49 protein-coding genes (1 of these 49 cut by a window edge) are annotated in these 57244 nt (G+C 75.2%); 18 read left to right on the plus strand and 31 right to left on the minus strand.

What is annotated here, in order from left to right; genetic code table 11:
• Positions 1-405 (minus strand): non-homologous end-joining DNA ligase LigD (ligD, locus tag JIG38_RS14550; RefSeq protein ID WP_443592174.1); only part of this gene is annotated, 405 nt, incomplete at its 3' end.
• 40 nt (positions 406-445) lie between these two features.
• Positions 446-1393, minus strand: a complete 948-nt coding sequence (locus JIG38_RS14555) for an ATP-dependent DNA ligase (RefSeq protein ID WP_233405070.1) — start codon at positions 1391-1393, stop codon at positions 446-448.
• 131 nt (positions 1394-1524) lie between these two features.
• Here JIG38_RS14555 and ku point away from each other — a divergent pair, with 131 nt between their 5' ends.
• The 6 genes from ku to JIG38_RS14585 all read left to right on the plus strand — a co-directional run bounded on the left by ku (position 1525) and on the right by JIG38_RS14585 (position 8792).
• Complete coding sequence (ku, locus tag JIG38_RS14560) at positions 1525-2532, plus strand: non-homologous end joining protein Ku (RefSeq protein ID WP_199424551.1); 1008 nt, start codon at positions 1525-1527, stop codon at positions 2530-2532.
• A 1-nt stretch (position 2533) separates the two neighbouring features.
• Entirely contained in the window at positions 2534-3583 is a 1050-nt protein-coding gene (locus tag JIG38_RS14565) for a PHP domain-containing protein (protein WP_199424552.1), read from the plus strand.
• A 253-nt stretch (positions 3584-3836) separates the two neighbouring features.
• The gene (locus tag JIG38_RS14570; protein WP_199424553.1) at positions 3837-5258 is read left to right on the plus strand and encodes an outer membrane protein assembly factor BamB family protein; all 1422 of its coding nucleotides are present in this window, start codon (positions 3837-3839) and stop codon (positions 5256-5258) included.
• Between the two features lie 35 nt (positions 5259-5293).
• A complete protein-coding gene (locus JIG38_RS14575; RefSeq protein ID WP_199424554.1) occupies positions 5294-6874 on the plus strand; it encodes an outer membrane protein assembly factor BamB family protein in 1581 nt (526 codons plus the stop codon).
• Positions 6871-8325: an outer membrane protein assembly factor BamB family protein gene (locus JIG38_RS14580; protein WP_199424555.1), complete on the plus strand. Its 1455-nt coding sequence runs from the start codon at positions 6871-6873 to the stop codon at positions 8323-8325. The genes JIG38_RS14575 and JIG38_RS14580 overlap by 4 nt, the downstream gene beginning before the upstream one ends.
• An 86-nt stretch (positions 8326-8411) precedes the next feature.
• On the plus strand, positions 8412-8792 hold the full coding sequence (locus JIG38_RS14585) for a hypothetical protein (protein ID WP_199424556.1): 381 nt from the start codon (positions 8412-8414) through the stop codon (positions 8790-8792).
• On the opposite strand, the gene JIG38_RS14590 is transcribed toward JIG38_RS14585, so the two are convergent.
• The 4 genes from JIG38_RS14590 to JIG38_RS14605 all read right to left on the minus strand — a co-directional run bounded on the left by JIG38_RS14590 (position 8731) and on the right by JIG38_RS14605 (position 13347).
• Positions 8731-9333 (minus strand): DoxX family protein, encoded by a 603-nt coding sequence (locus JIG38_RS14590; RefSeq protein WP_372419900.1) that lies wholly within the window; start codon positions 9331-9333, stop codon positions 8731-8733. The genes JIG38_RS14585 and JIG38_RS14590 overlap by 62 nt on opposite strands.
• A gap of 133 nt (positions 9334-9466) precedes the next feature.
• Positions 9467-10348 (minus strand): GGDEF domain-containing protein, encoded by an 882-nt coding sequence (locus JIG38_RS14595; protein ID WP_199424557.1) that lies wholly within the window; start codon positions 10346-10348, stop codon positions 9467-9469.
• A gap of 49 nt (positions 10349-10397) precedes the next feature.
• Positions 10398-12323, minus strand: coding sequence for a Na+/H+ antiporter NhaA (gene nhaA, locus JIG38_RS14600; protein WP_199424558.1), 1926 nt, complete (start codon positions 12321-12323; stop codon positions 10398-10400).
• Between the two features lie 145 nt (positions 12324-12468).
• On the minus strand, positions 12469-13347 hold the full coding sequence (locus tag JIG38_RS14605) for a helix-turn-helix domain-containing protein (RefSeq protein WP_199424559.1): 879 nt from the start codon (positions 13345-13347) through the stop codon (positions 12469-12471).
• A gap of 181 nt (positions 13348-13528) precedes the next feature.
• Between JIG38_RS14605 and JIG38_RS14610 the strand changes: the two genes are divergently transcribed.
• The 3 genes from JIG38_RS14610 to JIG38_RS14620 all read left to right on the plus strand — a co-directional run bounded on the left by JIG38_RS14610 (position 13529) and on the right by JIG38_RS14620 (position 17145).
• Positions 13529-14545 carry an alcohol dehydrogenase catalytic domain-containing protein gene (locus JIG38_RS14610; protein WP_199424560.1) on the plus strand — a complete coding sequence of 339 codons (1017 nt, stop codon included), beginning with the start codon at positions 13529-13531 and terminating at the stop codon, positions 14543-14545.
• A 123-nt stretch (positions 14546-14668) separates the two neighbouring features.
• Positions 14669-16111, plus strand: coding sequence for an adenylate/guanylate cyclase domain-containing protein (locus JIG38_RS21105; RefSeq protein WP_199424561.1), 1443 nt, complete (start codon positions 14669-14671; stop codon positions 16109-16111).
• Between the two features lie 533 nt (positions 16112-16644).
• The gene (locus tag JIG38_RS14620; RefSeq protein ID WP_199424562.1) at positions 16645-17145 is read left to right on the plus strand and encodes a hypothetical protein; all 501 of its coding nucleotides are present in this window, start codon (positions 16645-16647) and stop codon (positions 17143-17145) included.
• Here JIG38_RS14620 and JIG38_RS14625 read toward each other — a convergent pair.
• Both JIG38_RS14625 and glnA read right to left on the minus strand, forming a co-directional pair.
• Complete coding sequence (locus JIG38_RS14625; protein ID WP_199424563.1) at positions 17142-17606, minus strand: hypothetical protein; 465 nt, start codon at positions 17604-17606, stop codon at positions 17142-17144. The genes JIG38_RS14620 and JIG38_RS14625 overlap by 4 nt on opposite strands.
• Before the next feature lie 214 nt (positions 17607-17820).
• The gene (glnA, locus tag JIG38_RS14630; protein WP_199424564.1) at positions 17821-19245 is read right to left on the minus strand and encodes a type I glutamate--ammonia ligase; all 1425 of its coding nucleotides are present in this window, start codon (positions 19243-19245) and stop codon (positions 17821-17823) included.
• 202 nt (positions 19246-19447) lie between these two features.
• On the opposite strand from glnA, the gene JIG38_RS14635 reads away from it, so the two are divergent.
• Positions 19448-19957, plus strand: a complete 510-nt coding sequence (locus tag JIG38_RS14635; protein WP_199424565.1) for an RDD family protein — start codon at positions 19448-19450, stop codon at positions 19955-19957.
• 7 nt (positions 19958-19964) lie between these two features.
• On the opposite strand, the gene JIG38_RS14640 is transcribed toward JIG38_RS14635, so the two are convergent.
• The 5 genes from JIG38_RS14640 to JIG38_RS14660 form a co-directional block, all read right to left on the minus strand.
• The gene (locus tag JIG38_RS14640; protein ID WP_199424566.1) at positions 19965-20606 is read right to left on the minus strand and encodes a class I SAM-dependent methyltransferase; all 642 of its coding nucleotides are present in this window, start codon (positions 20604-20606) and stop codon (positions 19965-19967) included.
• 17 nt (positions 20607-20623) lie between these two features.
• Complete coding sequence (locus JIG38_RS14645) at positions 20624-21364, minus strand: DUF4191 domain-containing protein (RefSeq protein ID WP_199424567.1); 741 nt, start codon at positions 21362-21364, stop codon at positions 20624-20626.
• Positions 21365-21438: 74 nt separating this feature from the next.
• On the minus strand, positions 21439-22440 hold the full coding sequence (gene lipA, locus JIG38_RS14650; RefSeq protein ID WP_199424568.1) for a lipoyl synthase: 1002 nt from the start codon (positions 22438-22440) through the stop codon (positions 21439-21441).
• 9 nt (positions 22441-22449) lie between these two features.
• Positions 22450-23181 (minus strand): lipoyl(octanoyl) transferase LipB, encoded by a 732-nt coding sequence (gene lipB, locus JIG38_RS14655; RefSeq protein WP_199424569.1) that lies wholly within the window; start codon positions 23179-23181, stop codon positions 22450-22452.
• A 10-nt stretch (positions 23182-23191) separates the two neighbouring features.
• A complete protein-coding gene (locus JIG38_RS14660; protein WP_307844949.1) occupies positions 23192-23758 on the minus strand; it encodes a MarR family winged helix-turn-helix transcriptional regulator in 567 nt (188 codons plus the stop codon).
• A gap of 68 nt (positions 23759-23826) precedes the next feature.
• Between JIG38_RS14660 and JIG38_RS14665 the strand changes: the two genes are divergently transcribed.
• Positions 23827-26049 (plus strand): MMPL family transporter, encoded by a 2223-nt coding sequence (locus JIG38_RS14665; RefSeq protein ID WP_233405060.1) that lies wholly within the window; start codon positions 23827-23829, stop codon positions 26047-26049.
• A complete protein-coding gene (locus JIG38_RS14670; protein ID WP_199424572.1) occupies positions 26025-27053 on the plus strand; it encodes a Gfo/Idh/MocA family protein in 1029 nt (342 codons plus the stop codon). The genes JIG38_RS14665 and JIG38_RS14670 overlap by 25 nt, the downstream gene beginning before the upstream one ends.
• 1118 nt (positions 27054-28171) lie before the next feature.
• Here JIG38_RS14670 and ligD (JIG38_RS14675) read toward each other — a convergent pair.
• The 5 genes from ligD (JIG38_RS14675) to JIG38_RS14695 all read right to left on the minus strand — a co-directional run bounded on the left by ligD (JIG38_RS14675) (position 28172) and on the right by JIG38_RS14695 (position 33487).
• The gene (gene ligD / locus JIG38_RS14675; RefSeq protein ID WP_307844950.1) at positions 28172-29788 is read right to left on the minus strand and encodes a non-homologous end-joining DNA ligase; all 1617 of its coding nucleotides are present in this window, start codon (positions 29786-29788) and stop codon (positions 28172-28174) included.
• Positions 29789-29821: 33 nt separating this feature from the next.
• Positions 29822-31075: a hypothetical protein gene (locus JIG38_RS14680; RefSeq protein WP_199424573.1), complete on the minus strand. Its 1254-nt coding sequence runs from the start codon at positions 31073-31075 to the stop codon at positions 29822-29824.
• A gap of 111 nt (positions 31076-31186) precedes the next feature.
• Positions 31187-31408 (minus strand): hypothetical protein, encoded by a 222-nt coding sequence (locus tag JIG38_RS14685; RefSeq protein ID WP_199424574.1) that lies wholly within the window; start codon positions 31406-31408, stop codon positions 31187-31189.
• A 156-nt stretch (positions 31409-31564) separates the two neighbouring features.
• Positions 31565-32125 (minus strand): YqgE/AlgH family protein, encoded by a 561-nt coding sequence (locus JIG38_RS14690; RefSeq protein WP_199424575.1) that lies wholly within the window; start codon positions 32123-32125, stop codon positions 31565-31567.
• Between the two features lie 69 nt (positions 32126-32194).
• Positions 32195-33487, minus strand: coding sequence for a flavin-containing monooxygenase (locus JIG38_RS14695; RefSeq protein WP_233405061.1), 1293 nt, complete (start codon positions 33485-33487; stop codon positions 32195-32197).
• A gap of 39 nt (positions 33488-33526) precedes the next feature.
• On the opposite strand from JIG38_RS14695, the gene JIG38_RS14700 reads away from it, so the two are divergent.
• The gene (locus tag JIG38_RS14700) at positions 33527-35179 is read left to right on the plus strand and encodes an LCP family glycopolymer transferase (RefSeq protein WP_199424576.1); all 1653 of its coding nucleotides are present in this window, start codon (positions 33527-33529) and stop codon (positions 35177-35179) included.
• Between the two features lie 27 nt (positions 35180-35206).
• On the opposite strand, the gene JIG38_RS14705 is transcribed toward JIG38_RS14700, so the two are convergent.
• The 3 genes from JIG38_RS14705 to JIG38_RS14715 form a co-directional block, all read right to left on the minus strand.
• On the minus strand, positions 35207-36277 hold the full coding sequence (locus JIG38_RS14705) for a DUF808 domain-containing protein (protein ID WP_199424577.1): 1071 nt from the start codon (positions 36275-36277) through the stop codon (positions 35207-35209).
• 142 nt (positions 36278-36419) lie between these two features.
• On the minus strand, positions 36420-37595 hold the full coding sequence (locus tag JIG38_RS14710; RefSeq protein WP_307844951.1) for a PQQ-dependent sugar dehydrogenase: 1176 nt from the start codon (positions 37593-37595) through the stop codon (positions 36420-36422).
• Positions 37592-38383: an SDR family NAD(P)-dependent oxidoreductase gene (locus JIG38_RS14715; protein WP_199424578.1), complete on the minus strand. Its 792-nt coding sequence runs from the start codon at positions 38381-38383 to the stop codon at positions 37592-37594. The genes JIG38_RS14710 and JIG38_RS14715 overlap by 4 nt, the downstream gene beginning before the upstream one ends.
• Before the next feature lie 109 nt (positions 38384-38492).
• Between JIG38_RS14715 and JIG38_RS20335 the strand changes: the two genes are divergently transcribed.
• Positions 38493-39179, plus strand: a complete 687-nt coding sequence (locus JIG38_RS20335) for a TetR/AcrR family transcriptional regulator (protein WP_233405062.1) — start codon at positions 38493-38495, stop codon at positions 39177-39179.
• An 86-nt stretch (positions 39180-39265) separates the two neighbouring features.
• Positions 39266-40318, plus strand: a complete 1053-nt coding sequence (locus JIG38_RS14720; protein ID WP_307844952.1) for an FAD-dependent oxidoreductase — start codon at positions 39266-39268, stop codon at positions 40316-40318.
• Between the two features lie 19 nt (positions 40319-40337).
• On the opposite strand, the gene JIG38_RS14725 is transcribed toward JIG38_RS14720, so the two are convergent.
• A complete protein-coding gene (locus JIG38_RS14725) occupies positions 40338-40805 on the minus strand; it encodes a MarR family winged helix-turn-helix transcriptional regulator (protein WP_199424579.1) in 468 nt (155 codons plus the stop codon).
• Positions 40806-40860: 55 nt separating this feature from the next.
• On the opposite strand from JIG38_RS14725, the gene JIG38_RS14730 reads away from it, so the two are divergent.
• Both JIG38_RS14730 and JIG38_RS14735 read left to right on the plus strand, forming a co-directional pair.
• Positions 40861-41808 (plus strand): alpha/beta fold hydrolase, encoded by a 948-nt coding sequence (locus JIG38_RS14730; RefSeq protein WP_233405063.1) that lies wholly within the window; start codon positions 40861-40863, stop codon positions 41806-41808.
• Between the two features lie 100 nt (positions 41809-41908).
• On the plus strand, positions 41909-42562 hold the full coding sequence (locus tag JIG38_RS14735; protein WP_199424580.1) for a class I SAM-dependent methyltransferase: 654 nt from the start codon (positions 41909-41911) through the stop codon (positions 42560-42562).
• On the opposite strand, the gene bla is transcribed toward JIG38_RS14735, so the two are convergent.
• The 7 genes from bla to JIG38_RS14770 form a co-directional block, all read right to left on the minus strand.
• Positions 42513-43595 (minus strand): class A beta-lactamase, encoded by a 1083-nt coding sequence (gene bla, locus JIG38_RS14740; protein WP_307844953.1) that lies wholly within the window; start codon positions 43593-43595, stop codon positions 42513-42515. The genes JIG38_RS14735 and bla overlap by 50 nt on opposite strands.
• Before the next feature lie 93 nt (positions 43596-43688).
• Positions 43689-44369: a DUF6803 family protein gene (locus tag JIG38_RS14745; RefSeq protein ID WP_199424581.1), complete on the minus strand. Its 681-nt coding sequence runs from the start codon at positions 44367-44369 to the stop codon at positions 43689-43691.
• Between the two features lie 223 nt (positions 44370-44592).
• Positions 44593-45306, minus strand: a complete 714-nt coding sequence (locus JIG38_RS14750; protein ID WP_199424582.1) for a sirohydrochlorin chelatase — start codon at positions 45304-45306, stop codon at positions 44593-44595.
• Positions 45303-46586, minus strand: a complete 1284-nt coding sequence (cobA, locus tag JIG38_RS14755; protein WP_199424583.1) for a uroporphyrinogen-III C-methyltransferase — start codon at positions 46584-46586, stop codon at positions 45303-45305. The genes JIG38_RS14750 and cobA overlap by 4 nt, the downstream gene beginning before the upstream one ends.
• The gene (gene nirD, locus JIG38_RS14760; protein WP_199424584.1) at positions 46583-46912 is read right to left on the minus strand and encodes a nitrite reductase small subunit NirD; all 330 of its coding nucleotides are present in this window, start codon (positions 46910-46912) and stop codon (positions 46583-46585) included. The genes cobA and nirD overlap by 4 nt, the downstream gene beginning before the upstream one ends.
• The gene (gene nirB / locus JIG38_RS14765) at positions 46909-49482 is read right to left on the minus strand and encodes a nitrite reductase large subunit NirB (RefSeq protein WP_199424585.1); all 2574 of its coding nucleotides are present in this window, start codon (positions 49480-49482) and stop codon (positions 46909-46911) included. The genes nirD and nirB overlap by 4 nt, the downstream gene beginning before the upstream one ends.
• Positions 49483-49625: 143 nt before the next feature.
• Positions 49626-50936, minus strand: coding sequence for an MFS transporter (locus JIG38_RS14770; protein ID WP_199424586.1), 1311 nt, complete (start codon positions 50934-50936; stop codon positions 49626-49628).
• Positions 50937-51472: 536 nt separating this feature from the next.
• Between JIG38_RS14770 and JIG38_RS14775 the strand changes: the two genes are divergently transcribed.
• The gene (locus JIG38_RS14775) at positions 51473-52573 is read left to right on the plus strand and encodes an ADP-ribosylglycohydrolase family protein (protein ID WP_199424679.1); all 1101 of its coding nucleotides are present in this window, start codon (positions 51473-51475) and stop codon (positions 52571-52573) included.
• 72 nt (positions 52574-52645) lie between these two features.
• Here the strand turns inward: JIG38_RS14775 and JIG38_RS14780 are convergent, their stop codons facing one another.
• A complete protein-coding gene (locus JIG38_RS14780; RefSeq protein ID WP_199424587.1) occupies positions 52646-54955 on the minus strand; it encodes a hypothetical protein in 2310 nt (769 codons plus the stop codon).
• Between the two features lie 636 nt (positions 54956-55591).
• Positions 55592-57244: the 3' portion of a DUF262 domain-containing protein gene (locus JIG38_RS14785; protein WP_199424588.1), read on the minus strand. 546 nt of this gene lie beyond the right edge of the window; the window shows 1653 of its 2199 coding nt (coding positions 547-2199); its start codon lies off the right edge, out of view — the gene reads right to left on this strand; its stop codon occupies positions 55592-55594.

Here is a 57244-nt window from a genome sequence, read left to right on the forward strand (position 1 = left end):
GGCGCCGCGCGGGCCGACGGTCCACTGCGGTGTGTGGAGCTCGATCGCGCCCTGGTTCGCCGACCACACGAGCCCCGCGAGGTCGTCGAGGAACGGCAGGTCGAGGATCGTGCCCTCGTCCTCGGTCCCGGGGCTCGCCGGCAGCTCGAGGTGCCGCACCCACGGCGGCGCGCCCTTGGGGGTGTTCTTCTCGAAGAACTTCTGCCCGTCGACGGTCGTGGTGAACCGGATCCTCGTCACGGGCCGGTCGCGCAGCTGGCGCAGGATCGCGGGCGCCACGGCCGTGTAGTAGCCGATGAGCTCGGCCTTGGTGAACCCCGTCGAGGGGTAGAGCACGCGGTCCAAGTGCGTGAGCTTGACCTTGGTGCCCTCGACCTCGACCCACTGCGCGTCGTCGCCCGCCATCAGGCCGCCTCCCCGGTGGTGCCGTACGTCGTCCTCGCCGTCACGGAGCCTCCCACGGATCGACGTCGGCGTCCGCCCGCAGCGCGAGGACGACCGGCTGGCGCAGCCGCCCCCCGGACATCCGCTGCAGGTACCGCACGTCCACCCCGACCCGGGGCTCGCACCAGGTGACGCCCCGCGCGTCCTCGCGCGGGACCTCGTCGTCGAGCGGCGCGTCGCCCCGGTCCAGGCCCTCGAGCGCGCGCAGGAGGTCCGCGCCGCGCCGGCCCGCGAGGCCGCTGCCCGCCTTGCCGAGGTACCGCCAACGGCCCTCGGCGTCGGGCGCGCCGAGCAGCACGGCGCCCAGCCGGTGGGAGGCGGCCGCCGCGCCCCGCGCCCCGAAGCCCTCGGTCCGCCACCCGACGACGGCGGCCGTGCGCGTCGCCCGGTGCGGCACCTTGACCCAGTCGGGCGAGCGCCGGCCGGGCTGGTACGGGGACGAGCGCCGCTTGGCGACCACGCCCTCGAGCCCGTGCTGGCGCGTGACCTCGTACAGCGCGTCGCCGTCGTCGTAGACGGGGGAGAGCTGGAGCCGGTCCGCGACGCCGAGGTCCTCGAGGAGGGCGCGCCGCTCCGCGAACGCCCGGCGGGAGACGTCCTCGCCGTCCACGACGAGCACGTCGAACGCCATGTAGGTCGCGGGGACCCGGGCGGCGAGGCGCGCGGCGCGGACCGGGTCCCGGACGTTCATGCGCTCCGCGAGGGCCTCGAAGGAGGGGACGCCGCCGGCCATGACGACCACCTCGCCGTCGAGCAGGAGGCCCGGCAGCGCGGCCAGGCCGGCGAGCTCGGGGTACGTCACGGTGACGTCCCGGCCGGACCGCGCGACGAGGCGCAGGGCGCCGTCGCGCGTGTCCGCGAGGACCCGGACGCCGTCCCACTTGACCTCGTAGACCCACTCCGGGCCCCGCGGGAGGACACCGGATCCGGGCGCCGGGGTGGCGAGCATGGGCTGCACGGGTCCATCCTGCCCACACAGGTGCCGACCGGCACCCGACGGCGCGTGCCCGCGGGCGGCCGCGTCGCCGGGCTCCGGCAGCCCGACCCCGTGGGCGCGGCACCGGACGAGAGGGTGTGGGCATGCGTGCGATCTGGAAGGGCGCGGTCGCCTTCGGGCTGGTCAACGTCCCGGTGAAGCTCTACGCCGCGACGGGCGAGCACAGCGTCCCGCTGCACCAGGTGCACCAGGAGGACGGCGGCCGGATCCGCTACAAGAAGGTCTGCAGCATCGACGGCGAGGAGGTCCCCTACGCGGACATCGCCAAGGGCTACGAGACCGACGACGGCCGCATGGTCGTGCTCACCGACGCCGACCTCGACGACCTGCCGCTGGCGACCGAGCGCGAGATCGCGGTCGAGGAGTTCGTGCCGGTCGAGCAGGTCGACCCGATCATGCTCGGCAAGACGTACTACCTCGAGCCCGAGAAGACCGCCGCGAAGCCGTACGCGCTGCTGCGCGAGGCGCTCAAGACGACCGACCGGATGGCCGTGGTCAAGGTCGCGCTGCGCCAGCGCGAGTCGATGGCCGTGCTGCGCGTGCGCGACGACGTCATCTGCCTCCAGACCCTCCTGTGGCCCGACGAGGTGCGCGCCGCCGACTTCCCGATCCTCGAGGCCGACGTCCAGGTGCGCCCGCAGGAGCTGCAGATGGCGGCGTCGCTCGTCGAGTCCCTCGCGGCGGACTTCGACCCCTCGGCCTTCGAGGACCGCTACCAGTCCGCGCTCGAGGCGCTCATCGAGGCGAAGGTCTCGACCGGGAAGACGGTGGCGCCGGCCGCCGCCGACGAGGAGGAGGCCGCCGAGGGCGGCGAGGTCGTCGACCTGCTCTCGGCCCTCCAGCGCAGCGTCGAGAAGGCGCGCGGTGCGCGCGCCGGGTCGGGTGACGAGAAGGCGCCGGCGAAGACCGCCCCGAAGGCGTCCGCGAAGGCCTCGGCGTCCGACGACGACAAGCCCGCGCCGAAGCGCGCGAGCCGCGCGAAGGCCGCGGCCGCGGACGACAAGCCCGCCAAGGCGCCCGCGCGCAAGCGCGCCGCCGCGTCCGACGACGCCGAGCCCGCGAAGAAGACCACGCGGCGCCGCGCGTCCTGAGGTGGCGACGCCGGGCCCCGCGGGGCGGGACGACGTCGTCGGGGTGCTGCACCGCATCGCCTTCCTCCTCGAGCGCCAGCAGGCGCCCGAGTACCGCTCGCGCGCCTACCGGCGTGCCGGCGACGCCGTCGGCGCCCTGGACGACGTCGCCTTCGGGCGGCACGCCGCCGGCGGGTCCTGGCAGGAGCTGCCGAACGTCGGCGAGAAGACCGCGGGGGTCGTCGCGGCCGTGCTGCGGGGCGAGGTGCCCCGCGTGCTCACCGACCTCGAGGCGGAGCTGGGCGACCGGTTGCGCGCCGCGACGCCCGCGGGCCAGGCGCTGCGCGACGCGGTCCGCGGGGACCTGCACGCGCACACCGACGAGAGCGACGGCGGCGCCCCGGTCCAGGCGATGGCGCTCGCGGGCGTCGAGATCGGGCACGAGTACCTCGCGATCACGGACCACTCGCCGCGCCTCACGGTCGCGAACGGGCTCTCTCCCGCGCGGCTGCGCGCGCAGGTGCGGCGGGTCGCGCGCATGAACGAGGTGCTCGGCCCGTTCCGGCTCCTCACGGGCATCGAGTGCGACGTCCTCGACGACGGCGCGCTCGACCAGGAGCCGGACCTCCTCGACGAGCTCGACGTCGTCGTCGCGTCGGTGCACTCGAAGCTGCGCATGGAGCGCGCCGCCATGACCCGCCGCATGGTCGCCGCCGTGGGCAACCACCGCACGGACGTCCTGGGTCACTGCACGGGGCGGCGCGTCCGGGGGCGCGAGCGCCCGCAGAGCGAGTTCGACCCGGTCGCGGTGTTCGAGGCGTGCGCGGCCCACCGGGTCGCTGTCGAGGTCAACAGCCGACCCGACCGGCAGGACCCGCCCGACGACCTCATCGCGATCGCTGCCGACGCCGGCTGCCTGTTCAGCGTCGACTCGGACGCGCACGCACCCGGGCAGCTCGACTGGCTCGTGGACGGGTGCGACCGGCTTGCCGCGCACGGCGTCGACGCCGACCGTGTCGTGACGACGTGGCCGGTCGAGCGGCTGCTGGAGTGGACGCACCGGCGCGCGTGACCTGACGCGACGAGCCCGCGCGGCACCGGCCGCGGTCCCGGCCGTGACACCGTGCGCGGGGGCGCGACGACCGCTCCCGCTGCCCCCGTGCGGCCCGAGGGCCGGAGGTACGCTCCGGTCATGTCGGCGCGACCCGGTGACGCGATGGTCGACGTCGTGCTCGTCGACGACGACGAGCACGACGCGCCCGCGCTGCCCGGGGCGCTCGGGGGTGTGGGGGGGGCCCGGGGTGTGGGGGTTGTCCGGGGGGGCGTTGGCCGCCGCCCCCCCCCCCCCCGCGCCCGCGCTGCCCGGGGCGCTCGCGCGGGTCCCGCGCCAGCGCAGCCGGCTCGCGCCCGCGGGCGTCCCCACCGACCTGCCGTCGGGCGCGCCGCCCGCGGCCGAGCGCTCGCCCGCGGAGCTCGGGCGGCTCCGGCGCGTGCGCCGCCGGGCGCTGGGCGTCGTGGCCGTCGTGGCCGTCGCCGGGGGCGCGCTGGGGGCGGGCGCCGCGGCGCGGGACGCCGCCGAGGCGCGACGCCTCAGCGCGCTGCCCGGCTTCGTCGCCCCCTTCGGCGACCCGCTGACCGAGGCGTGGCGGGTCGAGGCCGCGGGCGACGTCCGGGTCGCCGGGGGTCACCTGCTGCACGTCGAGGGCGGCGACCTCGTCGCGACGGACCTGGTCACCGGCGTGCGCGCCTGGTCGACGCCCGTCGACGGCCTCGCCCCGGCCGACGTCACGGGGTGCGTCGGCTCCGACGGGGCGTCCCCGGTCGTCGCGTGCGTGGTCGGGGGCGAGCGCGTCGTCGTGCTCGACGCCGCCACCGGTGCCGCGGTCGACGTCGCCGCCGGCGCCTCCGAGGACGTGCGGGCCGTGCGGGTGCTCGCGCTCGACGGCGACCTCGTGCGGCTCGTCGCCGAGCCCGCGTCGCTCGAGCGCATCGACCCGCGCACGGGGGACGTCCGGTGGTCCGTGGCGCTCCCGCCGGGCGTCGCGGGCGCGCAGCCCGCGGTCGAGCACGGCCTCGTGACGTTCAGCGGGGACGTCGCGGCCGCGGTCGACGGCGCGGACGGCGCCCTGCTCGGCGTGTTCCCCGGCAGCGAGGTCCGCCGGCCCGACGGCGCCGCGGCCGCGGTGCTGCGGGCGACGCCGGACGGCTACGGCGTCTGGGTCGCCGAGCGGCGCCGCTTCGGCGACATGACGGGCCGGTGGTTCTCGCGCGACGGCAGCGAGCTCGGGGCGCTGCGGGGCTGGCTCGCCGAGCCGCGCGCGAGCGACCACTCCGAGCCGTCCGTCCTGCTCACGGTGACGGACTCGCCCGTGCTGCGCGCGGTCGGGCCCGACGGCGCGCTGCTCTGGGCGGCCCGCCCGGAGCTGGGTCTGCCGGTGGTGCGGGTGGACGGGACGGCCGTGCTCGCCTCCGCCGACGTGCTGCGGCGCGTGGACCTCGTGGACGGACGGACGCTCTGGTCGGTCCCGCTCGCGGACGGGGACGCCGTCACGACGCTGAGCGACGGCCGGCACCTCCTGCTGCTGTCGGCGAGCGTCGGGGGCGGGCGACGGCTCGCGGCGGTCGCCCTCGAGGACGGCCGCACCGCGTGGCGCGAGAGCGTGCCGGCGTCGTGGGAGCTGGTCGACGCGGGCGCGGGCGACGTGGTCCTCGTGCGCGACGGCCCGGACGTGCTGGCCCTGCGATGAGGCGCGCGCGGTCCGGTCGCGGCACGGGACACGCGATGGTCGACGTCGAGCTCGAGGTCGAGGAGGACGACGCGCCGTCGGCGCTCGCGCTCGTCGCCGCGCAGAGCCCGCACCACGGCGTGGCCCACGACGACCCCGGCGGGGTCGGCCCGGGGGAGCCCGTGCCGGTGCCGGCCGCAGCCGGCCCGCGGCCGGCCCGGAGCCGCACGCGCCGCCGCGTCGCCGTCGCCGCGGCGCTCGCCGTGGTCGCGACGGCGGCCGGCGTCGCGACCGTCGTCGAGGACCGGCGCGAGCGCGAGCGTGCGGCCGAGCTCGCCGGGCTCGAGGGTGTCGTCGAGCCGTTCGCCGAGCCGCTCGGCGTGACCTGGCGCGCCTCGACCGCGCTCGGCTCGACGACGGCCGACGACCTCGTCCTGCGCTGGCAGGAGACGCCGTCGGGCCTCGAGCTCCAGGCGATCGACTCCGCCACGGGCGTCGCCCGCTGGAGCGCGCCGCGCGGCCCGGGCGACGGCGTCGACTGGTGCGACGGCGCGGCGGAGGCCGACGGCACGCCGGTCGTCGTCTGCTGGCGCGTCTCGCCCGTGCCCGGCACGGACGCCGACGGCGACGAGGAGACCTTCGAGGGCGTCCTCGTCCTGCTGGACGCGCAGGACGGCGGCGTCATCGCGGAGCACCCCATGGCGTTGCCGAGCTCGGGCTACGGGGTGCTCGACGGCGACGTCGTGCTCGGCTACCGCGACGGCGGGGCTGCGCGCGTGGTGCGGCTCGACGCCGCCGCGGGGACGCCGGTCTGGGAGCGCGAGGTGCCCCTGACGGCCCGCCAGCTCGACGGGTCGTACAGCGCCTGGCTGACGGTCGACGCCGGGCTCGTGCTGGTCCAGGGTGCGACGACCTTCGTGCTGACCCCGGACGGCGAGCTCCTCGGCACGTGGGACACGACGGACTCCGACGCGGCCGGGTTCTCCGACGCCCGCCAGGGGGTCCAGGTGGACGCCACGGCCGAGGGCTTCGGGGTCTGGGCGCAGTCGCTGGACCGCACCGGGGCCTCGGACGGGACCTGGTACGACCGCGACGGCGAGGAGGTCGCGCAGGTCGAGGGCTTCCTGGCCGAGCCGGCGGTCTCCGACGGCAGCGCGCCGCACGTGCTGCTCACGGCGCCGGGGACGCGGTTCGACCTCGACGCGACCGACCTCACCACGGGCGAGCGGCTGTGGACGGTGCCGCTCGAGGGCGGCGCCGTGCTCGTGCGCCGCGACGGCGCCGCTGTCGCCGCGGACGGCCGCCGCGTGTTCGCCGTCGACCTGGTCACGGGGGAGGAGCGCTGGTCCGTGGCCGTGCCGGGGGTCCGGCCGGACCTGGGCTCGGTGACGGACGGGGAGCGCGTGCTCGTGCTGGCCCGGGACGGCGGCTGGGTGCTCCAGGCGGTGGGTCTCGACGGGCTGCCGCTGTGGCGCACGCCGGTCCCGGCCTCGGTCGCGATGCCCGACGTCGTGCCGCCGGGGATGCCGGCGCTCTGGGCGATCGGCTCGCGGGCGGTCACGACGAACGGCCAGGTGCTCGTCGGCCTCGCTCCGGGCGCGGCCCCGCCCGTGGACCCGCTGCGGTCCGACCCGTGACGTCGCCGCCGCGGCACGGCGCGTCCGTCGAGGTCGAGCTCGACGAGGTCGCCGACCCGGGCGCGGCGGGCGCGGGCCGGCCGGGCCGACCCCGGCGCACGGCGCGCGCGGCGGGCGCCCGCCTCGGACCGCGTGCGTGGGGGCCGTCGGCCCGCGCGGGCACGCTCGGCTCCGCCGTGCTGGCGGTCGGCGTCGTCGTCGCGCTCGTCGCGTGGCTCGTGCCCCCGCGGGCCACGCCGGGCCCGCTGGTCGGCACGGCGCCCGCGCTCGCCTCGCCGCTGACCGAGGTGTGGCGCGTCGAGGCACGGTCGGGCTGGTGGGCGGCCCACGGGCAGCTCCTCGTGCCGGGCCGGACGGCCGCGGGTCCCGAGGTGGTCGCGCGCGACCTCACGACCGGCGACGTCGTCTGGCGGCTGTCGGCGGACGACAGGGTGCCGACGCTCGCCTGTCCCGTCGGCGTGACCGCCGCGTCGGGTCCGGCCGTGGTGTGCCAGGCGTTCGGTCCGCTCGGCCCCACCGACCCGCCCGGGCACGGCGTCGCCCAGCACCCGGGCGCGCTGCTCGTCGTGGCGGCGGCCGACGGCGCGGTGCTCGACCGTGTGCCGCTCGAACCGGACCACCTGGGGTTCGGCGCCGTCGACGGCGACCTCGTGCTCGCGCGGCGGACGGCGGGCGGCGTCGAGGTCGAGCGACGGACGCCGGACGGACCCCGGGAGTGGCGCACGAGCGTCGCGCTCCCGGGCGGTGACGTGCCGGGCCCGGCCGCGCGCGTCGAGATGGGCGACCGGGCGGTGCTCGTCAGCGGCACCGCGACCGTCCTCCTCGACGGCGCCGACGGCTCGCGCCTGGGCACGTGGGGCGCGGTGCCGCAGGCCACCGCGGCGGCGCCACGCCTGACGTCGCGCGGCACGGCGACGGGCGTGCGCGTCGAGCGGGCGGCCGGTGCGCGCGGGCCCGTGACCTCGTGGTTCGGGCCGGACGGCACCCTGCTCGGCCGGTTCGCCGGCGCGTCGGCCGAGCCCGCGGTCACCGACTCCTCCCCGCCCGACGTGGCGCTCGCCGACGCCGACGGCGCGTTGCGCGGGGTGGACCTGACGGGCGGTGACGTCGTGTGGTCGCTCCCGGGGGACGGCGCGGTGCCCGTGCTGCGCTCCGGCGGTGCGGTGCTCGTCGTCCGGCCGACGGCGCTGGCCGCGGTGGCGCTCGCGACGGGGACCGAGCGCTGGTCGGTCCCGCTCACCGGGACCGACGTCGTGCACGCGGTGTCGGACGGCGACGTCGTCCTCGCGACCGGCATGCCGCCCGGCCGCGGTCCTAGCCTGTCGGCGCTGTCGCTCGAGGACGGGAGCCTGCGATGGCGCACGGCGCTGCCGCCCGGCACGAGCCGCGTCGAGGTCGCCGACGGACGCGTGGTCGCCGTGGGCGGCGCGACGGTGGTGGGCCTGGGCTGACCCGCGCGCGGACCGCCCGGGCGGAGGTCCGGCCCGGCCCGGACCGGCGCGCCGCCGCGTGCGCCCGTGCCGTTAGGGTCGCGCCCGTGACCACCGTGGCCGCCGTCGTGCTCGTCGTCCTCCTCGCGCTCCTGGCCGCGTTCCAGGTCGGGCTCGCGTCCGGGCGGCCGTGGGGCCGGCTCGCGTGGGGCGGCGGGCACGAGGTGCTCCCGCAGCGCCTGCGCGTCGCGAGCCTCGTCTCGGTGCTGCTCTACGCGGTCATCGCGGGCGTCGTCGCCGACCGCGCCGGGCTCGTCGACCTCGTGCCCGACGGCGTCTCGCGCGTCGGCACCTGGGTCGTGGTGGCCTACCTCGCGATCGGCGTGCCGATCAACCTCGTCTCCCGCAGCCGGGCCGAGCGCGCCGTCATGACGCCGACGGTGGCCGTCCTGCTCGCGTGCGCGCTCGTCGTCGCGCTGTCGCGCTGAGCCCCGCCTCGACCACCGCGGCCTCGACCACCGCGGCCTCGGCCCGCCGCAGGGCGCGGCCCACCTCGTCCGGCCCGACGCCGGCTCCCGCGGCCATCGCGGTGCCGACCTCGCGCGCGGCGGCCGTCCGGCCGGCACGCCAGGTGCGCCAGGCGCCGGTCGACCACAGTGCCCACGCGACGAGGAGGGGCTGGCCGAGCAGCCGCACGGCGCGCGCGGCGTCGGAGTCCAGCCCGAAGGCGTCGGTGCGCGTCACGAGCTGCGAGACGTTGCCCGGGAAGATCGCGACGAAGAACGCGGCGACGAGCCAGCCCACCGCGGCACGGCGGCGTCGTGGTGCCACGACGAGGGCGGTGCCGAGGGCGATCTCGACGACGCCCGACACGAGCACGACGGCGTCCGGGTCCGCCGGGAACCACGGCGGCACCTGGGCCTGGAACTCCTCGCGGGCGACGGTGAGGTGGGTCGTCCCGGCGAACGCGAGGACGGCTCCGAGCAGCAGCCTGCCCGCGGTCCGCGCCCGGCTCACGCGCGCGGCCACGGGGCCACGGGGGTGTCCAGGACGGGCATCGCGACTCCCCGGTAGACGAACTCGTCCACCGACCGTAGCCCGCGGTCGTCTCCGCCGCCCGCGGCCGCGCCCAGGTCGTCGCGGCGCGCCGGCGTCCTCGCCCTCAGACGCTCTTGCTCGCATAGAGGTCGGCGTCGGCCTCCCGGAGCGCCTGGTCGACGTCGACGGCCCGCGTGACGTGGGTGAGGCCGATCGTCGCCCCGACGCTCGCCGTCACCCCGTCGCGCACCGGGAACGGCTCGGCCGCGGCAGCCCGCAGCCGCTCGCTGACGTCGGCGGACTGCGCCGCCCCCAGCCCGGGGCACACGACGACGAACTCGTCGCCGCCCACGCGCGCGAGGTAGTCCTCCACCCGCAGCACCGCGCGCATGCGCTCGCCGACGTGCTGCAGCAGCGCGTCGCCGGCGTCGTGCCCGTACGTGTCGTTGACGGACTTGAAGCGGTCGAGGTCGACGAGCATCACGGTCACGGGGGAGTCGGGTGCGGCCTCGGCCAGCGCACCGGCGAGGAACCGCCGCAGCTCGCGCCGGTTGGGCAGGCCCGTGAGCTCGTCCGTGCCTGCCTCGCGCGCGAGCGACCGGTGCCGGGTGGTCAGCTCGGTGATGTCGCGGTACTGCGCGACGATGCGCTCACCGTCCACCGCGTGGAGGTGCACCTCGAAGGTGCGGCCGCGCAGCGTGGGGTCGTGGTCCGGGTCCTCGTAGCCGAACTGCGCCCGCAGCGACCCGCCGCGTGCGAGGAGCTCGACCTCGGTCTCGAAGAGCGGGACGTTCCCCGCGCCGAAGACCTCGAGCATGCTCGTGCCGGTGAGCGGCCGGCCCGCGTTGCGGTCCGCTGTGGCGTTCGACCACTCGTGCACGAAGTCGACGACGTCGCCGGCCGCGTCCCGCACGGCGCGCACGACGACCCACCCGTCCGACGGGTGCGCGTCGAGGACCGCGGCGAAGTCGACCGGCGCCGTGCGGTCCGGCGGTGAGGAGGTCACGGACCATCATCATGGTTCACGACCGCCGTCCTGTCGTGACGGAGGTCCCTCACCCGCCGCTCGGCTGGGCAGACGGTGCGGACTGTGCCGTCGCTGCCGTGGCGGCGCGAGCGGCCTCGCCGGCCGCCTCGAGCGCGAGCAGGAGAGAGCGCGCGTCGTGGGGCCCGGTGTGGCGGCGGCCGTTGATGAACAGCGTCGGCACCGCCGTGATGTCCATGGCCTCGGCGTCGAGCATGTCGTCGCGCACGCGCGCCGCGACCGCCGACGACGTGAGGTCGCGCTCGAACCGCGCCATGTCGAGCCCGAGCTCCTCCGCCCGGCGCAGGATGTCGGCGGGCTGCTGGTGCTCCTGGTCGACGAACAGCGCCCGTTCGAACTCGAAGAACCGCCCCTGGAGCGCGGCGGCCTCGGAGGCCTCCGCCGCGGCGACGGCGTTCGGGTGGTACCGGACGAGGGGTGCGTGCCGCCACACGTAGCGGAGGCGGCCGCCGAGCTCGCCGACCACCTCCTGGATCGTCCCCGCCGTCTTGAGGCAGAAGCCGCACTGGAAGTCGCCGTACTCGACGAGCGTGAGCGGCGCGTCGGGCGGCCCGTAGACGTGGTCGCGCGCGGGGTCGACGGGACGCTGGAGGACCTGGCCCACCTCCGCGCCGCGCGACGTCCGCTCCGTGGCCCGGAAGATCGCCGTCGCCAGCGCGAACGCGAGGACCGACGCGACGAGCACGCCCACGCGCGCCTCGTTCTGCACCGCAGGGTCGTCGATCGCGAGGTCGATGATGAACAGCGAGAGCGTGAAGCCGACGCCGCACAGCGCTGCGCCGCCGGCCAGGCGCGACGTGGTCAGGCCGGGTCCGAGCTCGCCGAGGCCGAGCCGGCGCACGAGGGTCGTGGAGCCGAGCACGCCCACGAGCTTGCCCACCACGAGCGCGACGACGACGCCCCAGGCGACGGGCGAGGTCGCGGCGGCCGCGAGCACGTCGCCCGAGACCTGCACGCCCGCGTTCGCGAGGGCGAAGACCGGCAGGATGACGAACGACACGTAGGGCGCGTAGGCCGACTGCAGCCGCTCGTTGATCGAGATGGACTCGCGCAGGCTGTTGGCGGCGGCCCGCGCGTACTCCGTCGTCGGCGACTGGCGGAACGTGCGCGCGAGGGCGAGCGCGTGCTCGACGTCCTGGCGGGTCGGGCGGTACACGGGGACGAGGAGCGCGACGACGACGCCGGCGAGCGTCGGGTGGACGCCCGACGCGAGGAACGCGAGCCACACGACGATCGCGAGCGTCGCGTAGATCGGGCCGCGCCCGGTCGGCACGTACCGGGTGAACCAGATGCCCACCATGCCCACGGCGGCGACCAGCAGCGGCAGCGGCGTGAACTGCTCGGTGTAGACGAGCGCGATGATGCTCAGCGCGCCGATGTCGTCGACGACGGCGAGCGCGAGCAGGAACGTCCGCAGCCGCCCCGCGGCGCGCGGGCCGACGAGGGCGAGGCCGCCCACGAGGAACGCGGTGTCGGTCGAGATGACCACGCCCCACGCGCTCTCCCAGCCCGAGCCACGCGCCACCAGCAGGTACAGCACCGTCGGGACGACGAGCCCGCACAGGGCCGCTGCGACGGGGACCATCGCGCGCGACCAGCTCGTGAGCTCGCCGATCGTGAACTCGCGCCGCACCTCGAGGCCGACGGTGAAGAAGAAGATCGCCATGAGCGCGTCGTTCACGAGCGCGTGCAGGGTGAACTCGAGGCTGAGGTCGGCGACGCCGACGCTCAGGTGGGTGTCCCAGAACGCCTCGTAGCCCTCGTGCCACGCGTTGGCCCACACGATCGCGACCAGCGTGCTGGCGACGAGCAGCAGGGCCCCGGTGCGGGTCGCGCCCATCGAGCGCACCCAGGAGGCGATCGAGGGCTCGTGCGCGCGCTCTGCCTGCGGGCGCTCGGGGTCGGGGGAACGGTCGATGACGACGGGCACGGACACGGCGGCTCCCCGGGGTCGCGCGGGTGGGAGGCGATGCGGTGCCGGGGCAGCACCGGCCCGACACGCGCACTCTGGCGAGCGCCGGAGCGGGCGTCAAGGCGATCGTCCGAGAGCGAACGGCCGGCGCGGCGGGCGACGCCCGTGGTCACCGGTCGTCGAGCGCGTCCCGCGGTCCCCGGCGGCGCACGCCGAGGGTCCAGCTCGCGAGGAGGTCCATCGCCTCGCGCGAGGAGGTGCCGGCCTCGGTCGTGTAGAGGAACAGGGTCTGGTCCCGGTCGCCCGGCAGCGTGAGCGTCTCGAACTGCACCGTGAGCTCGCCCACGACCGGGTGGCGCAGCCGCTTCGTGCCGGAGGTGCGCTGGTGCACGCCGTGCGCCTCCCACCACGTGCGGAACTCGGGGCTCCGCGCGCACAGCTCGGCGACGAGGTCGAGCGCACGCCGGTCGTCGGGGTACGTGCCGAGGTCGAGCCGCAGGCTCTCGACGCACGCCCGCGCGTGCTCCTCCCAGTCGACGAACAGCTCGCGCGCCGCGGGGTCGAGGAACATCCATCGCGCGTACCCACGCTCTGCCGGGCGCAGGGCGTCGAAGTCGGCGAAGAGGGCGCGCGCGAGGCGGTTGCTCGCGAGCACGTCGGTCCGCCGGCCGAGCAGCAGGGCGGGGTGGCCGTCGAGCGAGTCGAGGAGCTGGTGCAGGCCGGGCCGCGCCCGCTGCACCGTCGGGGTGACGCGACGGGGCGCTGCGGGCGCGCCGGCGAGGTGGACGAGGTGCGCGTGGCCGGCGTCGTCGAGGTCGAGCGCGCGCGCGATCGCGTCGAGCACCGCGGCGGACGGCCGGATCCGCCGACCCTGCTCGAGCCGCGTGTAGTAGTCGGGCGAGACGCCGGCCAGCAGCGCGACCTCCTCCCGCCGCAGGCCCGGGACGCGTCGCAGGCGTCCGTCGAGCGGCAGGCCGGACCGCGCGAGGTCGACCTTGCTGCGCGCACGCCGCAGGAAGTCGGCGAGCTCGTGGTTGAGCCGGTCCATGGCGCCATCGTGCCAAGTCGTCATGGCCGACGGGACGCCCAGCCTGGGACCGGCGGTCCTAGGCAGCGCCGTCCCAGGTTGCACAGGGCCGGTCGTGGCGGACCGCGGAGCGGTCGTCGCTCCTTGACTGGAGGTGCCCGCCGACGACCGGCCGGGCCACCCGACCAGCGAGGAGACAGCCATGTCGAGCATCCGCTCAGTCCAGGTCGCCGAGCCCGGCGGCGCGTTCCGGGTCGTCACGGGCGAGCAGCCCGCGCCCGGCCCCGGTCACGTCCGGGTCGCCGTCGAGGCTGTGGGCGTCTGCCACACCGACCACTACTTCCGCCAGGGAGGCTTCCCGGTCACCTGGCCGGCCGTCCTCGGCCACGAGATCGCCGGCCGCGTCGAGGAGCTCGGCCCGGGCGTCGAGGGGTGGCGCGTCGGGGAGCGCGTCGCCGTCGGCTGGTTCGGGGGCAGCTGCGGCCGCTGCGACCCGTGCAGGGGAGGGGACTTCATCCACTGCGTGCGCGTCGCCGTGCCGGGCTGGCAGTACCCGGGCGGTTACGCCGACGCCACCGTCGTCCCGGTCGACGCGCTGGCACGCGTCCCCGAGGCGCTGAGCGCCGTCGACGCCGCGCCGCTCGGGTGTGCCGGCGTGGCGACCTTCAACGCCCTGCGCCGCAGCCCCGCGCGCGCCGGTGACCTCGTCGCGGTCCTCGGCCTGGGCGGCCTCGGTCACCTCGGCGTCCAGTTCGCGCGGGCCATGGGGTTCGAGACGGTCGCGATCGCGCGCGGCCGGGAGCGTGCGGGCCTCGCGCGCGAGCTCGGCGCCCACCACTACGTCGACGCCTCCGACGGCGACGTCGCCGCGGCGCTGCAGGCGCTCGGCGGGGCACGCGTCGTGCTCGGCACGACGGCGAGCTCCGCGGCCATGGCGGCGACGGTCGACGGCCTGTGCCCGGGCGGCGAGCTGCTCGTCGTCGGCGCGGCGCCGGAGCCGATGGAGGTCAGCCCGTTCCAGCTCATCTCGACGACGCGCAGCGTGCACGGCCACCCGTCCGGCACGGCGAAGGACGTCGAGGACACGATGCGGTTCGCGGCGCTCTCGGGCGTGCGGCCGAGGACCGAGACCTACCCGCTGGAGCGCGTCGGCGAGGCGTTCGACCGGATGCTGTCCGGCGACGCGCGCTTCCGCGTGGTGCTCACCACCGGCCGCTGACGCCGGGCGCGGGCGGCCCGCGTCGGGTCGGTGACCGCAGCCGTCCGGGGCGACGGCCCCGAACGGGTGCTCGCCCGCGGTGGCTGGTACGGCGTGGTGGCGCGGACACGCTCGGGACCGGACGTGGCACCCTGGTCCGGTGACGACCAGGTCGGACGCCGCGGGCGCGGCACCCACGTGCTGACCCCCGGCGAGACGCGCTTCGCGCGCTCGGGCGAGGTGGACGTCGCCTACCAGGTCGTCGGCGAGGGCGACCGCGACCTCCTCGTGGGCATCGGCTGGGCGTCGCACCTCGAGCTGCTCTGGGAGCTGCCCGAGACGGTGCACTTCCTCGAGCGCCTGGGCCGGATGGGGCGCCTCATCCTGTTCGACGCGCGCGGCACGGGCCTGAGCGACCGGCCCCCGGGCTCGCCGAGCGTCGAGGAGCTCGTCCCGGACGCCGTGGCCGTGCTCGACGCCGCGGGCAGCGAGCGCGCCGTCGTCGTCGGCTGGCTCGACAAGGCGGCACTCGCGCTCGCGCTCGCGGCGCACCACCCGGAGCGCGTCACCGCGCTCGTCCTGGGCGAGGCCTGCGCCAGCATGCGTCCGCGGCCCGGGCACCCGTCCGGCCTGGGCGCGGACGACGGCGAGCGCGTGGCGGCGGCGGTCGAGTCCGGCGCCTGGGGCACCGCCGCCCTGCTGCCGTGGATCGCCCCGGGCGTTGCGCACGACCCCCGCGTCGCCGCGTGGTGGCGCCGGTGGGAGCGGATGTCGGCGACCCCGAACACCGCTGCGAGCCTGTGGCGCACCATGCTCGACCTCGACCTGCGCCACCTCGTGCCCGCCGTTCGGGCGCCCGCGCTCCTCCTGCACCGGGCCGGGACGAGCCTCGTGCCGCTGGAGTCCGTCCAGTGGCTGGCCGACGCGCTCGCCGAGGCGCGGGTCGTCGAGCTGCCCGGGTCCGACATCCCGGCCTTCTTCGGTGACACCGACACGCTCATGGACGAGGTGGAGGACTTCCTCGCCGGCACGCGTACCGGCTCGGACGCCGACCGCCGGGTCCTGACGATGCTGGTCACCGACGTCGTCGGCTCGACCGAGCAGGCCGCGCGGCTGGGGGACCGGCGCTGGGACGAGCTCGTCGCGTGGCACCACCAGGAGGTGCGCGCGCTCCTCGCCCGCCACGGCGGCCGTGAGATCGACACCGCGGGCGACGGCTTCCTCGCGGTCTTCGACCTGCCCAGCCGGGCGCTGACGTGCGCCCTGGCGGTCCGCGACCACCTCGCCGCGCACGGCCTCACCATCCGCGCAGGGCTGCACGCCGGGGAGGTCGTGCAGGGACCCACATCGGTGCGGGGGCTCGCCGTGCACGTCGCGGCACGGGTCGCCGCGACCGCCACCGCGGGTCAGGTGCGGACGACGTCGACCGTGCGCGACCTCGTGCTGGGCGCACCGCTCGTGCTCGAGCCGTGCGGCTCGACCCCGCTCAAGGGCGTCCCGGGCACGTGGGAGCTGTGGGTCGCGGGTCCGCACTCGGACGGGCCGGTCGACGCCGGACGTGCGACGCCCCGGCCACCGCAGGGGTGACCGGGGCGCCGTCGGCACCGCTCAGACGTCGAAGTACAGCTCGAACTCTCCCCGCACCGTTGACTGGCGATGGCGAGGGTGGGAAACCGCCCGTGACGTAAGCATCTCTGACTTGCCGTTGGCAGCGTGGGTGCGCGCTGAGCGTGCTGCGGACTGCCTGCGGACTGAACGAGAGGCTTCGACGATGCACCACAACCGATCGCCGCAGTGAGCAGATCCCCGCGTTGGGGACTGCTGTGGGTGCGGGGCGACCCGTACGGTCGCGCGCGGCTACGCCGGCTCCAACCTGACGACTCGACTGCCTTGCGGTGTCGGCGGCCAGACCGACCACGCGCCCGTCCGTGACGACGCGCAGGACTGGCGCGAGGACCAGAACCGGAGGGATGAGACGGGCTCCGCGACGCTCAGTCGCACACCGCGGCAGGAGCGCGAGGGCGCGTCACCGTGGCAGGCCTTGGTGCTCGCGGACCTCGTCCGCGGACCGGCGTCCGTTCCTGCCACGTGTGTCGGCGGCGCCTCCTACAGTGTCGATCATGACCCGTGACCTGCGCGCGACCGCGCGAACGATCAACACGTCCCTTCGTCAGACCTCCTGGTCGCACATCGTCACGAGCACCGACGACGCTTGGTACGGGCCGTTCCTGACACGGCTCGCCCTCCTCACGGCTGGCGAGGAGCTCGTCATCGCAACCGGGCGCTTCGACCAGGAGGATGGCGGCTCCTACGCGGGGACCGTGCAAATCCTCACGACCACACGAGCCATCGTGGGCACCGTCGCCGGCGTCGGCTCAGAGGACCCCACGGAGACGGCGGCATACGCCTTCGCACGCTCGACCATCGTGGATGTCAGCGTCGACGCCACCGTGAGCCCCTTCGTTGATCCGGGGTTCCACGACTGGCCAGGGGCCGTCCGCGTAACCGCTCGCTACGCGGGCGGCCATACCCTCGCCTTCCCGTGCGACCCGGACAATCGGATCGAGCGGGCGAACGCGTTCGAGCTGCTTCCCGACCTTCTCGGCGACCTCGCGGGCTAGGCGCCGCCCGCGTCGGACTTGGCTGGAGTCGCCGGGCGTTCCCACGGGTAGTGATCGTCCACGGTCATGAAGCGCGACCCGCCCCCGACGAAGACTAGAAGCGCTGTGAAGGTGGCAAAGGTCACTGCCAGCAACCGCACGACCCAATGCTCGAACTGCCACAGGAACGCAAACACCCCAACCCCGATGAGAGCTACGACCACCATCGTGGCCGCATTCCCCGCGTCGATTCGCCTGCGTAACCGCATGTCCTCGAGGTGGGCGAGGCGATGTGCCATGTGATCGACTGCGTCGTCGAGCGCATCCCTACCCTCACCATCGGGCAACTTTTCCCGTATATCGAGCGCTCGGCGCAACCGCCCTGCGAGCCCACGCTGATCGGTCGGCCAGAAGACCCCTAGCAACGCGGCGAGAGCAGGTAGCGCGCCGATGAGCACGACGATCGGCGACGACTTGTCCACGACGAGAGCGTAGCGACGAACGCTCGGGGGAGGCCCGGGTGACCTCGTGCTGGGCGCGCCGCTGGTGCTCGAGCCGTGCGGATCGACGTCGCTCAAGCATGTCCCGGGGACCTAGGAGCTCTGGGTCGCGGGCCCGCCGTCGGACGGTCCGGTCGACGCCGGACGCACGACGCCCCGGCCACCGCAGGGGTGACCGGGGCGCCGTCGGCGTCGCTCAGACGTCGAAGTAGAGCTCGAACTCGTGCGGGTGCGGGCGCAGGCGGATCGGCTCGATCTCGTGCGTCCGCTTGTAGTCCAGCCACGTCTCGATGAGGTCCGGCGTGAAGACGTTGCCCTCGGTGAGGTAGTCGTGGTCGGCCTCGAGCGCCGCGAGGGCCTCGTCGAGCGACGCGGGGAGCTGCTCGATCGACGCGTGCTCCTCGGGCGGCAGCTCGTAGAGGTCCTTGTCGACCGGCTCCGGCGGCTCGATCTTGTTCTTGATGCCGTCGAGGCCGGCCATGAGCATGGCCGCGAACGCGAGGTACGGGTTCGACGACGGGTCCGGCACGCGGAACTCGATGCGCTTGGCCTTGGGGTTGGAGCCCGTCACCGGGATCCGGACGCAGGCCGAGCGGTTGCGCGCCGAGTAGACGAGGTTGACCGGCGCCTCGAAGCCCGGGACCAGGCGGTGGAAGCTGTTGACCGTCGGGTTCGTGAACGCCAGCAGCGACGGCGCGTGCTTGAGGAGGCCGCCGATGTACCAGCGCGCCATGTCGGACAGGCCGCCGTAGCCCTTCTCGTCGTAGAAGAGCGGCTCGCCGTTCTTCCAGAGCGACTGGTGGCAGTGCATGCCCGAGCCGTTGTCGCCGAAGAGCGGCTTCGGCATGAACGTCACCGTGCGGCCGTTGCGGTGCACGACGTTCTTGACGACGTACTTGAAGAGCATGACCTTGTCGGCCGACTTCGCGAGCGTGTCGAAGCGGTAGTTGATCTCCGCCTGGCCGGCGGTGCCGACCTCGTGGTGCGAGCGCTCGACCTGGAGGCCGAGCTTGTCGAGCTCGATGCAGATCTCGTCGCGCAGGTCGGAGAAGTGGTCCACCGGGGCGACGGGGAAGTAGCCACCCTTGTACGGGGTCTTGTGCCCGAGGTTGCCGCCGTCCTCCTTGCGGCCGGTGTTCCACGCCGCCTCGATGGAGTCGATGTGGTAGTAGCTCTCGGACTGGCTCGTGTGGAACCGGATGTCGTCGAAGATGTAGAACTCGGCCTCGGGGGCGAAGAACGCGGTGTCGGCGATGCCCGTCGAGCGCAGGTACGCCTCGGCCTTCGCGGCCACCTGGCGCGGGTCGCGGCTGTACGGCTCGTCCGTGTACGGGTCGACGATCGACATGTTGACGTTGAGCGTCTTCTCGACGCGGAACGGGTCGAGGTACGCCGTCGAGAGGTCCGCGAGGAGCTTCATGTCGGACTCGTGGATCGCCTGGAAGCCACGGATCGAGGAGCCGTCGAACATCTGGCCCTCGGTGAAGAACGTCTCGTCGACCGTGGAGGCCGGGACGTTGAAGTGCTGCATCACGCCAGGCAGGTCGCAGAAGCGGACGTCGACGAACTTGACGCCCTCCTCCTTGATGAAGGCCATGACCTCTTGGGCCGAACTGAACATCCGGTGCTCTCCTTGGTCTCGCGCTGGCGCGGTGGGACGTCGCGGGTCGTGCTCGGGTCGATCGTCGGGTCCGACGGTAGGCCGCGGGGATTTCTCGACGGTGTACCAAGTGTTTCCACCGCGTTACCTGGACCTCGGCCGCCCTCCCGGGGCACCCGGCGGCGCGACGGGGCGTGCCGCCACCCTGGCATAGGCTCGCGGCGTGGCGTCACGACGGGATGACCTCGGGTCCTGGCTGGAGGGTACTCCGGGCGACCCGTCGCCCGAGGACGTCTCCGCGCTCGGGCTGCCGGCGAGCGGCCCCGGGTCGCGCGCGCCGCTCGGGCGGCGCGTGGTCGCGATCCTGGTCGACTGGGTGCTCTCGATGGCCGTGGCGGCGCAGGTCGCGCCGGACCCGACGAGCCCGGCCCCGGGCATCTTCGCGGCCGACCCGCGGGCCACGCTCGCGGTGTTCGCGCTGTCGACCGCCGTCCTCGTCTCGACCCTCGGGTTCACCATCGGTCACCGGCTCGTCGGCGTCCGCGTGGTGCGCGTGCGCGACCTCGCGGCGCGCGGCAGCGGTGAGGCGCGCGGGCCCGCCCGCGCGCCGGGCGTGGTCGCGGGCGTCGTCCGGACCCTGCTCCTGTGCCTCGTCATCCCCGCGGTCGTCTGGGACCGCGAGGGTCGCGGCATGCACGACGCCGCCGCGGGCACGGTCCTCGTCCTGCGCTGAGGGCGGGTCAGGCCGGCCGGGCGGGCGTGGCCGTCCAGACGAGGCTGTACCGCCAGTAGACGTGACGCCGCAGCCGTGCGCCGGGCAGCAGCGCGCGCGCCGCGGCGCGGACGTCGCCCAGGCTCGTCGTCGGGTCGGTCAGCGGCACCCCGGCGTCCCACTCGCCGCGCCGTCGGCGCGCCCAGCGCGAGACCGGCAGGCCCAGCGCGCCCAGGGCGAGGTCCCCGGGCGACGAGGGGTTCGCGAGCCCGACGACGACGAGCGTCCCGCCGGGGGCGGTCAGCCCGCGCAGCCGCTCCAGGCCCTCGCGCAGGGGCAGGTGGTGCAGGGTCGCGACGCACGTGACCAGGTCGTAGGCGCCGTCGAGGTCGGCCGTCAGCACGTCGCCCGCGACGTAGCGGAGCCGCGGCGAGTCCGCGGCGGCCTCGGCGCGACGGACCTGCTCGGGCGAGGAGTCGACGCCGACGACGTCCTCGGTCGCGCCGGGCGCGAGGCGCCGCGTGAGCAGGCCCTCGCCGCAGCCGACGTCGAGGACCCGGCGCCACGGCGGCGGAGCCACGCGCGGCACGAGCCGGTGGTAGTGCGTGTTGTGGTTCCAGAACGGGTCGCGCGACGGCGCGGGCAGCGCCAGCGCCGTCGTGGTCGTCATGCCCGCAGGAGCGCGGCTCAGCGGCCGCGCATGCCCTTGCGGTCCGGGCGCGCGCGGTACGGGTCGATGCCCTTGGGCACCGGCAGGCGCGCCCCGCCGAGCGCGCGCAGCCGCTTGCCGATCTCCGCGACCTCCTGCTTGGTCAGCGTCGGCTTGAGCTTCTGCACGGCGCGCGCGAGCTTGGGCAGCGGCACCTGGTCGGGGCCGTTGCCGGACTGGATGACGGTCACCGGGACGTTGGGGAGGATGCGCGCGATCTTGCGCTTCTCGGCGTCGAGCAGGCGGGCTTGACGACCGCCGGGGCCCTCGCCGACGAGCACGATGCCCGCCCGGCCGAGGCCGCGGAACACGAGGTCCTGGCTGCGCGGGTCCGCTGCGACGGGCTCCTCCGGGAAGTCCCAGCCGCGGCGGATGGTGCGGAGCGCGGAGATCGACGCGCCCGGCTGGCCCTCGAGCCGGCGGTAGGCCGCCTTCTCGGCCCGGCGCGCGAGGACGAACATGCCCGCGAGCACCGCGAACGGCAGCCCGACGACGATCGCGTAGACCCGGTAGCCCGTGGTGTCGAGGAAGAGCGCGACGACGATCGCGACGGCCAGCACGGCCGCGAAGGCGCCCAGGACCCACCAGGTCACCGACGGGTCCGTCGCCCGCGTCATCTGGTACGCCTGCCACACCTGGTGGTACCAGCGGGTCTTCTTCACCTTGGGTGCGGCGCCCTGCGGGGCAGGGGAGGGCGCACTGGAGCGCTGACGGGCCATGCGGCGAGTCTAGTGGCCAGGTCCGGGCCCCGAGGTCAGCCCTTCGGCCGACCGGGACGGCCGGTCGCAGGCCGTCAGCGGGCGAGCAGGCTCGACGCCTCCTGGCGCGCGGCGCGCTCCGTCGCCAGGTGGGCGAGCCCCTCGGGGATGGCCTCGCCGCGGCGGCCCATGGCCTGTGCCCACAGGCGACCGGCCCGGTAGGACGAGCGCACGAGCGGCCCGGACATGACGCCCAGGAAGCCGATCCGCTCGGCCTCCTCCGAGAGCGCCACGAACTCCTCGGGCCGCACCCAGCGGTCGACGGGGTGGTGGCGCACCGACGGACGCAGGTACTGCGTGATCGTCACGAGGTCGCAGCCGGCGTCGTGCAGGTCCTGGAGCGCGGCGGCCGCCTCGTCGTACGTCTCGCCCATGCCGAGGATGATGTTGGACTTCGTGACCAGGCCGGCCTCGCGCGCCTGCGTGAGCACCGACAGCGAGCGGTCGTACCGGAAGCCCGGGCGGATCTGCTTGAAGATCCGCGGCACGGTCTCGAGGTTGTGCGCGAGCACCTCGGGTCGCGACGAGAAGACCTCGGCGAGCAGCTCGGGCACGGCGTTGAAGTCGGGGATGAGCAGCTCGACGCCCGTGCCCGGGTTGAGCGCGTGGATCTGGCGCACCGTCTCGGCGTAGAGCCAGGCGCCGCCGTCGGGCAGGTCGTCGCGCGCGACGCCGGTGACGGTCGAGTACCGCAGGCCCATGGCCTGGACGGACTCCGCGACCCGGCGGGGCTCGTCGGCGTCGAAGTCCGCGGGCTTGCCCGTGTCGATCTGGCAGAAGTCGCACCGCCGCGTGCACTGGTCGCCGCCGATGAGGAACGTGGCCTCGCGGTCCTCCCAGCACTCGAAGATGTTGGGGCAGCCCGCCTCCTCGCACACCGTGTGCAGGCCCTCGCGCTTCACGAGGCCCTTGAGCTCGGTGTACTCCGGGCCCATCGTCGCCCGGGTCTTGATCCACTCGGGCTTCTTCTCGATCGGCGTGGCAGCGTTGCGGGCCTCGACCCGCAGCATCCGGCGTCCCTCGGGAGCGATCGTCACCCGGCCACCCTACGTCAGTCGTCCGACGACCTCGCGCGGCGCGTGCGCCTGCTCGCCGTGGGCGGACGCGGCGTGCGCCGACACGCCCGCGAGGGCGCGCCCGAGGTGGGGGAGCAGGAGCGCCTCGGCCTCGGCGATCGTCACGGTCCGCCCGAGCTCTGCGCTGAGGCTCGTGACGTCGGCGTCGGCGATGCCGCACGGCACGATCCGGCCGAACGCGCCCAGGTCCGCGTCGCAGTTGAGCGCGAGGCCGTGCATCGTCACGCCGCGTGCGACGCGGACGCCGATCGCGGCGACCTTGCGCTCGCGCCGATGCCCGGGGACGCCGCCGCCCTCGTCGTCCGCCGGGAACCAGACGCCCGAGCGACCCTCGACGCGCACGGCGGCGAGGCCGAGGTCGGCGCACGTGTCGATGAGCGCCTGCTCGAGCGCGCGCACGTAGGCGACGACGTCGACGGGCTCGGCGAGACGCACGATCGGGTAGGCGACGAGCTGTCCCGGCCCGTGCCACGTGATCTTGCCCCCGCGGTCGACGTCGACCACGGGCGTGCCGTCGACCGGGCGGTCCCACGACGCCGTGCGGCGGCCCGCGGTGTAGACGGACTCGTGCTCGACGAGCACGACGGTGTCGGGGCGCTCGCCGTCGGCGACCTCGGAGTGCAGCCGGCGCTGGAGGTCCCAGGCCTCGTGGTAGCCCACGAGCCGCTGCCCGAGGTCCAGCCGGAGCAGCTCGGGGTGCATGCCGGTCACGCTACCCCGCGTCCGGCGGCGGGTCCTCCTCGCCGAGCGCGCCACGGACGTGGGCGCTGAGGTCGGGGTCGTCGGGTCGCGCTCGCTGGGCGAGCATCACGGCGAGGATCGCGCGCAGCTGCTCGACCTGCGTCGGCGACAGCCCGCGGATGCTCATCTGCTCCGCGACCCGCGGGTCGCCCGCCTCGGCGAGGGCCCGGCGGCCGCTGGGGGTGAGCACGACCTCGTAGCGACGGCGGTCGAGGCTGTGCGCACGGCGCTCGATGTAGCCCGTCCGGTCCAGCCGCCCGATGATCCGGCTCATCGTCTGCTCGGTGACGCCCGACGCCTGGGCCAGCTCGCGCTGCGAGCGCGGTCCGCCCGCGAGCAGGTAGAGGACGGGCAGCGAGGCGTGGTTGAGGTCCCACCCGGCGAGGTGGGCGTTCCAGTCGCGCTCGATCCGCCGGGCGACGGCCGAGACCAGGCGGCCGGTGGGCCACTGGCCCGTCGGGCGCGGCTGCCCCGGCGGGGTGACGGGTCCCGGCTCGGCGGACGCCGACGAGGCGTCGGTCGCGCGTGCCTGGCCCACCACCGGACGACCACCCCGCATTCCGCTCGAGTTGTGCCTCCAGGCTAGCTGTGGCGATGATACTCAGCATGCTGAGCAAATCGGGTGGGCGTCGTGGCGGGTTCCTGCGCGGGCTGGGGGTGCTCCTCGTCCTGCTGGTCTGGCTCGGCCTCGCCGGCGTGGGAGGGACCTCCATCGGGAGCCTCTCGGACGTCCAGGAGAACGACGCCGCCTCCTTCCTGCCGGACGGCGCCGAGTCCACCGAGGCGGCCGCGGCGGCGCAGGACTTCAGCGAGGACGCCGTCCTGCCCGCGCTCGTCGTCGTGCGGGGGGACGGCGCGCTCGACCCCGAGCAGCTCGGCCTGGTGCAGGGGTTCGCGGCCTCGCTCGCCGACCTCGAGCTCGAGGACGGCACGCCGCTCACGGACCTCGTGGTCGCGCCCCCGGTGGCCTTCCCGTCCGAGGACGGCGAGGCCGCGCTCGTGACGATCTCCCTCGACGCGGACCGCGCGAACGAGCAGATCGGCGAGGAGCGCGTCGTCAACCTCGTCGTCGCCGAGCTCCGCGCCGCCGTCGACGAGGAGCTCGACGGCAGCGGCCTCGAGGCCTACGTCACCGGTCCAGCCGGCTCCATCGCCGACCTCGTCGAGGCCTTCGGCGGCATCGACAGCCTGCTGCTGCTCGTCGCGCTCGTCGTCGTCTTCGTCATCCTCGTGCTCGTCTACCGGTCGCCGGTGCTGCCGTTCGCGGTGCTGTTCACGTCGCTGTTCGGGCTCGCCGCGGCCGCGCTGGTCGTCTACCAGCTCGCGAAGGCCGACGTGCTCGTGCTCAACGGCCAGAGCCAGGGGATCCTCTTCATCCTGGTCGTGGGCGCCGCGACGGACTACTCGCTGCTCGTCGTCGCGCGGTACCGCGAGGAGCTGCGCCGCGTCCTCTCGCCCTACGCCGCGGTCCGCCGCGCCCTGCGCGCGTCGGTCGAGCCCGTCGCGGCGAGCGCCGGGACCGTCATCGCCGGGCTGCTCTGCCTCCTGCTGTCCGACCTGCGCTCGAACTCGAGCCTCGGCCCGGTCGCGGCCGTCGGCATCGCGGCCGCGTTCCTCGCGTCCATGACCCTCCTGCCCGCCCTCCTGCTCGTCGGGGGCCGGCGCGCGCGGTGGGTCTTCTGGCCGCGCATCCCGCACCCGGACACCACGCTCGGCGCGTCCGACGACGCCGCCCTGCCGGCCGCGACCGACGAGCCGCTCGAGCACCTCGAGGCCCGCTCCGGCCTGTGGGGGCGCGTCTCGGCCCTCGTCGGGCGCCACCCGCGGCGGGTCTGGCTGTCGACCGCCGTCGTGCTCGCCATCGCCTGCGCGTGGGTGCCGACGTTCGAGGCGGAGGGCACCGGGGAGAACGACATCTTCCTGTCCGAGGTCGAGTCGGTGACCGGCTACGAGGTCCTCGCCGACCACTTCGACGCCGGTCAGGTGCAGCCCGTCACGGTGCTCGCGGACGAGGCCGACCTCGAGGGCGTCGTCGAGGCGGTGACGCAGGTGGACGGCGTCGCGGCCGCCCAGGCGGTGGCGCAGGGCGGCGGCGGGGGCCGTCCCGCCGACCCCACGGCACCGCCGCTCGTCGTCGACGGGCGGGTGCTCGTGGAGGTCGTCACCGAGGCTCCGTCGGACTCGCAGGAGGCGACCGCCGTCGTCGAGCGGATCCGCGAGGCCGCGCACGACGTCGCGCCCGGGTCCCTCGTCGGCGGCGCCGCCGCCGAGCGGCTCGACACGCAGGTGACGAGCGCGCGCGACCTGAGGGTCATCGTGCCGACGGTGCTCGCCGTGATCCTGCTCGTCCTCGTGCTGCTGCTCCGGGCCGTCGTCGCGCCCGTGCTCATCGTGCTCGCCAACCTGCTCTCGTTCGGCGCGACGCTGGGCATCGCGGCGCTCGTGTTCGAGCACGTGCTCGGCTTCCCCGGGGCGGACGCCTCGGTGCCGCTCTACGCCTTCGTGTTCCTCGTGGCGCTGGGGATCGACTACTCGATCTTCCTCATGACCCGGGTGCGCGAGGAGTCGCTGGTCCACGGGACGCGCGAGGGCGTGCGTCGCGGGCTCGCGGTGACCGGCGGCGTCATCACCAGCGCGGGCGTGGTGCTCGCCGCGACGTTCGGCGCCCTCGCGGTGCTGCCCCTGCTGTTCCTCGTCCAGCTCGCCTTCCTCGTCGCGCTCGGCGTGCTCATCGACACGCTCGTGGTCCGCACGCTGCTCGTCCCCGGTCTGGTGCACGACCTGGGTGCGGCATCCTGGTGGCCATGGCGGAAGGCGATGAGGGACTGAGGCTGCGGGTCGGCGTCGTCGGGTACGGCGACGCGGGCCGCGGGATCCACGCGAGGCTGCTGCGCGAGGCCGGGCACGTCGTGACGCACGTCGTCACGCGCGACCCGGCGCGCGCGCAGGGCGCCGCGGAGGACTGGCCGGGCGTGGGCGTGCACGACGACGTCGCAGGGCTGCTCGCGGCGCCGGGGCTCGACGTCGTCGTCGTCGCGTCGCCGACGGGGCGGCACGTCGAGCACGCGCTCGCGGCGCTCGAGGCGGGCGTGCCGACGGTGGTCGACAAGCCGCTCGCCGTCGACCGGGCGGGCGCGCAGCGGCTCGTGGACGCGGCCGAGGCGCGCGGCGGGCGGCTCACCGTCTTCCAGAACCGGCGGTGGGACGACGAGCAGCGCACGCTGCGGCGGCTGCTGGCCGAGGGCGTGCTCGGGGACGTCCACCGCTTCGAGCGGCGCTGGGAGCGCTGGCGGCCCGTGCCGAAGGACCGCTGGAAGGAGAACGCCGTCGGCGAGGGCGGCGGCCTTTTGCTCGACCTCGGCGCGCACCTCGTGGACTCGGCGGTCCAGCTGTTCGGGCCCGTGACCGCGGTCCGGGCCGAGCTGCGCGCGCTGACGACCCCGACCGAGGACGACGTCTTCCTCGCGCTCACCCACGCGGCCGGCACGACGAGCCACCTGTGGGCCGGCGGCCTCGTCGGGGCACCCGGCCCGCGCACGCGCGTGCTCGGCTCGCGGGGCGCCTACCTCGTGACGTCCTTCGAGGGGGAGGCGACGCCGTTCGAGGCGCTGGACCCGGGCGAGGGCATGGAGGGGTGGCTCGTGCACGGCGACCAGGCCGTGCCCGTGCCCCGCGAGCCCGGCGGGCACGCGGACTTCTACCGCGCCGTCGCCGCGTGGCTCCGCGAGGGCGCGCCCGTGCCCGTCGACCCGCGGGACGCCGTCCGCACGGCAGCGGTGCTGGACGCGGCCCGGCTCAGCGCCGAGAGCCGCCGGGACGAGCCGGTCGGCTGAGCCCGGGCGCCGCGTGGGCGTCGACCTGTGGACGACGCCCACGCGCCCCCTCGCCGTGGTGGCATGGCGCCGTGACCGCCGCCGTGACCGACGCCGCAGCCCTCCACGCCGATCCCGGCGCCGAGCCCGAGGGCCTCACGGACGCCCTCGAGCACCTGGGGCTGCGCCCCGCGGGCCCTCTCGGGACGGGGTCGGGCGGAGCGGTGCGCAGCGCGCTCGCGCCCGACGGCACGCGCTGGGCGGTGAGCGTGCTCCCGGTGCGCTCGGCCACGCACGGGGGACGCCTGCAGGAGCGCGCCTCGCGGCTCGCGCACGTGGACCACGAGCACCTCGCGCGCGTCGGCGCGGCGGTGCCGCTGCCGGACGGCCGGCTCGCGGTGCTGCACCGTGCGGTCGAGGGCCCCGACCTGGCGACGCTGCTCGCGGCACGGCCGCGCTGGTCGGCGGGGGCGGTCGTGACGGTCGTCGTCCCACTCGCGCGCGCCCTCGCGGCGCTGCACGCCGCCGGGCTCTCGCACGGGGACGTGGCCCCCGGCAACGTCGTCGTCGGCGCCGGCCGCCCCGTGCTGGTCGACGTGCTCACGGGCGACGACCCGCTGGAGCAGGGCACGCCGGGGTTCGCCGCGCCGGAGCGCGCCCGCGGGGCGAGGCCGCCCGGCGACGTCCACGCCCTCGGCCGCCTCGGGCTCGCCCTCCTCGGCCCCGACGGCGGGAGCCCGCGCCACCCCGCTGACCCGGCCGGACTGCCGCCCGCGGGCGGCGGGCCCGGGGACGAGACGGAGCGCGGAGCCGGTGACGTGGCCGTGCTCACGGCGCTCCTGCGTGCGGCGTGCGACCCGGACCCGACGCGGCGGCCGGAGGCCGCCCGACTCGCGGCCGACGTCTTCGCCGCGTGCCCGCCCGAGCCGGTGCCCACGGTGGACCCGGCCGTGGGGGGGGGGGGGGGGGGGGGGGGGGGGGGGGGGGGGGGGGCGGGGGGGGGCGCCCCCCCGCCCCCCCCCCCCCCCCCCCCCCCCGGGGGGGTGGGGGTTGGGGGCGGTGGGGGTTGGTCCCCCCCCCCCCCCTCGACGTGAACCAGCGACCTCGGCGAGAAGGGCGGGGGCGGTGGGGCCGACGGGTCAGGTGAGGGGCGGGAGGGTCTGGCCGGGTTCGAGCACCCCGCGGAAGGGGTCGCCGCGGTCGGCGAGGCGGTCGAGGACCGTGCGGATCGTGAACGCGTCGGGGCGGAGCCACTCCTCGTCGAGCTCGTCCCAGGTGATCGGCGCCGACACCGGCGCCCCGGCCGCCGCGCGCGGGCTGTACGGGGCGACGAGCGTCTTGTTGATCGCGTTCTGCGTGTAGTCGAGCCGCGCCTGGCCGCCACGGTCGCGCACCTCCCACCGCCAGCTCACGAGGTCGGGCACCACGGCGCCCACGGTCTTCGAGAGCCGCTCGACCCACGCGCGCGCCTCGTCGAAGCCCGGCCTGACGGCGATCGGCACCCACACCTGGATGCCCCGCCGCCCCGTGAGCTTGGGGTACGCCCGCACGCCGAGGTGGGCGAAGGCGTCGCGGTGCAGGCGCGCGAGCAGGACCACGTCGTCCCACGCGGTCGACGGGCCCGGGTCGATGTCGACGAGCGCGTAGGTCGGGTGGTGCGGGTCGGCCGCTCGGGACGTCCACGCGTGCCACTCGAGGGCCCCGAAGTTCGCCGCCCAGACCAGCGCCGCGGGCTCGTCGACGACGAGGTAGGTCGTGCTCTCGCCGTCGTCGGCCTCGGGGTTGTCCCAGCGCGGCACCCACGCGGGCGCGTGCGAGGGGAGCTGCTTGTGCCAGAACCCCTTCTTGGCCGCGCCGTCGGGGTAGCGGTGCATGTTGAGCGGCCGACCGCGCAGGTACGGCAGGACGACGGGTGCGATGCGCGCCGCGTAGCGCACGAGCTCGCGCTTGGTGACGTCCGGCTCGCCGTCGCGACCGGGGAAGAGCACCTTGTCGAGGTTGGTCAGGCGCAGGCTGCGGCCCAGGACCTCCCACGTGCCGCCCGCGCCGAGGTCGTCGAGCGCCGCGAGCTCGTCGTCCGTCGGGCCCGCGGGCACCGGCGGGTGGAGCTCGATCGACGCCTCGGCGGCGGGCAGGTCCGAGCGCCACAGCCGGTCGGGGTCGGCCTTCACCTCGTCGTTGGTGCGGCCCGAGACGACGGACGTCGGGTGGTCCTCGGCGTCCCAGCCCTCGACCGCGTGCTCGTCGCGCTTGTGGAGCAGGAGCCACTGCTCCTTGCCGTGCTCGTCGGCCTCGCCGCGGCGCACGAGCACGAGGCGCCCGCGCAGGCGCTCGCCGTGCATCTCGGCGTGCAGCTCGCCCGCAGCGACCGCGGCCACCGGGTCGTCGGTGCCGTGGGGCTCCCACGTGCCCCGGTCCCACACGATGACGTCGCCGCCGCCGTACTCGCCGGAGGGGATGACGCCCTCGAAGTCGGCGTACTCGAGCGGGTGGTCCTCGACGTGGACGGCCATCCGCCGCGCCGCCGGGTCGAGCGTCGGGCCGCGTGGCACGGCCCAGCTGGCGAGCACGCCGCCCATCTCGAACCGCAGGTCGTAGTGCAGCCGGCGCGCGCGGTGGCGCTGGACGACGAACCTCAGGGCGCCGTCGGGCTCCGGCTCGGGCGGCCCGCCGGCCGGCTCGGCCGTGCGGCTGAAGTCGCGCATCGACCGGTAGGTCTCGAGCTCGCCCGTGCGCGCGTCGCGCTTCCTCGCCACCCGGCCACCCCCGTGCCGCTGCTCGTGCCGTCCCTAGGGGTTCGACTCTCGCGCACCGTGGAGCCCGACGCCCGACCAGTGCCACAGCCAGGCGACCCAGACGATCTGGGCGACCATCGAGCCGATGATCAGCGCGGTCCGGTAGGCCTTGGAGCTCGACGCCATCGACGCCGCCAGGAACAGCGGGAACGTCGGCATCATGAGCCGGAACAGCGACCCGTTGGGCGCGATCGTGCCCAGCAGGTAGAAGAGGTAGACGGCGGTCCAGAGGTACATCAGCGCGCCGAGCCGACGGACGGTCCTGGTCGCCATGACGACGACCAGCCCGAGCCCGAAGAGGATCGGCGCGAGCAGCCCGAAGGGCCGCCCGAACAGCCGGATCCCGATGTTGAACCACAGCTGGCCCGGCAGCGGGTGCTCGTCGCCGCGCCACGCGCCCTCGGTCTGGAAGTACGCCGTGAGCTCGCCGGTCGTCACGGCGGCGACCGCCGGCCACACGAACGTCGCGAGGCCCGAGACCGCGGTGAGCACGCCGAGGCCCCACCACCGCCGCGCGTCGACCGGCTCGCGGTCGCGCCGCATGAACCAGCCGATGCCCAGCAGCAGCAGGGTGAGCGCGAGCGGGGCCGCCATCGGCCGCGTGACGCTCATGACGAGCACGAGCGGGACCGCCGCGTAGTACCGGTGCTGGAGCACGAGCAGGAAGATCCCCACGAGCAGGAGCATCCCGAGGGACTCGCCGTAGCCGAACTGCAGGATCGGCGCGGCCGGCTGGAAGGAGAACAGCGCGACCGCGGTGAGCGCGACCGGCGCCGTGGCGCGCGTCGAGAACAGCCGGAACAGCACCAGGCACAGCGCGAGGCTCGCGATCGTCGCGATGATGGGCGCGCTGTACCGGAAGTCCACGCCGGTCACGGCGTGCACCAGGCGGGACAGCCCCGGGAGCATCGGGTAGAACGCCCACTGGTTCGTCTCGACGTGCCCCTCGGCGTCCCGCGGCAGCGGGGACGGATAGCCCTCGTCGTAGATCTTGTGGTACCAGCCGGCGTCCCAGCCGTCGATGTACTCGAAGTACCCGGGCCGCACGGGCGACCACGGGTTCTCGGCCTGCATGCGCGCGACCGTGAGCACGACGAGCACCGAGAAGACCCGGCCGAGCGCCCACACGATGCCCACCTGCTGCCACCAGGGGCGCGCGGTGAACCACGCGAACGCCCGGGCGAAGCCGCCGAGGACCCTGTCGGCCGCGGTGGAGGCCGTGGCCTCGATGCGCGCAGCAGTCACCATGGTCACACGGTAGGGCCACGGGCCGTCCGGCCGGGTGTCCGGCTCATGTCCGGGACGTCTCGTCCCCCGGCCGGCGAGGCCGTGCGTCCCCGGCCTCGCGACCGGGCGGGCTCAGCGGTGCTGCGCGGACCGCCGGTGCAGGGGCAGGTGCGGCAGGTGCGGCGTGTGCCGACGCTCCTGCCGGCGGGTGCCGGCGCCGCGGGCGTCCGTCGCGCACTGGATCTCGAGGCGCTGCTCGAGCCGGCGCATCTGCTGGCGGTAGATCGTGAGGTACAGGTCGGGGTGCACGGGGATCTCCTGCGCGTCGTCGGGCAGGCGGGTGGTGGCCGCCATCGGCCCCCGGGACGGGTTGCGCCCCGTGGGGCCGGCGGGCCGGGTGACCGGTCCGCACCACCAGCGTTCCACCGGCGCCACCGTCCCGTCCGGGACCTGTGGGTGAGATATCCGGGACCTCGGGCCCCGCGCCCAGGCGGCCGCCCCGGGTGGCCGTCAGTTGAGGCGCGGGTCGTCCGGGAAGGTCGAGACGATCGCCATGGCGCCGCCCTGGCGACGCAGCACCTGGCGCCAGAGCACCGCGGGGTCGGGCGCGATCGCGTCCGACGGGAGCGCGGGCACGACGTACCAGTCCCCCGCGGCCACCTCGGCGTCGAGCTGCCCCGAGCCCCAGCCGGCGTGGCCGGCGAACACCCGCAGCCCGAGCAGGCCGCCGAGGACGTCGGGGTCGCCGTCGAGGTCCACGAGGCCGAAGGCAGGCGAGATCCGGGTGACCGGCGCGGGCGGCTCCGTGCCCGCGCGCAGCGTCGCGACGCCGAGCGCGCCGTCGAGGCCCACGGGACCGCCCTGGAAGAGCGTCGCCGGTTCGCTGACGACGTCCTGCCACGAGGGCAGCACGGCGCCGAGGTCCACGCCGAGCGGACGGTTGAGCACGACGCCGAGCGCGCCCTCGCGGTCGTGGTGCAGCAGCAGGACGACCGACCGGCGGAAGTTCGGGTCCTCGAGGTGCGGCACGGCGACGAGGAGGTCGCCCGGGGAGAAGGCCTGCCGCACCATGCGTCCCATCATCGGCCCCGCGGCCGTCGCTCGCGACGCCGCACGCCGTCCCGCCGCCCGCGGCCGCGGTCAGCGCTGCGCCACCCCGACGGACGGAGCCCCGGCCCCGGCCCGCTCGCGCGCGATGGCGCGCGCGATCCGCACCGCGTCGATCCGCATCTCCCGGAGCATCCCGCTGATCGGGTTCGTGAAGCCCGTGACGTACAGCCCCGGCGCTCCGGGCGCCGTCCGGGCGCCGCGCGCGCGGGGCAGCCCGCGCGCGTCCAGGACGCCGAGCCCGCCGAGCAGCGACTCGAGACCCGGCCGGTAGCCCGTGGCCGCGACGACGACGTCGGGCGTCACGCGGGCGCCGTCGGCGAGGACCACGGCATCGGGCTCGAAGCCGACGACGGCAGGCACCGGCTCGACGCGGCGCGCGCGCACCGCGGCCACCAGGCCGACGTCCTGCAACGGCACCGTGCCCTGACGCACGCGGGTCGCGACGCCGACCGTCGAGCGCGGCAGGCCGTACGCGGTGAGGTCCGGCACGCCGAGCCGGGTCACGACCACCCCCATCCGGTCCACGAGCGGCACGGGGAGGTGGCGCACGAGCACGCCCGTCGCCTGGGCGGGCCACCCGGCCGTGCTGCGCCGCACGATGTTGGGCGCCGTCCGGAACGAGAGCCGCACGCGCGCCGCGCCACCCTCGGCCAGGTCGACCGCGATCTCGGCCCCCGTGTTGCCCGAGCCCACGACGAGCACGTCCCGGCCGCGGAACGCGGCGGGCGCCCGGTAGTCGCGTGCGTGCAGCAGCGTCCCCGGCCACGCCTCGACGCCGGGCCACGCCGGCACCGCCGGGACGTGGTTGTAGCCGGTGGCGACGACCACGTGGGGCGACGCGAGCGGCTCGCCGTCGCCGGCCGCCTCGGTGCCCTCGAGCAGCCACCGGTCGCCGTCGCGCACGACGGCGGTGACCTCCACGCCGGTACGCACGTCGAGCCGGTGGTGGGCCGCGTAGCGCTCGAGGTAGGCGACGACGTCGTCGCGGCTCACCCAGCGTCCCGCCGACCGGGGGATCGCCAGCCCGGGCAGCGCGGACATGCGGCGCGTCGTGTGCAGGTGCAGCCGGTCGTAGTGGCCGCGCCACGACGACGCGACGACGTCGGCCCGCTCGAGCACGACGGCCGGGACGCCCCGGCGGCCGAGGGCCGCGGCGGCCGCGAGGCCCGCGGGCCCGGCGCCGACGACGAGGACGGGTGCGGCGACGGCCGCGGCGTCGGGAGCCATGCCCCTTCCTACCGCGCCGCCCGGGCCCTCGGACAGGCTCACGGGCAGGCCCGGCCCGAGGGCGTCGACCGCCCCCGCGGCCCTCCCCGCGGACATGCCGTATCCACGGTGTCCGGTTCGTCCCACAATGGGGCGATGAGGCCGCCCCCCGGGGACGCGCCCGACGCCACGTCGGGCCGGTTCGGCGTGCTGGTCGTGGGCGGGATGAACCTGTGCCGCTCCGCCGCCGCCGAGCGGCTCCTGCGCGCCGGTCTGGAGGGGGCGCCGGGCGCCGACGCGATCGACGTCGCGAGCGCGGGGACGCACGCGGCGCTCGAGCAGCCGGTGCCCGAGCCGCTCGTCGAGCTCCTCGCGGCGACGGGTGCTCCGGCGGACGGGCACACGCCCCGCGAGCTGACCATCGAGCTCGTCCAGGACGCCGACCTCGTCCTCACCGCGAGCCGCGAGGAGCGCGCCGAGGTGGTCCGCCGCGTGCCGGCGGCGCTGCGGCGCACGTTCACCCTCCCCGAGCTCGCGCGCGTCGCGCGGTCGCTCGGGCCCGAGGCGCTGCCCGACGGCGACGCGCTCGAGCGTCTGCGCGCGCTCGTCGGGGCGGCGGGGCCGCAGCGCGGGCGGACGGCGCCGCTCGACCCCGTCGAGGACGACGTCCCCGACCCCTTCGGTCACGACCGCCGCGCCTACGACGAGACGTTCGCCGAGCTCACGGCCGCCGTCGGAGCGGTCGTCGCCACCGTGCGTCCCGTGCCCGGGCCCGAGTCGGACGAGCCGCCCGTGGTCGTCCCGCCGCGACCGGCCGTGCGCCGCCGCCGCCGGCGGCGCGACGTCGCGCTCGTCGTCCTCGCGTCGCTCGTCGTCCTGGTCGTCGCCGTCACGACCGCCTCGCTCGTCGCGCTGGACCGCCTGGACGACCGCATCGAGCGCTTCCCCGACCCGTTCGCGGGGCTGCCGTCCCGGCCCGCGCCGGCCGAGCCCGAGGTGCCCGCCGGCGAGCCGGTCGCCGAGCCCGTGACGATCCTCGTGCTCGGCTCCGCGGACGACGTCGGCTCCGGTCCCGAGGCCTGGGCGGAGGCCGCCGAGGTCACCGACGTCGTCCTGCTCGCGCGCGTGGCCGCGGACCGGGAGAGCGCGCAGGTCGTGGCGCTGCCGCCGGACCTCGCGGCGGGCGACCCTGCCGCGGGCGACGACGCCACGCTGCGGTCGGCGTTCGCCGAGGGCGGGCCGGCCGGCGCCGTCCAGGCCGTCGAGCAGGTGACCGACGTGCGCGTGGACCACGTGGCGCTCACGGACGCCGCGACGTTCGCGCGGCTCACCGACGCGCTCGGCGGCGTCGACCTGGCGGTGCCCGAGGCCGTCGTGGCGGGCGGACGCGTCGTCGTGCCCGCGGGCGAGCACCGGCTCTCCGGGGAGCAGGCGCTGCTCCTGGTCCACGGCTCGGCCGACCAGGGCTCGCGCCCGCTGCGCGCGCTCGCCTGGCTCGAGGCGATCCTCGACCGCGTCGCCGACGACGACGTGCGCGGCAACCCCACGAGCTGGCCGCTGCTGCTCGACGTCGTGTCCGGCTCGGTCGCCGTCGACGAGGGCCTCGACCGCGCGACGATGGTCGGGCTGCTCGCGAGCCTGCGTCAGCTGCGGCCCGACGACGTCGACGTCGTCGCGGCGCCCACGAGCGAGGCGGCCGGCGGCGAGGACGTCGTCCTGCCGGACCCCGCCCCGTTCGCCGCGCTCATGGAGGCGCTGCGCACCGACACGGTCGGCGAGCACGTCGACACCCTCGAGGCGTCGGGCTGACCCCCGGGTCCCGCGCCCCGGACGGCGCTAGTGCGCGGGGCCGGGCCCCGGCGCCTCGGTGTCGCTGCGGCTCGCGGCGCCGTGGCCTGCGATGTCGTCGTCGGCCGCGGCGCCGTGGCCTGCGGCCTCGTCGTGGGCCGCAGCGCCGTGGGCGGCGGCGTCGCCGTGGCCCCCGCGGCGCGGGATGACGTGCATGACGGCGACGACGACCGCGCCGACGAGCAGGCCGATGACCGCGGAGGCGAGCGTGTTGACGAGCCACGCGAGGAAGCCGCCGATGCCGCCGACGTCGTGCACGGCCTCCTCGAGGTGGTGCACGAGCTCGTAGGGCGCGTGCCAGCCCAGCTCGTCGACGCCGACGAGGAGGATGTGGCCGCCGACCCACAGCATCGCGACGATGCCGACGGTCGAGAGCACGCTGAGGACCTTGGGCATGGCGCGGACGAGCAGCCGGCCGGCGGTCGCGACGCCGCCGTGGCGGGTGCGCGCGAGCCGCAGGCCGATGTCGTCCATCTTCACGATGAGGGCGACGACGCCGTAGACGAGCACGGTGATGCCGAGGGCCACGACCGCGAGGATCACGGCGCGCGAGACGAGCGGCTCGTCCGCCACCTCGTTGAGCGCGATGACCATGATCTCGGCCGAGAGGATGAAGTCGGTGCGGATCGCGCCCGAGACCATCGTCTTCTCGGTGTCGGGGCCGACGGCCGCGGCCGGGACGGCCTTCGCGTGCTTGGAGTGCCCGCTGACGAGCTCCCAGATCTTCTCCGCGCCCTCGAAGGCGAGATAGGTGCCGCCGATCATGAGGATCGGTGTGAGCAGCCAGGGCAGGAACTGGCTGAGCAGCAGCGCCGCGGGGAGGATGAACAGCAGCTTGTTGCGCAGCGAGCCGACGGCGATCCGCCGGACGATGGGCAGCTCGCGATCGGGGGTGAACCCGTGCACGTAGCGCGGCGTCACGGCCGTGTCGTCGATGACGACGCCCGCCGCCTTCGCGCTCGCGCGACCGGCTGCGGCGCCGACGTCGTCCACCGAGGCCGCGGCGAGCTTCACGAGCGCGGCGACGTCGTCCAGGAGCGCAGCAAGACCGCCGGGCATCAGATCTCCCTCATGAGCTCACGTGTCAGGTGACGGGCGGCGGGGGCCGCCGGCCGGTCGTCGCCGGCGCCGTCACGCGGCAACACTACGGGCCGTCGATGGCGTCCGCGCGAGGGGCCCACCGGGCGCCGGGCCGGGCTGCTCAGCTCTCGACGAGCTCGACACGCAGGATGCGGTCGTCCCCGGGTCGGGGCTCCGTGCCGCCCCACGTCGCCCCGTCCGTGTTGGACGTGACGACCCAGAGCGAGCCGTCGGGCGCGACCTCGACCGTGCGGAGGCGGCCGTGCTCACCGGCGAGCCAGGCGACGGGGTCCCCCGTCACGCGGGGCCCGTCGACGGGGACCTGCCACAGGCGCTGCCCTCCCAGGGCCGCCGTCCACAGGGAGCCGCGCGCGTAGGCGACGCCCGACGGGGACGCGTCGTCCGGGTGCAGCGTGACGAGGGGAAGCTCGCCGTGGCCGCCGACCGTGCCCTCCGACGCGGGCCACCCGTAGTCGACGCCGGGCCGCAGGACGTTGACCTCGTCCCACGTGCGGTGCCCCAGCTCGGACGCGTACGCGGTGCCGTCGGGACCGAACGCGATGCCCTGGACGTTGCGGTGGCCCGTCGAGTAGACGGGCGTGCCCGAGGGGTTGTCCGCGGGCACCGAGCCGTCGGTCGCGATCCGCAGCACCTTGCCGTTGAGCGAGTCGGGCGTCGCCGCGTTCTCGGGCTCGAAGGCGTCGCCCGTGCCGATCCACAGGTGACCGTCGGGCCCGACGACGACGCGGCCGCCGTGGTGGCGGTCGGCCGTCTGGATGCCGTCGAGCACGACGCGCTCCAGGCTGAGCGAGCGCAGGTCCTCGCCGACCCGCAGCGCGACGACCCGGTTGGTCGGCGCCGAGGAGACGTAGGCGTAGAGCGTCCGGTCGTCGGCGAAGCCGGGCGAGACCGCGATGCCGAGCAGCCCTCCCTCGGCGCTGACCTCGACCCCGGGCACCGTGCCGACGACCCGGGCGGGGGTCCCGTCGCCCCGCACGTGGAGCACCTCCCCCGTGGACCGGCTCGAGACGAGAGCCGTCCCGTCGGGCAGGAAGGCCAGGCCCCACGGCATGACGAGCCCGCTCGCGACCTCGGCCACGGCGCCGGGGACGACTCGGGCGCCCGCCGCGGACGCGGGCGCGGCGGACGCGCTCGGGACCGGCGTCGGCCCCTCGGCCGGCGTCGGCGGCGGCGTGCACCCGGCGAGCCCGCCGCCGACCACGACCGCGAGCGCGACACCGGCGACCCGGCCGGGTCGCGCACGTCCGGCGGGGCGGCGCCCGTCCACGCCGCTCACAGCCGCTGCCCGCCGGAGATCTCGATCCGCTGCCCGGTGATCCAGCCCGTCCCTCCGGTGAGCAGCGCCGCGACGGCGGCACCGACGTCGTCGGGCAGGCCGGGGCGCCCCATCGCGGTCATCGAGGCGACCGCCTGGTTGACGGCCGGGTCGTCGCGCACGACGCCGCCCGCGAAGTCGGTCTGCACGGCGCCCGGCGCGATGGTGTTGACGGCGATGCCGCGCGGGCCGAGCTCGAGCGCGAAGTAGCGCGCGAGCGCCTCGACCGCCGCCTTCGCCGCCGCGTACGCCCCGTACCCGCCCGGCAGCGTGAACCGCGTGAGCCCGGTGGACGTGAACAGGATGCGGCCGCCGTCGCGGATCGTCGGCAGGAGCGCCTGGGTGAGGAACAGGGGTCCGCGGACGTGGATCGCGAGCAGCTCGTCGAGCTCGGCCTCGGTGGTCTCGGCGAGCGGCCGGTGCAGCCCGGTGCCCGCGTTGTTGACCAGGTGGTCGACGGTGTCGCGGCCGAAGCGCTCGGGAAGGACGTGCGCCAGCTCGTCGACGAACGCGGGGATGCCCGCGGTGGTCGACGTGTCGAGCGGCAGCGCGACGGCGCGGCGACCCGCGTCCTCGACCTCGCTGACGGCGGCGCGCGCCTCCGCCTCGTTGCTGCGGTAGGTGAGCACGACGTCGACCCCGGCCTGCGCGAGGTGGCGGACGCTGCTGCGGCCCAGCCCGCGGCTGCCGCCGGTGACGAGCGCGAGGAGGGCTGCGGACGAGGGTCGGGCGGTGGTCGTGGCGGTCATCGTGGCTCCTTGGTATCGGCGATAACATCAACGTTACCGAATCGCCGATACCTGTCAAGAGTTAGCGTTGGCAATATCAGGGGGAGCCAACGGTGCTACCGTGCGGCGCATGCCGACGACGACGCGCGACCGCATCCTCGAGGCGGCGACGCGCCTGCTCGACGAGGGAGGGCCGGACGCGATGTCCACGCGCGCCGTGAGCGCGGCGGCCCGCGTCCAGGCGCCCGCGATCTACCGGCTCTTCCGCGACAAGCAGGGCCTGCTCGACGCCGTCACCGAGCGGGGCTTCGAGCAGTACGTGGTCGCGAAGACCACCCGCGAGCGCGCCGAGGACCCGGTCGACGACCTGCGCCGTGGCTGGGACCTCCACCTCGAGTTCGGCCTGACCCACCCCGCCGTCTACACCGCGATCTACGGCGTCCCGCGACCCGGCGAGCCGTCGCCGGCCGTCCGGCGCTCGGACGAGATCCTCCTGGGCATCGTGCGCCGCATCGCCGCGGCCGGCAGGCTCCGGGTCGACGAGGCGACCGCCGCCCGCGTCGTGCAGGCCGCCGGCCGCGGCACCACGCTGCTGCTCCTCACGCAGCCGCCCGACGAGCGCGACCTGCACGTCGCCGAGGTCACGCGCGAGGCGGTCGTCGCCGCGATCACCACGGACGCGGCACCGGGCGCCGGCGCCGAGCCCGTCGCCGTCGCCGCCCGCACGCTGACGGCCGCCCTGCCGGGGCTGACACGCCTCACCGAGCCCGAGCGCGCACTGCTGGCCGAGTGGCTCGGCCGGATCGCCGAGGGCTGACGCCGCCTCCGTCGTCGCCGCGCCTCCGGTGCGCTGATGCCGCGGAAGAGTTCCCCGCGCACCGGCGTTGCCCCGACGTGGAGCCCGTGCTGCAGTCCGTCGTCGTCGGGGCCGGGCAGGCCGGCCTCTCCGCGGCGCACCACCTGCTCCGCCTGGGCCTGCGCCCGTGGACCGACGTCGTCGTCCTCGACGCGAACCCCGCACCCGGCGGCGCGTGGCAGCACCGCTGGGACACGCTCACCATGGCCGACGTCCACGGCGTCGCCGCGCTGCCCGACGACGCCCCACCGCCGACCTCGCGCGAGCGCGCGAACGCCGTCGTGCCCGCGGTCTTCGGCGACTACGAGCGGCGCCAGGGCCTCCCCGTGGTGCGCCCGGTCCGCGTCGACCGCGTCGAGGACGACGGCGCCGGGCTGCTGCGCGTCACGGGGTCCGGGCGCACGTGGACCACGCGGACGCTCGTCAACGCGACGGGCACGTGGGAGCGGCCGTTCGTCCCCGCGGTCCCGGGCGCCGGCACGTTCGCCGGACGGCAGCTGCACACCCGCGACTACCGCGGGCCGGACGAGCTCGCCGGCCTCCACGTGGTCGTCGTCGGCGGCGGGCTCTCCGCGGTCCAGCTCCTCGCCGAGCTGAGCGAGGTCGCGTCGACGACCTGGGTCACGCGCCGCGAGCCCGTGTGGCGCACCACGCCCTTCACGCCCGACGAGGGACGCGCCGCCGTCGCGCTCGTCGAGGAGCGGGTGCGGCAGGGTCTGCCGCCGCAGAGCGTCGTGAGCGTCACGGGACTCATGCTCCGCGCGCAGGAGCGCGCGGCTGCCGCACGCGGCGTGTACGCCGACCGGCGGCCGATGATCTCCTCGATCGAGCCCGACGGCGTCGTCTGGCCGGACGGCAGCCGGCAGCGCGCCGACGCGATCCTCTGGGCGACGGGCTTCCGGCCGGACGTCGGCCACCTCGCGCCGCTGCGCCTGCGCGCGGCCGCCGGCGGCATCCGCCTCGACGGCACGACGGCGGTCCGCGACCCGCGCGTGCAGCTCGTCGGCTACGGGCCGTCGGCGAGCACGATCGGCGCGAACCGCGCCGGCCGCGTCGCCGCGCGCGCGGTCCTCGACCGGCTCGGCGCCGTCGCGGCCTGAGCGTGCCCGCGGCGGCTCGTCAGAGGTCCTGCGCGACCCATCCCGGGGCCTCGAGCCGGACGGGCGTGTCCCCGACGACGACACGGAGCTGCTCCTCGAGGAGGGCGAGCGCGTCCGCGCCCAGGGTCGCGGCGAGCTCGCGGTGGAGCCGGTCGAAGACCGCCTCGCCCTCGCGCATGACCTCGTGCCCCAGCGGCGTCACCTCGAGCCGCTTGCGGCGGGCGTCGCGGGGGTCGGGGGCGGTCGCGACGTAGCCGCGGTCCACGAGCACGGCGATCGTCTTCGCGGCGGCCTGCTTGGAGACCGACAGGCTCCGGCCGAGCGCCGACGCGCTGTCCGCGCCCGCGACGATCGCGCGCATCGCGAAGTCGTGGACCGGCCGGACGTCGTCGTACCCCCGGTCGGCGAGCTCACGGACCACGGCGTCCACGAGGGTGCGGTAGCTGCCGAGCAGGAGCAGCGCCAGCTCGGCGCCGGATCGGGACATGAGGCTCAGGCTACGGCCGCCGCCCGATCGACATCCGTCAACCAGGTTGTCTATAATGGTCAACCAGGTTGTCTTCAAGGAGGTCGTCATGGTCGTCCAGCAGCAGTCCCACGTCGAGGGGCTCACCCACCACCGGGCCGCAGTCAACGGCACCGAGCTGCACTACGTCTCGGCGGGGTCGACGGGCTCGCCGGTCCTGCTGGTCCACGGGTTCCCGGAGACGTGGTGGGCGTTCCACGAGGTCGTCCCGCGCCTCGCGACGCGCCACCGGGTGGTCGCGGTCGACCTGCGGGGCTTCGGCGACTCGTCGCACGGCGACGGCCCGTACGACAGCGCGACGTCGGCCCAGGACCTCCACGAGCTCGTCGCGCACCTCGGTGCCGGGCCCGTGCACCTGCTCGCGCAGGACATCAGCGGCGGCACGGCCTTCCGCCTCGCCGCGACCCACCCGGAGGACGTCCGGAGCCTCACCGCGGTCGAGATGGGGCTCGCCGGGTTCGGGCTCGAGGCCTTCGCCGACGTCCGGGCCGGCGGCTCGTGGCACATCGGCGCGCTCGCGACCCCGGGCGTCGCGGACCTGCTCTTCCCCGGGCGCGAGGAGGAGCTGCTCCGCCGCTGGGCGTTCGGGCCGCTGACCGCCACGCCCGACGCCGTCGGTCCCGACGACGTCGCCGAGCTCGCGCGCGCCTACGCGGTCCCGGGCGGCTGGCGCGGCGCGTCCGGCCTCTACCGGTCGATGCTCACCGAGGGCGACGAGCTCCGTGACCTGGCGGCGACCCGGCCGCTGACGATGCCGGTGCTGGCGGTCGGGGCGGGGGGCGGCCCGTTCACGGCGGCGACCCTCGCCCAGGTGACGCGCGGCGAGGTCGCGCAGGCCCAGCTCGACGGCGTCGGGCACTACGCCGCGCTCGAGGCGCCCGACCGGCTCGCGGCGGCCGTCCTGGAGTTCGTCGCCCGGGTCGACGCGGCGACCGCGCCGCCGGCGCCGTCCTCCCAGGGGTGAGCCCGGGGCCCGTCGTGCGCTTGCCGTTCCGGCAACGGGACTTGTCACCGGGGCGCCGCGGCGCGCACGCTCCCGGCATGGGACCGAGACGAGCCGCCCGATGACCGCGCACGAGCACCGCCCGACCGAGGACGAGGCCGCGGCCCTGTTCGAGCCGCACGGCTGGGAGGAGCGGTACTCCGGGGACGCGCCCGTGTGGTCCGGGCGCCCCAACGCCCAGCTCGTCGCCGAGGTGACGCCGCTCGCGCCGGGCACGGCGCTCGACGTCGGCTGCGGCGAGGGGGCCGACGTCGTCTGGCTCGCGCAGCAGGGCTGGCGCGTCACCGGGGCCGACTTCTCCGCCAACGGCCTGGCGCGCGCGGCGCGCCACGCCGCGGCGGCCGGTGTCGCGGACCGCGTCGACTGGTGGCAGGTCGACGCCCGCGCCTTCGACGCCGCCGGCAGGACGTGGGACCTCGTGACGACCCACTTCCTGCACCCGCCGGACGGCGGCATGGTCGCCACGACGCGGCGCCTCGCGACGGCGGTCGCCCCGGGCGGGCACCTGCTCGTCGTCGGCCACGCACCGTCTGACGGGCACACGCAGCTCACGAGCGCGCACCGCCGCGCGATGTTCCTCGCCGAGGACCTCCTGCCGGGCCTGCCCGAGGGGTTCGAGGTGCTCGTCGTCGAGCAGCGACCGCGGACCGTCACGCGCGACGGCGTCACGCACGACGTCGACGACTCCACGCTCCTCGCCCGGCGCACCGCGTAGCGGGCCCGGCGGGGGGCGTCGCGCAGCGGGCGGGCGGCGGGCGGCGGGCGGCGGGCGGCCGGCGGCGGCGCGTCAGCCCGCGGTCAGCGCCTGCACCGCCTGGGCCGCGGCCTCGGCGACGAGCCGGTCGTCCCCGCTCGGCGTCGGGTACGCCGCGGTCCGACATGACGGCGACGACCACGGGCGACCCACCGGGAGGCCAGGCCACCGCGACGTCGTTGCGGGTGCCGTAGCCGCCGGTCCCGGACTTGTCCCCCACCACCCAGCCGGCGGGCAGGCCGGCGCGGACGAGCGTCGCGCCCGTCTGCGACCCCACGAGCCAGTCCCGCAGCACGCCCCGCTCCGCCTCGTCCAGCACGTCTCCGAGGACGTAGGCACGGAGGTCGCCGGCGAGGGCGCGCGGCGTCGTCGTGTCGCGGTCGTCGCCGGGCACCGCCTCGTTGAGGTCCGGCTCGACGCGCGACACCACGGTGACGTCGTCGCCCAGGGCGGTCAGCGCGGCGTCGAGCCCCGCCGGACCGCCCAGGACCTCGAGCAGGAGGTTCCCGGCCGTGTTGTCGCTGCGCGTGACGGCCGCCTCCGCCACCTCCCGCAGGCTGAGGGTGCCGCCCACGTGGGCCTCGGTCACCGGCGAGGACGGGACGAGGGCGGCGGTCTCGACGCGCACCTGCTGCTCGAGGCCGGCGACCCCGACGAGGTCGAGCACCGCCCCGGCCGCGAGCGCCTTGATCGTCGACGCGTACGCGAAGCGCTCGTCGGCGCGCCAGGTCACGGTCGCGCCCGTGCCCGTGTCGACGACGTGGACACCGACGCGCGCACCGAACTGCGCCTCGAGCTCACGTAGGTCGAGGGCCCGTTCGGCCGGCGCCGACGGCGGGGCGCCCGGCGACGGATCGTCCGGGGCGACGGACGTGCTCGGCGGGGCCGGCGCGGGCGACGGCCCCCCGGGCACCGGTCCGGCGCACGCGACGAGCCCGGCGAGCACGACGGCGGTCGTCGCCGCGGCCGCGCGGCGCGTCAGGTCCGGGAGCACCCGCCCATCCTCCGCGACGCACGCGCGCGCCGTGCGCAACTCCGCGGTGACGACCGCCGGACCGCCCCGCGTCAGCCGGGGCGCGACCCGGGCTCAGTGCGTCATGCCGTCCATGCGCGCGCCGTCCTCCATGACGTGCGTGGGGTCCCACCCGGCGACGGCCGGGTCGAGCATGCCGGCGATCATCGCGACGTGGGCGACCACGAGGAACAGGCCCACCAGGGTGGCGTGGACCTTGAGGCGGCGCTGGTCGTCCCACGCCGCGCCCACGACGCGCGTCTCGAGCAGGCTCATGCCGAGCAGCGGGACGATGCCGAGCAGGTAGAACCCGACGGCGACGACGTCGACCCACCCACGCCAGCCGCCGCCCGTCGTCAGCGGGACGACCGCGTTCTTGGTGAGGTAGACGACGACGCCGAGGAAGTAGAAGCCGGAGACCAGGCCGGCGTACCGGTTGAGGCCCGCGACGACCGGCGGCACGGTGCGGCGGAAGAGGATCGCCAGCTCGGTCACGGCGATCGTCTCGGCCAGGACCACGGGCACCGCCATGAACAGCAGCAGGTTCCACGGCTGGTTCGCCGCGAGCAGGCCCATGTAGTGCGTCGATCCCATGTCCTCCCCGGCCGGCCAGGCCGGCAGCAGCAGCGCGACGACGGCGATGGCCAGGAGGACGGCCGTCACGACGGCGATGCGGCTGCCGCGCCTGCTCGTCGGGGCCAGGGGCGTGCCGGCCGTGCCGGCCGTGCTGGGTGCGGTGGGTGCGGTGGCGACCATGGGAGTCCTCCGTCGTGCGCGCCGGGCTGTCCGGCGCCACCTCACCGTCGACGGCGCAGGTCGAGGTCGTGCTGAGGAACGATGAAGAACGCATGAAGCCCGCGGGTCGACCGCCCGCGCACCGCGGCCGACGGGACCAGGGGCCCAGGCCGGCCGCGGTCGGGTCGCGCGGGACGCCCGAGCCGGCCACGACCGCCGCAGCGGCGACCGTCAGGGGCGACCGTCAGGGCTGGGGACGTCGGGCGCGCTCCTCGTACCGGTCCAGGGCGATGTGCGCGAGGAGCGGGTGCGGCGCGAGCGGTGCCGTGACGGCGTCCGCGCCGGCCCCGGAGAGCAGGGAGTGGAAGAAGCCGGGCGCGAGCAGGTAGCTCGCGAGGACGACGCGCGTCGCTCCCCCGGCGCGCGCCTGCGCGACCGCCTCCGGGACCGACGGGCCGCTCGCGGCGCAGTAGCCGACGGTGACCGGGCCGCTGTGCCGCTGCGCCAGCCACGCGTGCACCTGCTCGACGTCGTGCCGGGCGCTGGGGTCGCTCGACCCGGCGGCGGCCAGCACGACCGCGTCGCCGGGCCCGACGTCCACCTCCGTCAGACGTTCGTGGAGGACGTCGACGAGGCGCTCGTCGGGCCCCAGGTGGCGCGCGGCCGCGGCCCGCGGTGCGCGGACGGCCGCGCCGATGTCGTGGCGCACGTGGACCCCGGTCGACAGGAGGAGCGGCACGACGACCACGCCGGGAACCGGTCCGGCGCCGCCCCCCGGGCCGGTCAGGGCGGCGCTGACGACGTCGGCGACCGCCGGCGCCTCGACGTCGACGTGGGCGGGCCGCACGTCGAGCTCGGGGCGCAGGGCACGGATGTCGTCGACGATCCGACGGATCGCCGCACGCCCGGCAGGGCTGCGCGTCCCGTGCGAGCACGCGACGAGGACCGGCGCCGTCATGCGGGGGCGCCGACGAGCTCGCGCGTCCGGTGCGCCTCGACCGGCCCGTCGGGCGGGCCGGCGGCGAGATCCGGGACGAGCAGGTCCTCGCGGGCCACGCCGCCGACGACGACGACGCCCGGCGAGCGCACGCCCTCCTCCGCGCAGACCCGCGCGATCTGGTCCAGGCGGGCCCGGACGGTGCGCTGCTGGGGGAGCCCGGCGTGGGAGACGACCGCCGCGGGGGTGGCCGGGTCGACGCCCGCCGCCGTCGCCTGGGCGGACAGCCGCGCGAGGCCGGCGACACCCATGAGGACCACCACCGTGGTGTCGGTGCTGGCGAGGGCGGCCAGGTCCGCAGGCCGCAGGTCCCCGTGCCCGTTGACGACGTGGACGCGGTCGGCCGTCCCGCGGTGGGTGACGGGGATGCCGCCCAGTGCGGGTGCCGCGACCGCGGTCGTGACGCCGGGGACCACGGTGACCGGGACACCGGCGCGCCGGCACGCGAGGACCTCCTCGCCGCCGCGACCGAACAGGAACGGGTCGCCGCCCTTGAGGCGCACGACGCGCCGGCCGGCGCGGGCGTGGCGGACGAGGATCTCCTCGATCTCGCCCTGGGGCACCTGGTGGGCCCCCGGGCTCTTCCCGACGTGGACGACCTCCACCTCGTCCCCGAGCTCGGACAGGACCGACGTCGGGCCGAGCCGGTCCGCGACGACGACGTCGGCCTGGGCGAGCAGCGACCGGGCGCGCACCGTCATGAGGTCCGGGTCACCCGGTCCCCCGCCGACGAGCGCCACGGACCCGGGCGCGAGGGTCCCGCCGGCCCGGTGCCGACGGGCGCTGAGCGCACCGGTGAGGAGGAGGTCGGCGATCGCGTCCCGGAGACCCGCCGCGCGTCTGGGGTCGGGCGCGCCGGCGGAGGTGACGCCGACGACGACGTCGCCCGTCGTGGTCGTCGCCGGGAAGCGGGCGCTGCCGGCCTCGGACCGGGAGGCGACGACGCAGAACGTCCGGCGCTGCTCGGCCCACCGGGCGACCTGCGCGTCGACGACCGCGTCGCCGGTGCACGTGTGCACGAGCCACGCGCCGTCGACGTCGGCCTCGACGACGCGCCGCTCCACCAGCTCCACCCGCCCGGTCGCGGCGAGTGCGGCGACCTCGGTGGTCGCCACCTCCGTCACCACGACGACCCTCGCGGACGCGGCGACGAGCGCAGGGAGCCGACGGGCGGCCACCTGCCCGCCGCCGACGACCAGCACCCGGCGCCCGGTCAGGTCCAGGCCCACGAGCGTGGTCACGGCGACACCTCGACCGTGCCGCCGACGACCCGCACGGCGTAGGTGCGCAGCGCCTGGGGCGCCTTGCCGGCCGCGTCCAGGCACTCCCCGGTCACGAGCGACCACACCTGCTTGTACATGGGCGAGGTGACCGTGGGCTCCTCGCCGGCGCTGCCGACGATGCCGCGCGCGAGGACGTTCGCACCGGAGAAGGGGTCCTTCTGCTGGACGGCCATCACACGGTCGTCGGCGAGGCGGAACACGGCGACCTGGTCACCGTCGACGAGCGCGGCGACACCGCGCTCCGGGACGAGGTCGGCGAGGCCGCAGACGGGGGTCCAGCTCACTTCGGCACCTCCAGCGTGCGGGCGATGACGGGGTCGTGGTGGCCGGCCTCGCCGGGACGGGCCGGGCGTGCCTGGCCGCGCTCGGGGGCGTAGCGGAGGTCGGGGTCGTGCTCGCCGGGCGCGTTGACGAAGGCCTCGAAGCGACGCAGCTTCTCGGGGTCCTCGAGGGTCGCGCGCCACTCGTCGGCGTAGCCCTCGACGTGCTCGACGACGATCGCGTCGAGCTCGGCGCCGATGCCGAGCGAGTCCTCGACGACGACGCGCCGCAGCTCCTCGATGCCGCCCGGGTAGTCCGCCACCCACGGCGCGGTGCGCTGGAGCCGGTCGCCGGTCTGGATGTAGTGGGCGAGGAAGCGGTCGATGACCTGGACGAGCCGGTCGTCGTCGAGGTCCTCGGCGAGGAGCTCGGCGTGACGCGGGGTGAAGCCCCCGTTGCCTCCGACGTAGACGTTCCAGCCCTTCTCCGTCGCGATGACGCCGACGTCCTTGCCGCGCGCCTCCGCGCACTCGCGGGCGCACCCGGAGACGCCGACCTTGAACTTGTGCGGCGTGCGCAGGCCGCGGTAGCGCAGCTCGAGCCGCACGCCCATGCCGACGGAGTCCTGGACGCCGAACCGGCACCACGCCTGCCCGACGCACGACTTCACCGCGCGCAGCGACTTGCCGTACGCCTGCCCGGACTCGAACCCGGCGTCGACGAGGCGGCGCCAGATCGCCGGCAGCTGGTCCATCCGGGCGCCGAACATGCCGATGCGCTGGGCGCCGGTGATGCGCGTGTAGAGCCCGAACTCCGCCGCGACCTGCCCGATGACGACGAGCTTCTCGGGGGTGATCTCCCCGCCGGGTACCCGCGGGACGACCGAGTACGTCCCGTCCTTCTGCATGTTCGCGAGGAGGTGGTCGTTGGTGTCCTGCAGGGCGGAGAGCTCGCGCTCCAGCACGTGCCCGGCGCCGACCGAGGACAGGATCGAGGCGACGACCGGCTTGCAGATCGCGCACCCGCGCCCGGTGCCGTGGGCGGCGACGATCTCGGTGAACGTCCGCAGGCCGCCGTCGCGCACGAGCGCGTACAGGTCCGCGCGCGGCATCGCGAAGTGCTCGCACATGGCGCGCGAGACGGTGATGCCGGCCTTCTCGAGGGTCCCGTTGACGATCTTCGTCAGGAGGGGGACGCACGACCCGCACACGGTGCCGGCCTTCGTGCACGCCTTCACCGCGCCGACGGTCGTGCAGCCGTGGTCGGTCACTGCCGCGCGGACGGTCCCGGCCGAGACGTTCGCGCACGAGCAGACGACGACGTCGTCGGGCACGTCGCCGCCCGGCGCCGGCGCGGCTCCCTCGGTCGCCAGGAACGCCGACGGGTCCGCGCCGAGAGGGCGGCCGAGCAGCGGGCGCAGCGACGCGTACAGGCTCGCGTCGCCGACGAAGACGCCGCCCAGGAGCGTGCGCGCGTCGTCGGAGACGACGATCTTGCGGTAGGTCCGCGCGACGGGGTCCGCGAGCGTGACCTCGAGCGCCCCGGGGGTGAGCGCGAAGACGTCGCCGAAGCTCGCGGCCTCGGCGTCGACGCCCTTGAGCTTGGTGCCCTCGGGCGCCGGCCGGTAGGTGCGGGTGCCGCCGAGCAGCTGGTCGGCGACGACGTCGGCCATGAGGTTGCCGGGAGCGACCAGACCCACGCACTCGCCCTCGAAGGACGCGCACTCCCCGATGGCCCAGACCGCGGGGTCCGACGTGCGGCACGTCGGACCGACGACGACGCCGCCACGCTCGCCGATCGCCAGGCCGCTCTCGCGGGCGAGGCGGTCCCGGGGGCGGATGCCGGTCGAGAAGATGACGACGTCCGCAGCCAGGCTCTCGCCGGACGACAGGTCGAGCGTGGCCACCGACCCGTCGGGACCGGCCCCGAGGCGGGTCGCCGCCGTCCCGGTACGCACCTCCATGCCGAGGCCCGTGACGAGGACGCGCAGGGCCTCGCCGCCGCCGTCGTCGAGCTGGACGTTCATGAGCCGGTCGGCGAACTCCACGACGGTCGGGGCCGCACCGAGCGTCTGCAGCGCGGCCGCCGCCTCCAGCCCGAGGACGCCGCCGCCCACGACGGCACCGCACAGGGGCCGCCCGAGCTGCTCGCGGCGCCGGCCGACCCAGTCCTGGATCGCCGTGACGTCGGCCATCGTCCGGTAGCTGAAGACGCCGGGCAGGTCGGTCCCCTCCGTCCGCGGGGTCCACGCCCACGAGCCGGTGGCCAGGACCAGGGTGTCGTACGGCTCGACGCGGCCGGAGCGGGTCGTGACGGTCTGGGCGTCGCGGTCGAGGCGCTCGACGCGGTCCCCGGTCACCAGCTGCACCCGCGGGTCGTCCCAGACGGCCGGCTCCATGGCCAGCGCCTGCGCGTCGCGGCCCGAGAAGAACTCGGAGAGGTGGACGCGGTCGTAGGGCAGGCCGGGCTCGTCCCCCAGGACGGTGAGCTGCCACGCGCCGTCGGGCGAGCGGGTGGTGAGCTGGTCGGTGAGGCGGTGCGCGACCATGCCGGCTCCGACGACGACGATCCGGCCGAGGGCCCTGGCGGTCATGGTGCGTTGCTCCCGAGGTGGTGGGTGGTGAGGGCGGTCGAGACCGCCGTGACGAGTTTTCCCGGCGCTCGACGTGAGAACTCGGGCCCTAGGGCCCGGACCCGCCGGCGTGTGCCGGCGGGCCCCGGCCCGGCGGCGACGCGTCAGCTGGGGTTGGGTGCGCCCGGGCGGGCGTAGTACCGCCAGGTCAGGACCGTGCAGAAGGCGAAGTAGACGGCCGCGCCGATGAAGAACGTCCGCGGCGCCATGGCGGTCAGGGCGACCCCGACGAGGAACGGTCCGAAGGCGGCGATGGACGCCGTCCAGCCGATGACGCCACCCGCCTGGCGCTTGGGGAAGATCATCGGCATCTGCTTGAACGTCCCGGCGTTGCCCATCCCGGCGAAGAAGAAGATCGCGAGCATGCCCACGAGGAAGCCGTCGAACTGGCGGACGTCGGTCGGCTCGAGGAACATCAGCGTGACCGCCGTGCTGATCGTCATGCCGATGCCGGAGATCAGGGTCCAGATCGCGCCGCCGAACCGGTCGCACAGCGGGCCGAGGCCGGCGCGCACGAGCGAGCCGATGAGCGGGCCGAGGAACGCGTACTTCAGCGGGTCCGGGGCGTCGGCGAAGCTGCCGTACTCGCTCCGGATGATGAGGGCGAGCTGGGCGGCGAACCCGCTGAAGGCCCCGAACGTCATGAGGTAGACGGCCGTCATGATCCAGGTGTGCTTGTCGCGGAAGATGTCGAGCTGCTCGCGGACGTTCGCCCGGACGGGCACCCGGCGCAGGTACCGCGCGGACAGCACGACGCCGAGGACGACCCACGGCACGAGCACGAGTGCCGCGTTGTGCAGCCACAGGGTGCCGCCGTCGGCGGTCCGCTGAGGCGTGATCATCACGGTGCCGAACAGCGAGAACCCGATCACCCAGGGCGTGAGGAACTGCACGAGGCTGACGCCGAAGTTGCCGAGGCCGGCCTGGAGGCCGAGGGCCGTCCCGGCGAGCCGGCGGGGGAAGAAGTAGCTGGTGGACGGCATGAAGCCGGAGAACGCCCCGCCGCCGATGCCCACCGCGAACGCCAGCGCGAGGAGGACCCAGTACGGCGTCTGCGGATCCTGGACGACCAGCACCCAGCCGATCACCGGCAGGACCATGAGGGTGGCGGTCCCGCCCACGAGCGTCTTCGTGCCCAGGACGGCGGGCAGGAACATGTACACGATCCGCAGCAGGCCGCCCGCCAGGCCGGGCAGGGCGACGAGCCAGTACAGCTGGGCGTCGCTCAGGTCGAACCCGACGGTGTTGAGCCGGGGCGCGATCGCGCTCACCAGGTACCAGATCGCGAAGGCGAGGGTGAGGTTGAACGTGGTGACCGCCAGGGTCCGCCACGCGAAGCGGGCGTCCCACTTCTGGGGGTCCTCCGGGTCCCAGGTGGTCAGGTCGGGGCCTCGGGTGAGCGTGCTGGTAGACATCGGGTCCTCCGTGGGTGCGTGGGCCGCCCGTGGTCGTGGCGGGGTCGGGGCCCGCGTGGGTCGAGGTGGGTGGAGCCGCGGGAGCCGCTCCAGGGCAGGGCCGTCGCCGTGCGTCGGCGCTGACCGTGGGGTCCTGCTTCTGGTGCGGGGTCGTCGTGCACGACGACGGCCCGCGCCATGAGTTTCGACGGGGACGACCGGCAGAATCTGGGACCTACGTCGGTGCAGGCCCGGCGCCAGGGCGCACCTCGGAGAAGGATGCGCGTACACGACGAAGGCCCGGACCATGAGGTCCGGGCCTTCGTCATCTTGTAGCGGGGGGATCATCGACATCTGCGACCGCGGACTTCGTCGTCGTGCATCACCGCAGGTCAGCGGCTCGTGCATGGGCATCTGCAACCCCTCCATCGTGTCCACGGATCGTCGCACACGGCTGGGACACGACCTGATCGCCCGGCCCCGCGCAGTCTTCGATGTCAGAGGCAGGGCGTACGTTCACACGCCCCCGATCCGCAAGACATGAACGCGAGGTGCTGATGGCCCGAGGCGACCGTTTCGCAGGCGATCTCGACGACGCGATCATCGTGCTCCCGGAGTACCAGGTCCCGCCTCTCCGGTTGGTGTCCCTCGACCGGGAAGTGCTCGACCGGGCAGCGGGGGCTCTGCTGGGCATGGCGTGCGGTGATGCGTTGGGCGTGCCGTACGAGTACAGCCCTGCACCCGAGGGACCGGCCCAGATGGCCGGGGGCGGCCTCGGCGACTACGCGCCCGGTGAGTGGAGCGACGACACGCAAATGGCCGTGTGCGTCGCCGAGGTCGCCGCGTCGCCAGTCCCGCTCACGAGCCGAGCCGGTCTCGACGCGGTGGCCTCCGCCTTCGAACGATGGTTTGCCGGTGAGCCGGCCGACGTGGGCGTGCAGACGCAGACCGTCCTCGAGCGCGCGCGAGATTTCCCGGGGCGGCCGTCGCTCCGCCTGACGTCCGCCGCTCACAGCCTGCACGTCGACACCGGACGCACAGCCGGCAACGGAGCGCTGATGCGCACGGCACCAGTCGCGCTCACGAACCTCCAAGAACGCTGGCACGTCGCGATCGCCGCCCGGGCGGTCGCGGAACTAACGCATGCCGACTCGCTGGCCGGTGACTCGTGTGTGCTGTGGTCCGAGGCGATCCGCGTCGCCGTACTGGAGGGCCGCCTCGAGCTTCGCGGCGGTCTCGACCTGATCCCCGACGAGCGCCGCAGGTCCTGGGCCTGCTGGATCCGCGACGCGGAGCGCGACGACGCGGTCACGACCCTGACCGCCAACGGATACACCGTCACCGCACTGCAAGCCGCCTGGCACGCCATCCACACGACTGGTACTCACGCGGTCCACGGTTCCGCACACGTCCGTGACGCGCTGCAGGCAGCGGTGCGGATCGGCGGTGACACCGACACGGTGGCCGCCATCACCGGCGCCCTGCTCGGTGCCGCCCGGGGCGCGGGGGCGATCCCCCGAGAGTGGCGCGAGTCCGTCCACGGGTGGCCCGGGATGCGCGGTGGGGACCTGGAAGCGCTCGCGTGCTCGATCATGACCGCGTCGGCCCGGGCGGGGGGCGACCGCAGCGTCCACGCCCCGCCCGCGGGCTCGCGATGACGCCGGGTCACAGCTGGGGGTACCGGCTCGCATGTCGCGAGCACCCTCGGCACCCCGGCTGTTAGGTGCCGCCTACCCGCGGCCGCGGCGTCGTCGTCCTCCGCGCGCTGCTCGGTCCCATGCGGCCCCGAGGACGAGCCCGACGACCACGATCAGCCCTGTGACCAGGGCGGCTTCCGGAACTGCGGCGAGCAACTGGTCGTGCGCACGGTTGGGAAGTGAAGCAAGAGCCGCGTACATGCCGACGAGCACCGAGAAGCCGGCCACCGGCGCGACCCACGACACCACCCTGTCGTACCGGTCCCTGCGCTGCTGCTGCGCCTGCTCGAGGTTCGCGCGCACCAGACCAGCGAGTTCCTCGACTTCCCCGTCCAGCTCGCGCAGTTCCTTCTTGGTCATCCGGAACAGCGCCGAGACCAGCTGCGCCGGGACGGTCCAGGTGCGGAACCGCTCCGGACCCACCAACCGACGGGCGACGCGGCGCCGTAGAGCGCTGCGTTGAACGTGCGCGAGTGTCGCGAGCGCATCGCCTTCGAAGTCGTCGATCGGCCCGGCCGCCTCGTCGAGGCGGCGGTAGTCGCGCGCCATGGCGGCGCGATGGGCCACGAACGGGATGGTGAGTGCAACCATGCCGCCGCCGAAGCGCCGGTACTCGTGGTGCACCGACATCGCCTCGAGGTTGAGCACTACCGCGCGCAAATCGTTTCTGACCGCGCTGGCGGCCGCTTCCTCGGCCGGTTCGTCGACCAGCTCGAGCCGGGCCCACGACCGAGGTGCACCTGTGGCCATGGTGTATTCGGGGCGCGGTGCGCGCCGTGAGAGCAGAGCCTCGATACGCCGTGACATGCGCGGACTGGTGACCACGTAGAGGCCCTCGGTGGTCTCTCGTCCGCGGAGCCGCTCAGTGCCTGCGACTCGGAGGTCGAGGATGCTGCTTCTCGACCCGCGCGTCCTGGAGCCGGGAGCGAGCCGTGAGAGCCGTGTCATAAACCATCGACGGAGCCGTCCTGGCTCGCCGAGCCAAAGCTCGAGGGCCTCCGCCTGATCGGGGAACGCCTCGGCGATGGACAGTTGGGGGTCCAGCCCCGTTCCCGCGAGCAGGTCGGGCAGGACGGAGCTGACGTCCGCGTCGACCTGCGCGAGCCGCTCCGCCGTCTGGGGATCAGGTCGACCCTGAGTCGTGAGCAGATCCGGCTCCTCGATCGGCGCCAGGCGTTCCAGGGTCATGACCGCCGAGCCGTCGACCCTCCACAGCGACAGGCAGACCATGGGCTCCGCGAGCCACACACGTTCGCGCACCTCCTCGTCGGAACTGCAGTCGTCCAGCGTGGCCTCCGACGCACCGAACCTCAGATCCGGACCGCTGACTCGAACCGTTCGGGTCACAAGCAGCTCCGGCGCACCGAAGCCGATGTCCGCGGCATGCGCCGTGCTGCCACGCCGAGCTCCGGATCCTCCCCCTGCCGACGGTTCCCCGACCAGCGCCGCCCACTGTCCCGGAGCGAAGAGCTCGTGGACGTCACCACGGTGCCATCTGCGGGCCCGGTCCTTCTCGGGGAGCGGCAGCTCGACGGGGAGGACGAGGGATCGCAGCGAGGCGTCCAGCGGAACGCCGTGTCGGTTGCGGCGTTCGGCTCGTTCGGCGACGTACGGGTTCTCCGCCGGTCCGGCTGGACCGGGAACAGCACGTCGACCTGGCCCCTTGGACGCACCAGCCGCCGACACGAGGTCCGGCGCCCGCGTGATCTTGATCCGACCGTCAGGGAACGGGGCCGTGAGGTAGCCCCAGCGCCATGCGGCGTCCAGGTCCCCGTCGGAGACGACAAGTCCGAGGTCCGGCTCCCAACGGCCTCTCAGGCCCAGCAGCGCAAGGCTGACGACGTCTTCGGGTCCGGGATCCCGCCAAGGGCCTGACGCCCACGGGGCGAGCTCATCGGCGACGGCGTGGAGACGGGGGTGCAGAAACCGGGGAGCGTGCTTGAGCCCGCGCGCCGCCGCGTCAGCGGACTCGACGAGATTGTGGCACTCGTGGACCACCGCGACGGTGCTGTGCGTCGGCGTGCCGTGACGCATCGCCTCAAGGGCGGCGAGCTCGAGCGCGTAGGCGAGCGCATCCCGCGCTTCAGCGGTGGCGCTGTGCCATTCCCCTCGCTCTCCCGACGACCGGGGCGGCATGAGTGCGACCTGGTCGTGGCGCACGCGCTCGTAAACCTGTCGACGCAACGGCTCGTTAGAGTCCCAGGTGTCAAGCCGTGCCCGTAGCCCGACAGCGAGCGTCTCTGCGGTGCCGACGACGTCCGCCGCCGCGAGGGTCGTGACGGATCGGTCTGTCTCCACGGAGTCGTCGTCCCAGCCGCGCGATGGAGAGCTGTCGGTAGGCATGTATCCCTCTTCGGTGGCAGTCGGGCTGGAGTGCGCGAGGCAGCCTTCCCGTGGGGGAAGCCGATGCTGGCGCGGCGCGCCGGTGCCGCACCTCGCAGCCCGCGGTTTCACCCGCGGCGCCCATGCTTGGCTGGGAGCCGCGCGCTCCTTGCGATCGTTCGACGCGGGCTGCGGGAAGGGACGACCGAAGCCGTGCCCGGACCGTGCAGGTGGGCCTGCACAAGGGGCGACGCTGTGAGGGCTTGCGCAGCCTCAGTCGACTTCGTCAGCCGGCGGCGGCGCGTGCTCGCTGGCCAGGAAGGAGGGCTACGTAGTGAGGTCGGGTGCACCTCCTTGCATGAACGACGAAGGCCCGGACCATCAGGTCCGGGCCTTCGTCACTATGTAGCGGGGGGATCATCGACACCTGCGACCGTCGTCAGCGACAACGCGCATCACCGCAGGTCAAGCGTTCGTGCATGGACATGTGCACACCCTTCGAAGCCATCATGCTTCGATCGAACCACGGGGCCAGGACAACAATGTGATCGCACGTCCGGGCCGATTTCGATCCGCACGGGCGCCGCCAGACCTCCTCGCGGACGCGGTTCGCCGACAACGTTAGCGCACCCAGCGAGGGGCTCCGCTCGCGACTGGTCACCGGAGCGCGATCCGAAGGTAGTTGCCACGCTCCTCCCCGAGCCCCGCTGCCGCCCATTTCGAGACCTGCCCAGACTGATCGCTCCGCAGGTCGACGTTGGTGCGATTGAGGTAAGCGCTGCCACCGATGCACTTGACGACGACCCCCCAGCCCGGCCACGGAGAGTCGGCGTCGGCCACCCGCATCCCGACGGTATCGAGGGCTGTGACCAAAGGCGCGACCGAGCCGACCGGCTGTCCCGGAACCGGTGCGCCAGCCCCGGTCGCAATGGACTCCGCCGCGACCGCCAGGGGCTGGTTCGACGCCGGCGCGGCGCTGGCACGCGCCGTTCCCCCGAGGGCAACGGGCCCCGGCCAGACACGGGTGGCGACGTCGGCGAGTAAGACTCCTCGTGCGTCGATCTCAGACTCGGTCCAGTCGTCCACTGTGGCGACGCCCTTGTTGATAACGAGCGCGGCCTGCTTCGCGAACTCCGGCCGCTTCGCCGACCACCCCAAGTTCGACACGTCCAGGTTGAACGCCTGGGTGACGAGTGTCAGATTGCCCAAGCGGTCGAGAGCCTGACGACGCTCCAACACCCGTTGCACGGACGCAGCGTCTCTGGCGTGAGGATCGACGGGAGCGCCGTCCAAGCCGATCAGCGGCCAGTGCGTCATCCAGCTGCGCGGCATCACGTGTTCGATCTGGAGGCCACCGAAGCTGATCGCCGCGGGTGGTTCATGCGGGTCGTCGCTGCGGAGCTGGTCGTCGATCGCGCGAAACAGCGCGCGGATGCGGTATTGCGCGACGGCGTTGTAGAAGGGCCGCGTCCGAAACGCCTCACGTACCTCATCGTCGGAGGGCCAGGCAAGCGCGCCGTCCTGGAGCGCGTCGACCACCGCATCCGCGACGTTCGTGCCCGTGTCGGTGGCGTTCTTCGCCGCGCGCAGGACGCGAGCCAAGTGTGTGCCGTATCCACGAGTCTGCCATCCCACGTATGAGCGGCGCATTGCCCACGACTCGACGGCGCGGACAGCGCGCACCTCATCATCGAGGCTGATCACTTCCGGCGCTGCGATGCGTAGCCAGGCAAGGAGAGGCACTGCCGTCGTGATCTCGAATTCGTTGAGCCTGTCGTACGACGCGCGCAGGCGCGGATCGACGGCCTCTGCGCCGTAGATGGTGCGGTACGCCTTGGCATAGTCGCTCAGCTCGCGCAGTACCTGCTCCGTGTCAGGAGCGGCTGGCCCGTTGAGGTACTCCCGCGTCTCGCGGTACAGGTGGCTCACGTTCGCCTCCTCGCCCGAGACACCCGTGAGCCACACCGACAGAAGGACGTCGCGTCGCGCGCGAGCCGCATGGCCCCGGCCAACGACGTCCTTCCACCAGTCGTCGTCGAAGCCCGCCCAGTAGGTTTCGTAGAGCCGGTCGACGTCTTCGTCGGCAAGCTCACCGCGGAGGAAGAGCAGGTTCTTCACGAGGTCGATCGCCGCGAGCGGCGTCTGCCGTCCGTTGAGCACCTCGAAGATCACCTGCGCGTCGTCGTTGTCCTCGAGGTCGATGACAACGAGCTTGAACAGGCTCGACAGGGCGTCAGCGAGAGCCTGGAGGCGCTCGGAGTTCAGCTCGCTTGCGTCGCTGCGCGCGCTCTCGCGCACAGCCTCGGCGAA

Source organism: Actinotalea solisilvae, assembly GCF_016464425.1.
Classification (GTDB): Bacteria; Actinomycetota; Actinomycetes; order Actinomycetales; family Cellulomonadaceae; genus Actinotalea; species Actinotalea solisilvae.

What these genes read in the sequence shown, in the direction of transcription:
- JIG38_RS14555 (WP_233405070.1), bottom strand. Translation starts at nt 1,393, where the DNA reads ATGCTCGCCACCCCGGCGCCCGGATCCGGTGTCCTCCCGCGGGGCCCG.
- ku (WP_199424551.1), top strand. Translation starts at nt 1,525, where the DNA reads ATGCGTGCGATCTGGAAGGGCGCGGTCGCCTTCGGGCTGGTCAACGTC.
- JIG38_RS14575 (WP_199424554.1), top strand. Translation starts at nt 5,294, where the DNA reads ATGGTCGACGTCGAGCTCGAGGTCGAGGAGGACGACGCGCCGTCGGCG.
- JIG38_RS14605 (WP_199424559.1), bottom strand. Translation starts at nt 13,347, where the DNA reads ATGGACCGGCTCAACCACGAGCTCGCCGACTTCCTGCGGCGTGCGCGC.
- JIG38_RS14610 (WP_199424560.1), top strand. Translation starts at nt 13,529, where the DNA reads ATGTCGAGCATCCGCTCAGTCCAGGTCGCCGAGCCCGGCGGCGCGTTC.
- JIG38_RS14620 (WP_199424562.1), top strand. Translation starts at nt 16,645, where the DNA reads ATGACCCGTGACCTGCGCGCGACCGCGCGAACGATCAACACGTCCCTT.
- glnA (WP_199424564.1), bottom strand. Translation starts at nt 19,245, where the DNA reads ATGTTCAGTTCGGCCCAAGAGGTCATGGCCTTCATCAAGGAGGAGGGC.
- JIG38_RS14640 (WP_199424566.1), bottom strand. Translation starts at nt 20,606, where the DNA reads ATGACGACCACGACGGCGCTGGCGCTGCCCGCGCCGTCGCGCGACCCG.
- JIG38_RS14645 (WP_199424567.1), bottom strand. Translation starts at nt 21,364, where the DNA reads ATGGCCCGTCAGCGCTCCAGTGCGCCCTCCCCTGCCCCGCAGGGCGCC.
- lipB (WP_199424569.1), bottom strand. Translation starts at nt 23,181, where the DNA reads ATGCACCCCGAGCTGCTCCGGCTGGACCTCGGGCAGCGGCTCGTGGGC.
- JIG38_RS14665 (WP_233405060.1), top strand. Translation starts at nt 23,827, where the DNA reads ATGCTGAGCAAATCGGGTGGGCGTCGTGGCGGGTTCCTGCGCGGGCTG.
- JIG38_RS14670 (WP_199424572.1), top strand. Translation starts at nt 26,025, where the DNA reads ATGGCGGAAGGCGATGAGGGACTGAGGCTGCGGGTCGGCGTCGTCGGG.
- JIG38_RS14680 (WP_199424573.1), bottom strand. Translation starts at nt 31,075, where the DNA reads ATGGTGACTGCTGCGCGCATCGAGGCCACGGCCTCCACCGCGGCCGAC.
- JIG38_RS14685 (WP_199424574.1), bottom strand. Translation starts at nt 31,408, where the DNA reads ATGGCGGCCACCACCCGCCTGCCCGACGACGCGCAGGAGATCCCCGTG.
- JIG38_RS14690 (WP_199424575.1), bottom strand. Translation starts at nt 32,125, where the DNA reads ATGGTGCGGCAGGCCTTCTCCCCGGGCGACCTCCTCGTCGCCGTGCCG.
- JIG38_RS14695 (WP_233405061.1), bottom strand. Translation starts at nt 33,487, where the DNA reads ATGTCCGCGGGGAGGGCCGCGGGGGCGGTCGACGCCCTCGGGCCGGGC.
- JIG38_RS14700 (WP_199424576.1), top strand. Translation starts at nt 33,527, where the DNA reads ATGAGGCCGCCCCCCGGGGACGCGCCCGACGCCACGTCGGGCCGGTTC.
- JIG38_RS14705 (WP_199424577.1), bottom strand. Translation starts at nt 36,277, where the DNA reads ATGCCCGGCGGTCTTGCTGCGCTCCTGGACGACGTCGCCGCGCTCGTG.
- JIG38_RS14715 (WP_199424578.1), bottom strand. Translation starts at nt 38,383, where the DNA reads ATGACCGCCACGACCACCGCCCGACCCTCGTCCGCAGCCCTCCTCGCG.
- JIG38_RS20335 (WP_233405062.1), top strand. Translation starts at nt 38,493, where the DNA reads ATGCCGACGACGACGCGCGACCGCATCCTCGAGGCGGCGACGCGCCTG.
- JIG38_RS14725 (WP_199424579.1), bottom strand. Translation starts at nt 40,805, where the DNA reads ATGTCCCGATCCGGCGCCGAGCTGGCGCTGCTCCTGCTCGGCAGCTAC.
- JIG38_RS14730 (WP_233405063.1), top strand. Translation starts at nt 40,861, where the DNA reads ATGGTCAACCAGGTTGTCTTCAAGGAGGTCGTCATGGTCGTCCAGCAG.
- JIG38_RS14735 (WP_199424580.1), top strand. Translation starts at nt 41,909, where the DNA reads ATGACCGCGCACGAGCACCGCCCGACCGAGGACGAGGCCGCGGCCCTG.
- JIG38_RS14745 (WP_199424581.1), bottom strand. Translation starts at nt 44,369, where the DNA reads ATGGTCGCCACCGCACCCACCGCACCCAGCACGGCCGGCACGGCCGGC.
- JIG38_RS14750 (WP_199424582.1), bottom strand. Translation starts at nt 45,306, where the DNA reads ATGACGGCGCCGGTCCTCGTCGCGTGCTCGCACGGGACGCGCAGCCCT.
- nirB (WP_199424585.1), bottom strand. Translation starts at nt 49,482, where the DNA reads ATGACCGCCAGGGCCCTCGGCCGGATCGTCGTCGTCGGAGCCGGCATG.
- JIG38_RS14770 (WP_199424586.1), bottom strand. Translation starts at nt 50,936, where the DNA reads ATGTCTACCAGCACGCTCACCCGAGGCCCCGACCTGACCACCTGGGAC.
- JIG38_RS14775 (WP_199424679.1), top strand. Translation starts at nt 51,473, where the DNA reads ATGGCCCGAGGCGACCGTTTCGCAGGCGATCTCGACGACGCGATCATC.
- JIG38_RS14780 (WP_199424587.1), bottom strand. Translation starts at nt 54,955, where the DNA reads ATGCCTACCGACAGCTCTCCATCGCGCGGCTGGGACGACGACTCCGTG.